Source organism: Aestuariivivens insulae, assembly GCF_022662195.1.
Classification (GTDB): Bacteria; Bacteroidota; Bacteroidia; order Flavobacteriales; family Flavobacteriaceae; genus Aestuariivivens; species Aestuariivivens insulae.
In genome coordinates this window covers 1-54,785 of sequence record NZ_JAKMCS010000021.1, presented here as the reverse complement: position 1 = coordinate 54,785, position 54,785 = coordinate 1, and the positions used below count along the sequence as shown (strand labels likewise).

General features: G+C 37.6%; 44 protein-coding genes. 29 read left to right on the top strand and 15 right to left on the bottom strand.

What is annotated here, in order from left to right:
- Positions 1-454: 454 nt before the first annotated feature.
- The 3 genes from MR062_RS16850 to MR062_RS16840 form a co-directional block, all read right to left on the bottom strand.
- Entirely contained in the window at positions 455-1,807 is a 1,353-nt protein-coding gene (locus MR062_RS16850; RefSeq protein ID WP_242206440.1) for an FAD-binding oxidoreductase, read from the bottom strand.
- Positions 1,808-1,833: 26 nt separating this feature from the next.
- On the bottom strand, positions 1,834-2,337 hold the full coding sequence (locus MR062_RS16845; RefSeq protein ID WP_242206437.1) for a YybH family protein: 504 nt from the start codon (positions 2,335-2,337) through the stop codon (positions 1,834-1,836).
- Between the two features lie 108 nt (positions 2,338-2,445).
- On the bottom strand, positions 2,446-3,321 hold the full coding sequence (locus MR062_RS16840) for a helix-turn-helix domain-containing protein (protein ID WP_242206435.1): 876 nt from the start codon (positions 3,319-3,321) through the stop codon (positions 2,446-2,448).
- A 558-nt stretch (positions 3,322-3,879) separates the two neighbouring features.
- Between MR062_RS16840 and MR062_RS16835 the strand changes: the two genes are divergently transcribed.
- Both MR062_RS16835 and MR062_RS16830 read left to right on the top strand, forming a co-directional pair.
- Positions 3,880-4,155, top strand: coding sequence for an Arm DNA-binding domain-containing protein (locus MR062_RS16835; protein ID WP_242206434.1), 276 nt, complete (start codon positions 3,880-3,882; stop codon positions 4,153-4,155).
- A 785-nt stretch (positions 4,156-4,940) separates the two neighbouring features.
- Complete coding sequence (locus MR062_RS16830) at positions 4,941-7,118, top strand: TonB-dependent receptor (protein WP_242206432.1); 2,178 nt, start codon at positions 4,941-4,943, stop codon at positions 7,116-7,118.
- A gap of 439 nt (positions 7,119-7,557) precedes the next feature.
- Here MR062_RS16830 and MR062_RS16825 read toward each other — a convergent pair whose 3' ends face one another.
- Entirely contained in the window at positions 7,558-8,448 is an 891-nt protein-coding gene (locus MR062_RS16825) for an AraC family transcriptional regulator (RefSeq protein ID WP_242206429.1), read from the bottom strand.
- 133 nt (positions 8,449-8,581) lie between these two features.
- On the opposite strand from MR062_RS16825, the gene MR062_RS16820 reads away from it, so the two are divergent.
- The 16 genes from MR062_RS16820 (at position 8,582) to MR062_RS16745 (ending at position 31,479) form a co-directional block, all read left to right on the top strand.
- Positions 8,582-9,283: an RraA family protein gene (locus MR062_RS16820; RefSeq protein ID WP_242206427.1), complete on the top strand. Its 702-nt coding sequence runs from the start codon at positions 8,582-8,584 to the stop codon at positions 9,281-9,283.
- Between the two features lie 26 nt (positions 9,284-9,309).
- Positions 9,310-10,098 carry an SDR family NAD(P)-dependent oxidoreductase gene (locus MR062_RS16815; protein WP_242206425.1) on the top strand — a complete coding sequence of 263 codons (789 nt, stop codon included), beginning with the start codon at positions 9,310-9,312 and terminating at the stop codon, positions 10,096-10,098.
- A 5-nt stretch (positions 10,099-10,103) separates the two neighbouring features.
- Positions 10,104-11,237, top strand: a complete 1,134-nt coding sequence (locus MR062_RS16810) for a mandelate racemase/muconate lactonizing enzyme family protein (RefSeq protein ID WP_242206423.1) — start codon at positions 10,104-10,106, stop codon at positions 11,235-11,237.
- Positions 11,234-12,109, top strand: a complete 876-nt coding sequence (locus tag MR062_RS16805; RefSeq protein WP_242206420.1) for a RidA family protein — start codon at positions 11,234-11,236, stop codon at positions 12,107-12,109. The genes MR062_RS16810 and MR062_RS16805 overlap by 4 nt, the downstream gene beginning before the upstream one ends.
- 14 nt (positions 12,110-12,123) lie before the next feature.
- On the top strand, positions 12,124-12,885 hold the full coding sequence (locus MR062_RS16800; RefSeq protein WP_242206418.1) for a creatininase family protein: 762 nt from the start codon (positions 12,124-12,126) through the stop codon (positions 12,883-12,885).
- 69 nt (positions 12,886-12,954) lie between these two features.
- Positions 12,955-14,286, top strand: coding sequence for a sugar porter family MFS transporter (locus MR062_RS16795; RefSeq protein ID WP_242206416.1), 1,332 nt, complete (start codon positions 12,955-12,957; stop codon positions 14,284-14,286).
- Positions 14,287-14,645: 359 nt separating this feature from the next.
- Positions 14,646-16,412, top strand: a complete 1,767-nt coding sequence (locus MR062_RS16790) for a class I mannose-6-phosphate isomerase (protein ID WP_242206414.1) — start codon at positions 14,646-14,648, stop codon at positions 16,410-16,412.
- Positions 16,413-16,430: 18 nt separating this feature from the next.
- Positions 16,431-19,652: a GH92 family glycosyl hydrolase gene (locus MR062_RS16785; RefSeq protein ID WP_242206412.1), complete on the top strand. Its 3,222-nt coding sequence runs from the start codon at positions 16,431-16,433 to the stop codon at positions 19,650-19,652.
- Positions 19,653-19,738: 86 nt separating this feature from the next.
- On the top strand, positions 19,739-20,791 hold the full coding sequence (locus tag MR062_RS16780; protein WP_242206409.1) for an alkaline phosphatase family protein: 1,053 nt from the start codon (positions 19,739-19,741) through the stop codon (positions 20,789-20,791).
- Between the two features lie 125 nt (positions 20,792-20,916).
- The gene (locus MR062_RS16775; protein WP_242206407.1) at positions 20,917-23,337 is read left to right on the top strand and encodes a GH92 family glycosyl hydrolase; all 2,421 of its coding nucleotides are present in this window, start codon (positions 20,917-20,919) and stop codon (positions 23,335-23,337) included.
- Between the two features lie 76 nt (positions 23,338-23,413).
- Positions 23,414-24,700, top strand: a complete 1,287-nt coding sequence (locus MR062_RS16770) for a glucosidase family protein (RefSeq protein WP_242206406.1) — start codon at positions 23,414-23,416, stop codon at positions 24,698-24,700.
- 57 nt (positions 24,701-24,757) lie between these two features.
- A complete protein-coding gene (locus MR062_RS16765) occupies positions 24,758-25,495 on the top strand; it encodes a GntR family transcriptional regulator (protein ID WP_242206404.1) in 738 nt (245 codons plus the stop codon).
- A gap of 92 nt (positions 25,496-25,587) precedes the next feature.
- On the top strand, positions 25,588-26,514 hold the full coding sequence (locus MR062_RS16760; protein WP_242206402.1) for an ROK family protein: 927 nt from the start codon (positions 25,588-25,590) through the stop codon (positions 26,512-26,514).
- Positions 26,515-26,598: 84 nt separating this feature from the next.
- Positions 26,599-27,960, top strand: a complete 1,362-nt coding sequence (locus MR062_RS16755) for a sugar porter family MFS transporter (protein WP_242206400.1) — start codon at positions 26,599-26,601, stop codon at positions 27,958-27,960.
- Positions 27,961-28,177: 217 nt separating this feature from the next.
- Complete coding sequence (locus tag MR062_RS16750; RefSeq protein ID WP_242206398.1) at positions 28,178-30,958, top strand: GH92 family glycosyl hydrolase; 2,781 nt, start codon at positions 28,178-28,180, stop codon at positions 30,956-30,958.
- Positions 30,959-31,242: 284 nt separating this feature from the next.
- A complete protein-coding gene (locus MR062_RS16745) occupies positions 31,243-31,479 on the top strand; it encodes a glycoside hydrolase domain-containing protein (protein ID WP_242206397.1) in 237 nt (78 codons plus the stop codon).
- Positions 31,480-32,164: 685 nt separating this feature from the next.
- On the opposite strand, the gene MR062_RS16740 is transcribed toward MR062_RS16745, so the two are convergent.
- Genes MR062_RS16740 through MR062_RS16730 form a run of 3 tightly spaced genes read right to left on the bottom strand, consistent with a single transcriptional unit; the run spans position 32,165 to position 34,765 of the window.
- A complete protein-coding gene (locus MR062_RS16740) occupies positions 32,165-33,298 on the bottom strand; it encodes a glycoside hydrolase family 18 protein (protein WP_242206395.1) in 1,134 nt (377 codons plus the stop codon).
- A 7-nt stretch (positions 33,299-33,305) separates the two neighbouring features.
- Complete coding sequence (locus MR062_RS16735) at positions 33,306-33,674, bottom strand: TfoX/Sxy family protein (RefSeq protein ID WP_242206393.1); 369 nt, start codon at positions 33,672-33,674, stop codon at positions 33,306-33,308.
- Between the two features lie 2 nt (positions 33,675-33,676).
- Positions 33,677-34,765 carry a heparan-alpha-glucosaminide N-acetyltransferase domain-containing protein gene (locus tag MR062_RS16730; RefSeq protein ID WP_242206391.1) on the bottom strand — a complete coding sequence of 363 codons (1,089 nt, stop codon included), beginning with the start codon at positions 34,763-34,765 and terminating at the stop codon, positions 33,677-33,679.
- A 135-nt stretch (positions 34,766-34,900) separates the two neighbouring features.
- On the opposite strand from MR062_RS16730, the gene MR062_RS16725 reads away from it, so the two are divergent.
- From MR062_RS16725 to MR062_RS16715, 3 genes are read left to right on the top strand one after another with little or no spacing between them, the layout of a single operon-like run.
- Positions 34,901-36,259 (top strand): alanine/glycine:cation symporter family protein, encoded by a 1,359-nt coding sequence (locus MR062_RS16725; protein ID WP_242206389.1) that lies wholly within the window; start codon positions 34,901-34,903, stop codon positions 36,257-36,259.
- Positions 36,260-36,316: 57 nt separating this feature from the next.
- Positions 36,317-36,571, top strand: a complete 255-nt coding sequence (locus MR062_RS16720) for a DUF4212 domain-containing protein (RefSeq protein ID WP_242206386.1) — start codon at positions 36,317-36,319, stop codon at positions 36,569-36,571.
- Between the two features lie 19 nt (positions 36,572-36,590).
- Positions 36,591-38,291: a sodium:solute symporter family protein gene (locus MR062_RS16715; RefSeq protein WP_242206446.1), complete on the top strand. Its 1,701-nt coding sequence runs from the start codon at positions 36,591-36,593 to the stop codon at positions 38,289-38,291.
- A 79-nt stretch (positions 38,292-38,370) separates the two neighbouring features.
- Here MR062_RS16715 and MR062_RS16710 read toward each other — a convergent pair whose 3' ends face one another.
- The 3 genes from MR062_RS16710 to MR062_RS16700 form a co-directional block, all read right to left on the bottom strand.
- Positions 38,371-38,961, bottom strand: coding sequence for an outer membrane beta-barrel protein (locus MR062_RS16710; RefSeq protein ID WP_242206385.1), 591 nt, complete (start codon positions 38,959-38,961; stop codon positions 38,371-38,373).
- A gap of 100 nt (positions 38,962-39,061) precedes the next feature.
- Positions 39,062-40,027 (bottom strand): transketolase family protein, encoded by a 966-nt coding sequence (locus MR062_RS16705; RefSeq protein WP_242206383.1) that lies wholly within the window; start codon positions 40,025-40,027, stop codon positions 39,062-39,064.
- An 18-nt stretch (positions 40,028-40,045) separates the two neighbouring features.
- Positions 40,046-40,891: a transketolase gene (locus tag MR062_RS16700; RefSeq protein WP_242206381.1), complete on the bottom strand. Its 846-nt coding sequence runs from the start codon at positions 40,889-40,891 to the stop codon at positions 40,046-40,048.
- Positions 40,892-41,050: 159 nt separating this feature from the next.
- Between MR062_RS16700 and tgt the strand changes: the two genes are divergently transcribed.
- The 6 genes from tgt (at position 41,051) to MR062_RS16670 (ending at position 48,254) form a co-directional block, all read left to right on the top strand.
- Positions 41,051-42,181 carry a tRNA guanosine(34) transglycosylase Tgt gene (tgt, locus tag MR062_RS16695; protein ID WP_242206379.1) on the top strand — a complete coding sequence of 377 codons (1,131 nt, stop codon included), beginning with the start codon at positions 41,051-41,053 and terminating at the stop codon, positions 42,179-42,181.
- On the top strand, positions 42,181-43,257 hold the full coding sequence (locus tag MR062_RS16690) for an LptF/LptG family permease (protein WP_317235867.1): 1,077 nt from the start codon (positions 42,181-42,183) through the stop codon (positions 43,255-43,257). The genes tgt and MR062_RS16690 overlap by 1 nt, the downstream gene beginning before the upstream one ends.
- On the top strand, positions 43,244-44,140 hold the full coding sequence (locus tag MR062_RS16685) for a DMT family transporter (RefSeq protein ID WP_242206377.1): 897 nt from the start codon (positions 43,244-43,246) through the stop codon (positions 44,138-44,140). Before MR062_RS16690 ends, MR062_RS16685 begins: the two co-directional genes overlap by 14 nt.
- Positions 44,141-44,198: 58 nt before the next feature.
- Positions 44,199-45,152 (top strand): acetyl-CoA carboxylase carboxyltransferase subunit alpha, encoded by a 954-nt coding sequence (locus MR062_RS16680; RefSeq protein ID WP_242206375.1) that lies wholly within the window; start codon positions 44,199-44,201, stop codon positions 45,150-45,152.
- A gap of 167 nt (positions 45,153-45,319) precedes the next feature.
- The gene (gene dnaB / locus MR062_RS16675) at positions 45,320-46,861 is read left to right on the top strand and encodes a replicative DNA helicase (protein ID WP_242206373.1); all 1,542 of its coding nucleotides are present in this window, start codon (positions 45,320-45,322) and stop codon (positions 46,859-46,861) included.
- Between the two features lie 208 nt (positions 46,862-47,069).
- Positions 47,070-48,254: an asparagine synthetase B gene (locus tag MR062_RS16670; protein WP_242206443.1), complete on the top strand. Its 1,185-nt coding sequence runs from the start codon at positions 47,070-47,072 to the stop codon at positions 48,252-48,254.
- Between the two features lie 223 nt (positions 48,255-48,477).
- Here MR062_RS16670 and MR062_RS16665 read toward each other — a convergent pair whose 3' ends face one another.
- Complete coding sequence (locus MR062_RS16665) at positions 48,478-48,918, bottom strand: hypothetical protein (protein WP_242206371.1); 441 nt, start codon at positions 48,916-48,918, stop codon at positions 48,478-48,480.
- Positions 48,919-49,208: 290 nt separating this feature from the next.
- Here MR062_RS16665 and MR062_RS16660 point away from each other — a divergent pair, with 290 nt between their 5' ends.
- Together MR062_RS16660 and MR062_RS16655 are read left to right on the top strand one after the other, a co-directional pair.
- Positions 49,209-50,756, top strand: a complete 1,548-nt coding sequence (locus MR062_RS16660; RefSeq protein WP_242206369.1) for a sulfatase family protein — start codon at positions 49,209-49,211, stop codon at positions 50,754-50,756.
- Positions 50,757-50,761: 5 nt separating this feature from the next.
- Positions 50,762-51,184: a secondary thiamine-phosphate synthase enzyme YjbQ gene (locus tag MR062_RS16655; protein ID WP_242206367.1), complete on the top strand. Its 423-nt coding sequence runs from the start codon at positions 50,762-50,764 to the stop codon at positions 51,182-51,184.
- Between the two features lie 88 nt (positions 51,185-51,272).
- Here the strand turns inward: MR062_RS16655 and rplT are convergent, their stop codons facing one another.
- From rplT to thrS, 4 genes are all read right to left on the bottom strand, one after another.
- Entirely contained in the window at positions 51,273-51,617 is a 345-nt protein-coding gene (gene rplT / locus MR062_RS16650; RefSeq protein ID WP_242206365.1) for a 50S ribosomal protein L20, read from the bottom strand.
- Positions 51,618-51,718: 101 nt separating this feature from the next.
- Complete coding sequence (rpmI, locus tag MR062_RS16645; protein WP_242206362.1) at positions 51,719-51,916, bottom strand: 50S ribosomal protein L35; 198 nt, start codon at positions 51,914-51,916, stop codon at positions 51,719-51,721.
- Positions 51,917-52,005: 89 nt separating this feature from the next.
- Positions 52,006-52,551: a translation initiation factor IF-3 gene (gene infC, locus MR062_RS16640; protein WP_317235868.1), complete on the bottom strand. Its 546-nt coding sequence runs from the start codon at positions 52,549-52,551 to the stop codon at positions 52,006-52,008.
- A gap of 31 nt (positions 52,552-52,582) precedes the next feature.
- Complete coding sequence (gene thrS / locus MR062_RS16635) at positions 52,583-54,517, bottom strand: threonine--tRNA ligase (RefSeq protein WP_242206358.1); 1,935 nt, start codon at positions 54,515-54,517, stop codon at positions 52,583-52,585.
- Between the last annotated feature and the right edge of the window lie 268 nt (positions 54,518-54,785).

Here is a 54,785-nt window from a genome sequence, read left to right as displayed (position 1 = left end):
AATAATAAAAGAAGGCATTCCTTTTTAGGAAATAAAACTATAAGAGAATTTGAATTAGATATGTATAACCAGAAACAGGCAGCTTAGTCATTCAACTTAAAGTCCATTTTTTTGTTGCAAGTCCAAAATGAATAAAATAGTGTAAACATTACAATTAGGTCAATGATTTCTATCTTCAATTTCAAAATTTGACGCAAAAAAATGCCTGTTTATAAGGGATTCCAGAGGTTTTGCGTCAAATTTTAATTATTCAATTTACCACGTTTTTCAAACACCCCATAAATAAAGGCTTTGCGGAACAAACGAAACGGAGCGTTGCGCCAGCACGCTACCCTCTTGCTTATCCCCCTTAGTTTTGTTAACGTGCATTATATAGAGTTTTCCTGTTAAATAATTTATGATAAATAAAAGAACTAGCCTTACCTCACTTATTTAATGTTAGCTTAATAGTTGTTTAAGAGGGTTTAATGTTCTGGTTTATGTGGAAGAAATTGGTTGGGTCGTATTTGGTTTTAATTTCTACCAATCGTTTATAATTTTCTTTATAAGATGCTTTGATTCTCTCTTGTCCTTCATTCATCATAAAGTTAACATAGCCTCCACCCATAGCATGAGGAGCTAATGCATCAAAATAATCTTTACACCATTCGGTTACTTCATCTGCTTTTGCCGGATCTGGATCTACTCCTACAATTACCTGTGACCAACGAGCATCTCTATTTGCCCATGCGGTTTCATTATTCCCTACCTCATGACAAGCACCATCAACAGGATAAAGGTGTGTGGTAGAGTGCATAGTTGGTATTTTTGATCCGTGCTCTATATTAATTTTAATGGATTCTGGAGTTAATTCCTTTATATAATGCGCGCGCCAATACCATTGCATTCCCTTTGGGTATAATGCATCAAACATACTGTTTAATGCTGGCATTGGTATTTCGCCTACAAAATCTAAAATAGGGGGACCAAAAGCCCTAACGGGTTTAAATACTTCTTCTGCTTTTTCAATAGGTCCGGTATAATTCCAAACAACACCACACACGTTTTTATTCCATAAATGTTCAGGAAAGGGTTCTGCAGGAGGCACTATTAAAAATGCAAAAAAACCATACAAATTGTTGGAAGCATTTTTGGTATGCGTATCCCAAAACTTTATAGCTTCTTCAGCTTGTTCCATTGGCCAAAACATTGGGCCTGCATATACATTCTTTATTTCAATTAAATTAAATTTAAATGATGTTACTACTCCAAAATTGCCGCCTCCACCTCGTAAGGCCCAAAATAAATCTGAGTACGAATCTTTTTTAGCGATTACCACTTCTCCTGTAGCCAAAACAACTTCACATTCTAATAAATTATCTATTGTCAACCCGCCTTTTCTACTTAAATAACCTAAACCTCCACCAAGTGTAATACCTCCTATACCTGTTGTGCCAATAATGCCACTGGGTAATGCCAAACCATACTCGTGTGTAGCAGCATCTACATCGCCAAGTGTATTGCCCGATTCTATAATAGCAGTTTTTGCTTGTGCTTCTATCTTTATAGCCTTCATTTCAGAAAGATCTATTACAAGTCCTTCTTCAACTAATGCTAATCCTGCTCCATTGTGCCCACCACTGCGAATGGAGACTTCTATATTATTTTCCCTCGCATAATTTACTGCATTAACTACATCCTCAGTCTTTCTACACTTTACTATAAGCGCGGGCTTTTTATCGATCATAGCATTGTAAATAGATCTTTCATTATCATAACTCGAATCTTTAGGAGTGATAACTTTTCCTGTTAAATTTTGGTTATTCATAATTAGAGTTTTATTTGGTGGTGATATTATCCTTTTAATTGAAGAGGTGAATGGTGTTCATGAACAATTTTCCATTCTCCTTTTTCATTTTTAACAAACAACAATGTTATCTGGTCATTTACAACAACTTGATTATCACCAAACTTTAAGTGAAAATCCGAATGAAAAGTCACGTTTGCTACATTACCATAATATACAGCTATTTTTAAATCATTAGCATCAAGTTTTATAACTTCCGTAACGCTACCAAATACATTACGTTCATGTACTTCATTTTCTTTACTGCCTACTCGCGATTCACCCATTTTAAACTCGGTAAACTTTGGACCATAGGCATGAAAGGCTATTAATTTATCAATTTCACCTTCTTTAACACTTTCCAATATGGCATCCATAGTTCCCTTAACTTCTTTCTGGGCCTTAGGATATTTAATATCAACTGCATTTTCTGTTTGTGCCGTTAAAATTTGAGCGCTCATGAACAATAGCATGACAAGCAATCCGATTTTGTGTGTACTAAAATTTTTCATCTGTTTCTATGTTTTTGTTAGTATTAAATGTAGTCGAAAAGACTACATTGCTAAACTAACAAAGCTTTAAAGCACCTTCTGTTCTTAAAAGTCCAGAATGTTTACTTTTTAGCTCATACCATCTCTATAAGCCGACGGAGATATTTTATATTGTTTTTGAAAAATCCTACTAAAGTGAGAAGCATTATTAAAACCAGAATCAAAAGCAATGGATTGAATAGATTGCTTTGTGGTTTCTAAGTATATTTTTGCACGTTCTAATCTTTTTGAAGTTAACCACTTTCCTGGACTGATGCTATAATGCATTTTAAAATCTCTTTTAAATGCCGATAAACTTCTATTTGCTATTTGGGCAAATTCATTTAGTTTTAGGTTAAACATATAATTAGACTCCATAACTTCCCAAATAGGTGTTTTATAGCCTTCGGAAATGGCATTTACATAGGCCAAAATATGTTTGTTATCTGGATGGACAAAGATGTTATACAACAATTCCTTAAACTTCATTTCTATAATATCATCAGGATATTTCTTTTCATCATCAAAATAAGGCAACATACCAAAATAGCAACTCCTTATACGTTCATTAAGATGAATACGCAATAACATCTCGTCTGAATTTTTCGGTAAGTTACTTAAATCAAGATGAGGCCGAAATTCATCTAAAACACTTTTAAAATAATCATCCTTTATAAAAAAGACCAATACTTTCCATCCGGCAGGGTCATCACTCCATTCTTGATGGTAGGCTATACGCTTGGTCATGAAAGAGGTGTCTTTTGTTAAAGCCCAAGATTGATCTCCTCTATGAAAAGTGCGCTTACCATCAATTGAGAATAACAATTGATTATGTACACCATATAATTGCACTACTTTTTCAAGCTGTGGGCAGTTATAAAATACAAAAAGCTGATTATTTACGACAAAATGACGAAATATGTTCTGATCTGATTGAAAGACGTTATATAAATTAAAAGCTGCCATTATAGAATCAAATGATTACTAGACCTTAAATCTAAAGGTAAGATTTTTTATAATAATCCAAAAATTAAGGTGTCCGATTTTTAGAGAGTATACAGGTCTCCTTTAATAATCAAAATATAGGAAACTATAATGATAATCTAACTCTTACAAGTTTTTATTAGATGTAATTAATTTATTTTATACATTTATAGTGCTAAAGACAAGCAAATTTTGTTTTTACCAGTTCTTTTATAAAAAAGTGTACAATTAGGTGAACAACCAAAATGATACTTACGCAATTATCAGTGATAATAATAGATAGCAGACTATTAATTTAGTTCTGTCATCCCGACGAACCTAAAAAAAGGTAAAACTAAAACACTGTTAATTGTATGATTATCAGTGTTTTTTGTTTTTAAGCATTTTATTTGATACCAAATAAAAGCATTTAAAATCAGTAAAAAAGTGAACAAATCGTTGAACACTTTTTCAATTGAATTTTCATAACTTTAGAGGACTATTTAGAAGCGATTTGACTTTTGTCTTTACAACACATTTGTTTAATTAAAGACATTTAAAATGCAGACAAACAGTACCTTTTCCGTTCTTTTCTTTACAAGGAAGCCTAGAGGAAAATCAAAAAATCATTCAGTATATGCCCGCGTAACTATAAACGGGAAATGCTCAGAAATCAGTTTAAAACGATCCGTTTCGTTGAACAATTGGGACTCACATAAAGGTCGGGCTCTTGGTAATAACGAAAAAGCAAGGGTTTTAAATTTGTATTTAGACCGGGTTTACAACAAATTTTTAGACTGCCATAAGCAGTTAATTGAAGAAGGTATTTCGTTATAGGGTGTACTTATGTTAAATTCGTTCATTTTTGATGAGAGTAATTATTACAAGTGTTGTTTCTACAAGGGTAAATATGATTAAAAATTACCTTCGTTTGGCAAAAAGATGTAAAATTTACTCAAGTCAACTTCAATCGAGAAACCTGAACTTAAGTCTCCTTCATCCGAATTCCTTTATTGCATTTAGTTTCACTTCTTGCTGGGCCTTGAAGGGGAAATGAACAAGTTGGTAATATGGATGTCTAGATCAAGGGTTTGTTCAGACTTTTGACCAGGGTCACTAGCAAATGACCTGTGATTGTACAGTAGCTCATTGTACAAACGCTAGTGTTCATTACCTGTTCCTCTTGGCAGAATCTGCCTCAGATTTTTTATCTTTGGGCAATGAAAGTTTTTACGGTGATCTTAACCATACTCATAATGTTCCTGTCATCATACCCGTGTTGCCAGGAGATAGATTCCTGTTCCGGGATATCGGCTATCGTGGAACACTGTGGCGATGATGGTCCACAAGAAGTTCCCCATCGTAAGGATGCGCCCTGTTCACCTTTCTATACCTGTGGCAGATGCCATGGGTTTATATTTGCCTATGGGACTTTGGACTTCGTTTCTCTAGAACTTGAGCAGGAGATGCTCCATATTCCCTATATTGAACTTCTCCCTAAGGAAGTTTATTTCCATACCTTGAAACCTCCACGCGCCATTGAAGTATAGTCCGTTAAAATTCAAATTGTTCTTCACCAAATTCCTTTTGGTCAGAACCCAAAATATTTCAAAAATCAGAAAATGAAATTACAATTGTTTTTGATACTGTCCTTATTTGGGATGGTATCCGTTCTTGCACAGAACACCCTTGACCTAGTAGTCAAGGACTCCCATAGTGGTGAGCCCCTCATCGGGGTCACTGCGGTATTGGTATCACTTGACAAAGGTGCCATATCCAATGAACAAGGAAAGATACACATAGAGGATATCCCACACGGAACATTCCTACTTCGGTTAAGCTATATTGGTTATGCCACAGTTGAAGAAAGCCTTACCTTTCCTTTGGATGAAACAGCTCAAGGACAGACCTTTTCATTGATACCCGAGAACGAGGAGTTGGAAGAGGTTACCTTGGTTTCCACGAGGAGTAGCCGCACCATTGAGGACATCCCTACCCGTGTCGAGGTCATCGCAGGGGAGGAACTCTCCGAAAAAGGAAATATGAAACCTGGTGATATCCGAATGTTACTCAACGAAAGTACAGGTATCCGTACCCAGCAGACTTCGGCCACCAGCTACAATTCAAGCATACGCATCCAAGGACTGGACGGAAAGTATACACAGCTTTTGCGGGATGGATTTCCTTTGTATTCTGGATTTGCTAGTGGACTCAGTCTTATGCAGATTGCTCCCTTGGATTTAAAGCAGGTGGAGGTTATTAAAGGTTCCAGTTCTACCCTGTACGGAGGTGGTGCCATAGCTGGATTGGTTAACCTTATTTCCAAGACTCCGGGAGACGAGCCTGAGCTCAGTTTTATGGCTAACGGTACATCCGCCCTTAGTCTGGACCTCAGTGGCTTCTATTCACAAAAGTTCAACAAGGTGGGGACCACCGTATTCGTCTCCTATAATCTGGGGACGCCCTACGACCCTGCGGATATCGGATTTACAGCTATTCCAGATTTCGACCGCTTTACCTTGAATCCAAAACTTTATTGGTACCTAAACGAGAAGACCGAACTGCTGTTGGGCATCAATGCTATTTGGGAAGATCGTCTTGGAGGGAATATGGACTATATAAAGGGTAAATCTGTGGCCAATCCCTATTTTGAATTCAATGAAACGGAGCGGGTCTCCACCCAATTTGGTTTTAAACATGCCTTTAATGACCGAAATCGAATAGAGGTCAAGAATAGTTTCAGTTTTTACGACCGTATCATCCAGGTACCGGATTTCACCTTTTCGGGATACCAACGTTCTTCCTTCAGTGAACTGAACTTTTCCACAAGCTCGGAAGACGAGTTGGAATGGGTATATGGAGTCAACCTATGGACGGAGTATTTCAATGATACCCGTGAGGGCCAGAACGAAGCTCTGGATCAATCCTATCAAATTTTTGGTTTGTTTGCCCAAAATGTTTGGCCCATTAAAGAAACCCTTTCACTGGAGGCTGGGCTTCGGGTCGACTTCCATTCTGAATATAAAGCCATGGTTCTACCTCGAATGTCGGTTCTCTACGAACCCAATAGAGCATTGACCTTCCGATTGGGGGGCGGCATGGGATACAAGACCCCCACTGTGTTCACAGAGGATGCGGAACGGGTGCAGTTCAGGAACGTGCTGCCTATCGACACAGATGTGGCTGATTTGGAGCGCTCTCTTGGTGGGAATTTTGATATTAATTATAAGTGGGTTCCATTGTCGGAAATGACAATGTCTATCAATACACTCTTGTTCTATACCAAAATTGATGACCCTATGACGCTAGTGCCAAACGGTAATGGAGCCTATGAATTCCAACAATATGGAGGATATGTGGACACTCGTGGCGCAGAGGTGAACCTCAAGGTCAAATATAGGGATTTCAAATTGTTCACAGGATATACCCATGCCAATGTAAAGCAACATGAAAACGGGACGGTTTCGGATTTTCCGTTGGTGGCCCAACACCGATTGAACAATGTACTTATGTACGAAAAAGAAGAGAACATTTGGGTGGGGCTTGAGGCCTATTATTACAGTCCGCAACAATTGGGCGACGGTGAAACGGGCCAATCCTATTGGATTGTGGGACTAATGAGCGAAAAGAAACTTGGAGAAAAATTTTCGGTCTTTCTGAACTTTGAGAACTTTTTGGATACCCGCCAGACCCGATTTGGTACTATTTATACAGGGAACATCGGAAATCCCCAGTTTCTGGACATCTATGCCCCAGTCGATGGGTTTGTGATCAATGGAGGTTTTAAGTTAAGTTTATGAGTTTATAATCCTGCCTACATATCGGGTGTCCCAATTTTATAAATTATTGAAATGCCAAGGACATTTGTCCCTGGCATTTTTTGTAGCGGTCATTATGGTTTCATTCTGAGCAAAAAGGGCATCCCTGAAAAGACCTGTCATCCCGATGAAAATGAATATAAATATAAATAAAAACTAAAACCTAGTAAATCATATAATTTACAAGGTTTTATGGTTTTAGACTAACATAAGAATTGAGTTCATATAGTTTAATTCGGTTCACAGTTGCAAAACATAAAAAGAGTGAATCGAATAGCTGATTAAGAAATTGTAATTGAAATAGTTGGTTTGGATTTCGTCAAAATGAATGTTTAACTAAAAGACGATAACTATGCAGGTACTAACCACCTTTACCCTATCATTTTAGGACACCCTTCCCATTATCTTATCTTTAGATAAGTTATGATTTAAGACCGTTTCCGTTCGAAAGTAAATAAGAGGAGGGGGATTCGCCTGTGTAACGCTTAAAAACAGTTGCAAAGTAGGAAGACGAACTAAACGCCAAATTATAGGCCACATCCTGTATGCTATTCGTTTTGATGCGCAATTGCTCCTTGGATTTTTCAATTTTTTGCCTCAAAATATAATCAGAAGGAGAGTATCCCATTTCCTTTTTAAACTTGTACTTAAAATGCGATAGTGACAAGTTGCACAACTGGGCTAAATGCTCTAAGGGAAATGATTCATTAAGGTTGTTTTTAATAAAAATACAAATATCAGCTATTTCCTTACTTATAATTTGATTGGAATGTTTATTCCCAAATTCCAGGACGTTTAATAAGAAGTGCAGTAATAGATTGGTAATTTTAATTTTGTCCAATCCGCTTATAGGATACTTGCAAATTCGGTATATGGCATTAAGGTCATGCTTTAGCCTATCAGAGCCTTTAAATTTTCTGTTCGATTTTAGGCTCATGAAACTCTCCATTAATAATTTGGTATCTTTTCTTGTTAAATTTAAAAGACGTCTATTTTTATCGGGTACTTCCATGATAAACCAGAATAAACGTCCGCGTTCTTCAGGAAAACTTTTGGTGCCATGTTCCTCACCAGGGAATGTCAATAAAAGATCGCCTCCATTAATCCTGTAATCCTCTCCCTGAATGTGGTAATACTGAGAGCCCTTTTCAAGAAAACATATTTCTATCATATTCTCGTGGACATGCATGTCCAGGCTTTTGTTCATTTGCCTGTAGTTGTAAGATCCCAAAACCTTTACGAATTCAAACCCTAAAGCTTCTAAATCAATTATTTGGCGGTCTTCTGTAGACACTTTATCCAGTTTCTGCATCTTTGAAATAGTATTATCGTACTAAAATTAATAATATTTTTTAAACTTTTAGTTTCCTTTGGACAATTAAGAATTTAAGACAATAGGGTGGGTCAACAATAAAGACTACCAAATTCTAAAAGATAATATAATTATGGACACAAGGATAACATGGAGAAACGACCAAGAACTTTTCAAAATAGCTAAAGAAGAACTGTTCGTTGCTTTAGTGGGCGATGTATTGGATAAACTGGGGTACTTGCATCAATTTCTATCACCAAACATAAAACCTCTAAGAAAAGATATGGTTACCATAGGAAGAGCTATGCCCGTATTGGAGGCCGATACTTTTGAAGAATCTCCACAACAAACAAATAATCCACTAATGAAGAAGCCTTTTGGGATTATGTTTGAAGCATTGGACAGTTTACAAGAGCATGAAGTTTATATATGCTCGGGAGCATCGCCCAGATATGCTTTATGGGGAGGATTAATGAGTACGAGAGCTTTAAAATTAAAAGCAGCAGGAGCTGTAGTTGATGGGTATTCAAGAGATACCAATGAGATAGAAAAACTAAATTTTCCAACATTTTCATTGGGAACTTATGCCCAGGACCAAGGCCCAAGAGGAAAAGTCATTGACTATAGGGTGCCTATTGAATTTAACGGCGTTCGTATAAACCCAGGAGATATTGTTTATGGCGATAGGGATGGTGTGCTAATCGTCCCTCAAGAAATAGAAAAAGAAGCATTTACTGGAGCAATTGAAAAAGCGAGAGGAGAAAAACTGGTACAAAAAGCTTTGGAAGAAGGCATGAGTACTGTAGATGCCTTTCAAAAGTTCGGAATCATGTAATTATTTAATAATGAATCTATCCAATAATGAATCTATCCAATAAAAATATTTTAGTTACCGGAGCTGCAGGCTTTGGAGTTGGTAATGGAGTAGCCGTTGCGTTATCAAAGATGGGAGCTCGGGTTATTGTAAATGCCCGAGATTTAGAGCAAGCCCAAGAAGCAGCTAATAAACTACCTAATGCCATTGCAATAGCGGCCGATATAACTAATGAAACCCAAGTGGATGCCATGTTTGCAACCTTGGCAAAACAAGTAGGCGTCATACATGGTTTAGTCAATAATGCCGGTATAGGACTAAGTAAAGAAGCCCATGAGGTAACCAATGAAGAGTTTGATAATCTATACAATATAGATGTAAGGGCTGTATGGAAACTGTCGAAATTATTTGCTAATCAGCTTATAGAAAGCAATTCAGAAGGCAGTATAATTAATATTTCTTCAGTACACACTTCGGCAACCATTTCTAAGTATGCCGTTTATGCCAGTGCTAAAAGAGCGGTGGAAGGGTTAACCATGGGCATGGCAGTAGAATTGGGAAAACACAATATTAGGGTAAATGCTGTCGCTCCCGGTTATGTACATGCAGAACAGAATTTAAAGTTGATTAAAACCTTTGCCGATGATCCTGAACTTTGGGTGGAGCATCACACTAAAGACTATCAAAGTTTACCATTTGAAATACAAGCCGAAGATTGTGGCAATGTGGTTGGCTTTTTAGTTTCAGAATTTAGCAGGGCCGTTACCGGTCAGGTGATTTATGTAGATAATGGAACGACCTCTATGCTGTACAACAATTCATTTATAGAAAAATAGCACGTATGATAATTAGTAGGATTACTTGTTTTGAAGTTATAGTTCCAGCACACCCAGGAGCTATTGAAAGTAAAGGTATCAATAAAGGGTTGCATAAATTGCCCTTGGGAGCTAAAGCAGGCTGGAGTGTACAATTTGATGAAGTCCCCAAACTAATAGTACAATTAGAATTGAAAAACGGTATCATAGGATGGGGTGAACTGTACAGAAGCCATAATTGGGCTACAGTAGATGCTATAGGGGCACTATTGGTGGGTCAAGACATTGAAAAACTAACATTGCAAAAATTACCTTTTGCGTTTTCTAGGGAATATGATGGTTTCGAGTGTGCCATTTGGGACGCTTATGCAAAATTAAAAGGTGTACGGGTAGTAGATTTATTGGGAGGTGCTTTAAAGAACAAGGTAAACGTAGGGGCCTGGTCCAGTCATCGTAGTCAAGAGGATATTGCAGATTTAGCTTTAAAGTTTCAGAACATGGGATATACCTGTATGAAGTTTAAAAGCGATTTAGAGGACGATGTTATTGGATGGTGCAGAACAATTGCTGAAACAGCGCCAGAAATGCAGGTTATTTTAGACCCTAACGAACGTTGGTTGCATGCTTTTGAAGTTAAGAAACGCATTGATGGCTTACAGGAAATAGGAAATGTGTTATGTCTCGAAGATCCACTTCCTCGTTGGCAATTAAACGAGTATCACCAATTGAGGAACTACGCATCGATTCCCATAGTGCTTCATGTGTCGTTGCCCTATATCATTCACGGACAAAGAATAAAAGATAGCATTCAAGCGATTCAATTACAGGCCGTAGATGGGTTTAATTTTAATTGTGGATTGGCAGACTTTCAGAGATTGGATCATATAGCATCTGCAGCAGAATTAAACTGTTGGCACGGTTCCGAAATAGACCTCGGTATTTTAGAGGCCATGTACATACACGCTGCGGCAGCGGCGGCATCTTGCAATTGGCCAAGCGATATTTTTGGGCGCTTAATCCGTGAGCATGACCTATTGAAATCACCTTTAAAAATTGAGGCGCCCTATGCTTATTTACCAGAAGGATTGGGCTTAGGTATTGAAGTAGATATGGACGCCGTTAAACATTACCAAACAAAACAAAAAACGTATAAGTTATGATTAACCCTTTTATAGGTATAGATAAGAATAAAGAAGACATTTGGGACATGGTGGTCAAAAGGGATATCGATGCATTTGTAAACCAAGATTGGCAAATGGTAGAAAATGATTTTCATGAAGAAGGTTTTATGGGGATCGATGGAGGAAAACTTCAAAACATTGACCAATGGAAATTAAGCTTTCCAAATTTAGAAAGCTATAAAACTTCATGGCTTCAACAGGCCAAAGAGTTTCATGAAACCGAATGGGGAGAAGATGTAACCGAAGCATTGCACAGGGTAACCATATTGCAAGACATAGAAATTATAGGTGGCGCAGCATTACTGCACAAAAAGTTTGTGGGGGATATAAAGAAAGCAGACGGGAGTTATGTAGAAACCAATTGGCAAACATTATATAGATGTAGAAAAATAAACGGGCAATGGAAAATGGTTGGATTTACAGGCTATTTACCATTTTTTAGTGTCCACTCCAACCCTAATTTACAAGCAATAAAGCAGATGCCGGCAAACGCGAGCCAGCATGTTACTGCAGGACCTTATTCCCCTGTTTTAGAAGTTAACCCAGCTAAACTGGTTGTTATTTCTGGTCAAGCAGCTATAGATAAACAAGGAAACGTTATTGGAGATACCATAGAAGAACAAACAATCTATATGATGGATAATTGCAGTATGCAATTAGCGTCTGCAGGATGTACTCTTAACGATGTATTTAAAGTAAACGTATTCATTAAAGATTTAACCGATTGGCCAAGATTCAATGCGGTTTATAAAAATTACTTTAAAGACCCCAAACCCGTTCGTACGGCGGTACAAACAGGATTGTTAATGAATCTGGTTGTTGAAATTGAAATGTGGGCCGCTAAAAAATAACAAAGAATGGAATTATGATTTGGGATCAATTAACAACATTAGAATTAAGTAAGGTAGCTAGAAACATACCGGTTATACTTACTATGGCCGCTACGGAACAACACGGAAAGCATTTACCACTGGCAACAGACAGATTGATTGGAGAACATTTTGCTAATGAGTTACACAAAGTTATCCCAAGTAAAGTGCTAGTGCTGCCTTCCATTAGTATTGGGTGCTCTTCACACCATATGGATTTTTCAGGAACACTTACCATTAGTCACGACACATTTATAAGACAGGTTGAAGACATTGTAAGATCGGTAATGCAACATGGATTTAAAAATATCATTCTTTTAAACAGTCATGGTGGAAACCAAGCTGTTGGTCAAGTATTGGTAGAAAAGTTAGGTTACGAAAACCCTACAACAAATATCATTATGGTTAACTGGTGGAAATTGGCATCAAATGCCTTATTTGCTTTAAATGAAAGTGGTAAAGGAGGCGTAGGACATGCCGGTGAATTTGAAACGTCATTAATGCTATTGATTGCACCCCACTTGGTACATGCAGATAACATAGAAAAAGGAAAACATACCGATACATTTTCCTGGAGCGAAGGGGATATGCTGCGAGGAGCTAAGGTATCCTATTATAGATCAACAAAGGAGATGACCACCAATGGTGTTTTTGGGAGTCCAGAATATGGATCTATAGAAAAAGGGAAGCATATTTCGAAATGGGTTGTTGATGATTTAAAAAAAATCATTGATGATATTTTGGTTATGGAAGCGTAGTTAGTTCCTGGCCAGATGAAGTTTCGTAAGAGGGAGTGATAATAATGAATCAATTTTAAAAAAACACAAATGAAAGGAAAACTAATACTGTATACCTTAGTAGCTGCCATAGGTGGGCTACTATATGGCTTCGACACGGCGGTAATAAATGGCGCATTGCCCTTTTTTAAATCCTATTTCCAGTTGAATGATGTCATGACCGGTTGGGCCGTAAGTTCTGCGTTATTGGGATGTATAATAGGTGCCATTTCAATTGGTAAGCCTGGTGATAAATATGGACGACGGGAAATGCTCAAGTTTTCTGCCGTGCTATTTTTGATGTCTGCTGTTGGTACGGGGCTTGCGCCAGAGATTAACAGTTTTATTTTATTTAGGTTCATAGGCGGTTTGGCAGTTGGGGCAGCCTCTGTGCTGTCGCCTATTTATATTTCAGAAATAGCCCCTGCAGCCCATAGGGGAAGGTTAATTATTACGTTTCAATTGGCTTTGGTCGTTGGAATTTTGGTAGCCTTTTTTGTAGATTATATTTTAATCGATACAGGGAAAAACAATTGGCGCTATATGTTTATTTCCGAGGCCATACCGGCATTGGCCTTTCTGCTGCTACTTCTAAAAGTTCGTAAGAGCCCCAGATGGTTAATGCAAACAGGAGATCAGGAAGCAGCTAAGAAAGCCATAATAGATGTAAATCCCAATGCAGATATACAAGGGATTATAAACGACATTGTAACCTCCATAACCTTGGAGCGTGAAGGAAAACAAGAACATTTGTTTAAGAAGCCCAACTTAAAGTTTACCTTGATAGGGATCTGCATTGGATTGTTCAGTCAGTTCACAGGGGTAGCCATCGTTTTTTATTATGCAACAGACATTTTTAGGGCGGCTGGTTTTTCAACCGATTCTGCTATAGGCCAAACGGTTATTCTGGGAGCCACGAATTTAATATTTACCCTATTGGCCATGAGCTTGATTGATAAAGTAGGAAGAAAAAAGTTGTTATACGTAGGAACCATTGGAATGACTATAACACTTGGTTTTTTTTCATGGGCTTTCTACACGGGTAATACAGAGGGCTGGTTGTTGTTGGGCATCCTTATATGCTATGTCGCATGTTTTGCATCGTCCATGGGAGCTGTGGTTTTTGTATTGTTGGCAGAGATATTCCCAAACAATATTCGGTCACGGGGTGTGGCCATAGGCTCTTTTTCGAATTGGATTGTGAACGGATCGATTACCTTTCTGTTTCCCATAGTTGTTGGAGCGTTTAGCGAAGGGAAAGGTATTGGATACAGTTTTGCCTTCTTTGCATTGATGACACTGTTGGGGTTCTTTTTCTTTAAAAGATTTTTGTTCGAGACAACTAATAAAACCCTGGAAGAAATTGAGTTGGAAAATAAATAACTTAACTTATTTTAAAATTTAAAGAGTTCACGAGGTTTATAGTTTACAGATTCATAAAAAAAGTTGATCCAAAACGGGTTAAACCCAACCTATGCCATAAAATTGAAATGATCAAATAATGTTATTATTTGATAAAATTATCCAAGTGCGTTATTTTTAAAGACAATAGCTTTGTTAAGCTTAATTTTTATAGGGCAATTACCCAACATATCTTTAATAAAAAGAAATTATAGATACAAGTAAATAAAGGTGTAATCAGCTTTTTAGAAGGTATAGGGTATTTATTATACAAAAATAAATAGTTTGTATGTTCATACATATGCACATAATTTGTATATTTGCGTAATCTTAATTAAAAAATGGAAAGAAAAACAAGTCAGTATTTAATGCCAGTCAAAAAAGAAAAACCAGGTAATGGTGGATACGATATAAATCCTGTACATCAATTAATAGACGGTCGCGTGGCCATTGGTTATGAGGCTTTGGCGGATAGGTTGAAACATGAGCAAGTAATTATTTTAGACGGTTATGTTGGAGTAGATTGGGAAGAGGTAATAAGGGCGTTAGAAGTTATTTTTGAGAAGAAAGATCTTTTGGTTCGTCTTTATAATGTGAAGGACTGTTTTAAGGGTGAAGATGAAATTAATAAGATGGTTACGCCTTATTTAGGAGGAGATGATCCGGTTTTTGGGAGAAAAACAAATCTAAGGTTGAGTGATTATTTTGATGAAAAAAAGATATCAGAGATCGGTTTAGATAAAAGTAAGGACATTAATATTATCTACGGTACAGGATCAAGTTTGATTAACGTAGAGGGCTGTTTGGTGTATTTCGATTTGCCTAAAAACGAATTACAGTTTAGAATGCGTGCCGATGCTATCACCAATTTGGGGTTATCTTCAACAAAAGACCCTAAACAAATGTACAAACATTTTTATTTTGTGGATTGGGTGGTGTTAAATGAAGAAAAGAAAAGATTGTTGCCTCTAATCGATATCGTTGTAGATCAGCAGCGCCCTGGAGAGCCTACATGGACCGAAGGGGAGGCGCTAAGGGCTAGTTTGTCCAAACTGTCTAAAGGCTACTTTAGGGTAAGGCCTTGGTTTGAACCGGGCATATGGGGAGGACAATGGATGAAGGATCGTATAGAAGGTTTAAATAAAGAGGTGCCTAATTATGCGTGGTCCTTTGAAATGATCGTACCAGAAAACGGATTGGTTTTTGGTGATGAATATGGTATGTTGGAAGTGTCCTTTGATATGTTAATGTTTCAGGAACAAGAGAATGTACTGGGCAAAGCAGCTAAGCGATTTCAAGATGAGTTTCCTATTCGTTTTGATTTTCTGGATACCTTCGATGGCGGAAATCTATCGGTACAGTGCCATCCCAAACCGGATTATATTAAAAAGGAATTCGGAGAAAATTTCACCCAAGATGAAACCTATTACATTCTGGATGCTAAGGAAGGTGCCGATGTGTATTTAGGATTTCAGGAAGATATCGATCCCCAAACCTTTAAAGAGGCATTAGAACACAGTTACGAAACAAAAGAAGTGCTGGATGTAGAGCAATACGTGCAAAAGTTACCCGCAAAAAAACATGATTTATTCTTAATTCCACATGGCACAGTGCATTGCTCGGGGGTAGATAATATGGTTTTGGAAATTAGTGCAACCCCTTATATTTTCACCTTTAAAATGTACGATTGGCAACGGATGGACATGGATGGAAATCCGAGACCTTTAAATATTGACCGTGCTTTCGATAACTTAAACTTTAGCAGAAAAGGACAAGTTGTACAGGATACCTTGGTTTCTAAACCATATGTGGAAGCGTCTGGTGATCATTGGAAGAAAATACATTTACCAACACATCCCGATCATTTCTACGACATATATAGATATGAATTCGATGATGAAGTTATTATAGAAACTTTAAATCAGTGTCATGTGTTAATGCTTGTGGAAGGTACTGCGGTAGCATTGGATTTATTAAACGAATCCCAAACCTTTCATTATGCAGAAACCTTTGCCGTGTCGGCGGCAGCCAATAGCTATCGCCTGATAAATAAGGGCAAAGAAACAGCAAAAGTAATCGTCTCGTTTGTTAAGGATGAGGCCTGTTAAAAAATAAAACTAGAGGATATGAAATTTAAACTTCTGATTGCAGTCGCAATGTCTTTTACAGTTGGCTATGCCCAGAATACAACGGTATGGCAAATAGGAAAATCTGATAATAGTAGTGCAGAGTTTGCCTTGGCAAATTCGGAGTACAGCAAATTTTTGGAAAAAGACTTTGGATGGGAAGATCGGTTTTATGTTGTTGGGTATTCCAATACAGCAAAAGATTTTCCATTTGTATTGCCAGGAGCGATGGATTATTGGGGGGGGACCTCTGGATTGGCAGGGATCCGTCCGCACGAAATCAATATTTTGTTTGGCTTAAGTGAAAAACCTAAGCAGGGCCCTTGGAAGTTAATAGTTGATGTTTTGGATTGTAATCCGGAAACGCCACCCTATTTTAAGGTAACAGTCAATGGTAAATCATGGAAGTTTAGATTAGATAAAGGGCAAAATGCTGAAGCTTTAAAAGGAGTAAATTCAGATACCAAAGAACAAAAAATAAGTGTTACAATTCCTGAAGACCTGATAACCTATGGCGGGAATAGCATTCAGTTAACAACTTTGGAAGGCAGTTGGTTGGTATTCGATCAGGTACGTTTGGAAGGACCAGAGCACGTACAACTATTGAAACCGGAAACGGCATTTTTAAGAAGCGTCACCCCAGCAGAATATGAGTTAAAGGTTGATAGGAACCAGGTGCAGCCTCTGTTAGTGGATGTTCAGCATCTTCAAGGCAGTCCGAAGCTTCAAGTGCAACTGGATGGTAAGGTTATTTTTGAAGAGGCAGTAGAGCATGGTCGAATTATTTATGAAGCCCCTATGCCAGCCGTTAGGAAGTCAAAAGTGAGTCAATATGCTGTTTTTTTGGATGGTAAGCCAATTGAAAAAGGCATTGTAAAAAGAGTTCCAAAGAAGACCAACAGATTGGTGGATTATGTGGACACCAAAATAGGAACGGGACATTCTAGATGGATGATCGCGCCAGGGCCTTGGATGCCTTTTGGAATGGTTAAAATAAGCCCCGATAATCAAAATGAAGGCTGGCAGGCAGGATATCAGCCCACCTTCGAAAGTGTGGGTACATTTAGTCATATTCATGAATGGACCATGGCAGGTTTGGGAACCTTTCCCACCAATGGGCCTTTGGTTACCGAAGTTGGTAATCAGGGAGAGCCCGATTCTGGATACCGTTCGCGAGTAGATAAAACCACTGAAGAAGCACCTTTGGGATATTATTCGGTGTTTTTAAGCGATTACAAAATCAAGGCTGAATTGACGGCCACAACCCGTGCCAGTTTCCAACGTTATACCTATCCGAAGGATGTTCCAAACTCCAGAATATTGGTCGATCTTCAAATCCCTTCAGAATATAACTACGCCATTAAAGAAGCACATTTCAAAAAGATAGACGACCATAAGATTGTGGGGTACAGTAAACAGGTTTCACCGTCTGTTTGGGGAGAACAATATTACCGAAGCAAAATGGTTGAAGGCGGTGATAAAACAAGGGAATGGGACATTATAGCACAAGAGTATACGGTGCATTTTGTGATGGAATTTGACCAACCCATTAAAGCCTTTGGCACTTGGGTAAATGGTAGTAAAGCTGGGAAAGGGGATGCTGTTATTATGAATGATACCGAACTAACCGTTGCCGACCCAGAAGATATTGTGGCCTTTATTGAGTTCGATACATCTAAGCATCAGGTGGTGCAAACAAGAACTGGAATATCATACGTAAGTATAGAGAATGCAGCATTGAATCTTGAAGAAGAAATAACAAAACCTTTTGATTGGAACTTTGAACAGGTTCGTAAAAATCAGGAAAACACCTGGAACAATTTATTTCAAAGGGTACAGGTGACTTCAAACAACAGGTTGGAAAAAACCAGGTTCTATTCCAATATGTACCGTGCTTTGGTAAGTAGAAATATATTTAGCGATGTAGATGGTAGCTGGATGGATGCCGAAGAAAAACTTCAAAAATTTAGTAATCCTAATGATGTTGCTTTAGGTTGTGATGCCTTTTGGAATACCTTTTGGAACTTGAACCAGTTTTGGAATCTGGTAACTCCAGAATGGTCATCCAAATGGGTGAAATCGCAATTGGCCATGTACGATGCCAATGGTTGGTTGGCTAAAGGGCCTGCAGGTATGGAATATATTCCGGTAATGGTGGCCGAGCATGAAATTCCGCTTATTGTGGGCGCTTATCAAATGGGCATTCGGGATTACGATGCCGAAAAGGCCTTTAATGCTGTTTATAAAATGCAAACCACCAAAGGTGAACAGGTTGGTGGCGGCTATGCTGGAAACAGGGATTTGGAAACCTATTTAAAACACAAGTATGTGCCTTATAACAGGGGACGTTTTTCAAATACTTTAGAGTACTCCTTTGATGATTTTACCGTATCACAGTTTGCAAAATCTTTAGGGAAAACCAAAGCCTATAATGAATTTATAGATAGGGCCTATTGGTGGAAAAATGCCATAGATCCAGAGATTGGATTTGCCAGGTTGAGACATTCAGACGGCACCTGGTTTAAAGATTTTGATCCTATTGAAACAGGAGGAAACCATCAGTATGCCGAAGGAAATGCATGGCAGCTTACCTTTTTCGTACCACAGGATATTCCGGCATTGGCTGAAATAATAGGCGAGGATGAATTTGTAAAGCGTTTGGATGGCGGCTTTAGCGTTAGCAGTAATTGGAGATACAATGCACCAAATGAAAAATACTGGGATTTCCCTGTAATTCAAGGGAACCAGCAATCCATGCACTTTTCGTTTTTGTTCAATTGGGTGAAACGGCCATGGTTAACCCAAAAATGGAATAGGGACATTTTATCCCGTTTTTATGGTTATGGTATTTCTAATGCCTATTTGGGAGATGAAGACCAAGGGCAAATGAGTGCTTGGTACATGATGTCGTCTATAGGTTTGTTCCAAATAGATGGAGGAACGAGGTCGGAACCCATCTATGAAATTGGAAGTCCGTTATTTGAAAAAATAGAGATCGATTTGGGCAACCAATACAATAGAGGGAAAAGTTTTGTTATTGAGGCTAAAAATAATTCCTTCAATAATAAATATGTACAAAGTGCAAAGTTAAATGGTAAGGTATTGAAGAATTTCTGGTTCCCGGCCAGTGAATTGTTAAAAGGCGGAAAACTGGAACTGGAAATGGGACCTGAACCCAATAAGGATTGGGGAGTCAACGACATGCCACGGGGAATCAATTAGAAGTGAGGATTAAAAAATAAAATTTTGATAATAAAATTTTCAATGTAATTTCGAGCGAAATGTTTTAAAATTAAAAATGTAAAATTATGAAAATTAGGTTGTTAGTTTTTTTATTGCTCCTTTCTTTAGGTGGTTTTGCCCAACAGCAAGATAAAGTTGAAAATATTATTTTAATCTCGATAGATGGATTGCGATGGCAGGAAGTTTTTAAGGGAGCAGACTCACTTTTAATAGAGAACAAGAAATTTTGGGTAGACACCGAGGCTGAAAGAAGAGAAAAGTTGATGCCGTTTTTTTGGAATACGATAGCATCAAAAGGACAGCTTTATGGCAATAGAGCTCTTGGCAACAAGGTCGATGTAAAGAATGAATATTGGTTTTCCTATCCTGGTAGAAGTGAAACACTATGTGGCTATTACGACCCCAAAGTCAATTCGAACGAGTATCCAAATAATCCTAACGAAAACGTTTTGGAGTTTTTTAATAAGCATCAAGATTATCATGGGAAAGTGGTCACTTTTGCGTCATGGGATGCGCTTGGAAGAATATTGAATCGCGACCGTAATGGTATGTTAGTGAATTTACCAGGTGAAGATGTATTGGATAAAAACAACTCTGAAGCACAACACCTTATCAATGAACTGCAACATTTAATTCCTGATCATTTTCATGAATGTAGACCAGATGAGTTAACTTTTATGATGACCAAGGCGTACATACAAAATCATCATCCCAAAGTGGTTCATATCGATTTTGGTGATACCGATAACTATGGACACAGTGGCGAGTATGCTAAATATTTAAGTGCAGCCAATCGTATAGATAAGATGATATCTAATTTATGGAACACACTTCAAAACGATCCTTTTTATAAGGACAAAACGGCAATTTTGGTATATCCAGACCATGGTAGGGGTACAGGAGACAAATGGACAGATCACGGTACAGGAGCCCCACATAGCAATGAAACCTGGTTGGTTGCCCTAGGACCTGGAATACCAACGTTGGGAGAGGTAGCTGTTGAAGGACAAATTTATCAAGACCAAATAGCACAAACCGCAGCTCATCTTTTGGGCATGACCTTTAAGGCCAATCACCCTGTAGGGGCCAGTATTGAAAGTGTATATGTTGCTAAATAAGAAGTAGAGGTTTGTAAAACGATGTTCGTTTGTTTTCGAACTTGTTTATAGGTTGCCAGTCTGGAATATAATAGAGGTTAAGCATGGTTGTGCTATTGAATGAAGCTAATATTTAATACTATATAATGAGATTCAGAATAAATACACATAAATGGTCAGCATCAGTAATTGTTTTGATATTAATTACATTACTAGCTATTGGTTGTAGTAAAGCTGAAAAAATAGAAAAACCATTAGTAGATCTAACGCAATATGTCGATCCACAAATAGGATCTGTACATGGACGTTGGTTTTTTTACACACCAGCAGCACGCCCTTTTGGCATGGCCAAATTAGCACCACATACTAACGCATATAATAGTGCCGGAGGTTGGGAACCTAGAGGCTATGACGATAGACATACCTCTATTGAAGGCTTTGGTCATTTTCATGAATTTCAAATTGGAGGCTTGGTATTCATGCCAACCGTTGGGGATTTAAAAACAGTTCCCGGAACTTTAGAAAATCCAGATGCGGGATACCGATCTAGGTTTGATAAAGCCTCAGAATATTCAGAAACAGGGTATTATAGTGTTTTTCTAAAAGATTATAATGTGAAAGCAGAAATTACTTCTACAGAAAGAGTAGGATTTCATCGTTATACTTTTCCGAAGACAGACAAGGCCCATTTAATTGTGGATATAGGCCATAGACAGGGAGAAAGCAGCACCGTTACAAACACCAGTGTTCAAATTGTTAATGAAACTGAAATGGAAGGATATATAGAGACCTATCCTCAATATTTAACGTTTTGTGACCCTGGGAAAAGAGTGAAAATGTATTTTGTTGCGAGGTTCAATAAAAAACCAACTTCAACAGGAAGTTTTATAGATTCCATTCAAAAGCAAGGCACCCTTAAAACGGAAGGAATAAATAATGGCTTATATCTAACTTTTGATATGGCCCAAGAGGATATACTGGAAGTCCAAACAGGATTAAGTTATACCTCAGTGGATAATGCACGATTGAATTTAAATACAGAAGCAAAAGATCAAACTTTTGATAGTGTTAGGAAACAGTCTAATTCAATTTGGAATACAGAGCTTAACCGAATAGTAGTTGAAGGCGGCAGTGAAAGTAATAGGATAAAATTTTATACAGGGTTGTACCATGCCCTATTAGGTAGAGGCATATCTAACGATGTTAATGGGGATTATCCCTTGGTAGATGGTAAAATAGGACGAACCGTTTTAGATGCTGAAGGCAACATTAAATACAACCATTATAATACCGATGGTATGTGGGGCGCCTTTTGGAATTTAAGCCAGTTATGGTCTTTGGCCTATCCAAGAACATTTAGCAATTATTTACAATCCAATATCGATTTTTATAAAGACAGAGGCTGGTTGCATGATGGAGCAGCAGCAGGAAACTACACTAATGGTGTTCAAACCAATTTTCAAGGCTTGCTTTTGGCGTCTGCATATAATGTAGGCATACGTGACTTAGATGTAAAGACAGGCTATGAAGCTGCTTTAAAAAATGAAATGGTTTATGAAGGGCGGAATTCAGGAAATGGTAAGTACGATATGGAATTTTTTATAAAAAATAAATACGTGCCCTATAAAGAGTTTGAATTATCCAATGGATGGCGAATGAATTTTGGAGCTTCCCATACGTTGGAGTATAGCTTTAGTTCGTATGCCGTGGCACAAATGGCCAAGGGACTAAAAGATACTGTAAATTATAAAATCCTTATGGAGCAAGCAGGTTACTATAATAATTTGTTTGATCCTGCTACTAAGTATATTCGCCCTAAAAATGAAGATGGTTCATTTATTGAAGATTTTGACCCCATTCGTCCTTGGGACGGATTTCAGGAAGGTAATGCCTATCAATATACCTGGTATGTACCACATGACCCAGTGGGATTGATTGGTTTAATTGGTAAGGACCTGTTTAACCAACGATTGGAAACCATGTTTACCGATGCTCAAAAAACAATGTTTGGTGGAGATTCAGAAAATATACATAGTTTTTCAGGGCTTGAAAAATTATACAATCATGGGAATCAACCCTGTTTGCATGATGCCTGGTTATTTAATTATTCAGGGAAGCCCTGGTTAACCCAAAAATGGGTGCGTACCATCTGTAACGAGTTTTATGGCACAGAACCTTTAAGAGGCTATGGCGTGGGACAGGATGAAGATCAAGGGCAGTTAGGGGCCTGGTATGTTATGGCGTCTATGGGATTGTTTGATGTGCAGGGACATAGTGCCGCCAATCCAACGTTTCAGTTTGGCAGTCCGTTGTTTGATAAAATAACGATCAAATTAGATGAGGCCTATTATCCCGGAAATGAACTGGTTATTGAAACGATCAATCAGTCACCAGAAAATCATTATATCCAAGAGGCATCCTGGAATGGAAAACCCATAACTAACCATTGGATGTTGCATAAGGAGCTTATGAAAGGAGGAACCTTAAAATTTAATTTAGGTAAAGCACCAAATACAAATTGGGGCGTGGAAACAATGCCCCCATCGATGTCTAATTCAATAGAATAACTGTCATTCAGAGCTGTCAGACTGAGCGTAGTCGAAGTCAAGGCGAAGAATCTTTTTAATAATAAAAAATTAACAAATGAAACAATTATTGCTTACGGGAATAGCATGTGTTCTAATAGCATGTTCAGGGAACAGAGCTAATAAGGAATTAGCCCAAAAAATATTAGCCGATCAGGATTTTAAGGAAGTTAAAGAAAGAGCCCTTAAGGTTGTTAAAACAGGCTTTAATGCTGGCGATGGCTACGGCGAAGTTTGGATAAGGGATTATAATACCTTTATTGAATTGTCGGCCGAAGTGTTTGACAAGGAAGCCCTTAAAGAAAATTTGCTGGTCTTTTTTCGGTTGCAAGGAGACGATGGCAATATTATAGATGGGTTTATTCCGAAGGAAAAAGCCGTACAGACCGAAGGCGGGTATCAATATATTTATACCGATTTAGAGCCTAATTATTGCGGACATAAAAACACGGTAGAAACCGATCATGAAACGTCCTTGGTACAGGCCGTGTACAAGTATATTAAGAAAACGGGAGATACCGGGTTTTTAAATGTTCAAGTGGGCCATGCTACGGTAGCCGAACGTATGGAACAGTCCATGGCGTTTTTAATGAATCACCGTTGGTCTGAAAAATATGGGTTGATCTATGGAGCGACTACGGCTGATTGGGGCGATGTGCAACATACCCACCCTTGGGGTGTTTATATAACCGATGATACGGTGTATTGTGTAGATATTTATGATAATGCCATGCTATTGATTGCTTTGGATAATATGATGGAGCTCATTCCCGAGACCAAAGGAAAATGGCAAGCAATTCGCAATGACATTGCCAAAAATACCATGAAGGTACTTTGGGATGAAGCGAATCAAAAGTTTATTCCCCATGTGTATTTAGAAAAGTCACCTTATCCAGAGGATTTTAATGAAAATGAGATCTATTATCATGGAGGAACAGCGGTAGCTATAGAAGCCGGCTTGTTAAATAAGAAGCAGATTAAAACAGCTTTAGATAAAATGGTGGCCAATGTAAAAGCTTCCGGAGCCGGTTCGATAGGACTTACCATGTATCCGCCATACCCAGAATGGGCTTTCGAGAATAAAGGGATGTATCCTTATGGGTACCAAAATGGAGGCGATTGGACCTGGTTTGGAGGACGTATGATTCAGCAATTGATAAAATATGGCTTTATTCAGGAAGCCTACGAACACATGAAACCTATGACGGATCGCGTGATTAAAAATGATGGTTTTTTTGAATGGTATACTGTGGATAACAAACCCGAAGGTTCTGGGACTTTTAGAGGTTCGGCAGGGGTGTTATATACGGCTATAGAACTGTTCTATGACTGGGCTAACAAATAAATTAAAATGTCATATATTTAGCCTTCAATAAAATGTGAAAAATCTAAGGTTTCGATAATGAATTTTAAGTTAGATCAAAACAGTCCCGTACCGCTCCATGCCCAAATAGAAATTTATCTAAGGGAGTTAATAAAAAGGGAAGATTATATTAAAGGAGACAAGCTTTTACCTAAAGAGGTCGCTTTGTCTAAAAAGCTTGGGGTATCTAGAAATACCATAAGACAAGCCATTAATAAATTGGTACACGAAGGACTAATTGAACGTAAAAAAGGTATTGGAACCAAGGTTATTGCCAAAAAAATATCAACACGTCTAGATAACTGGATAAGCTTTACCAAAGAAATGCGCAATCAGGGTATCGAAGTGGTTAATTACTTAGTGAATGTTGCTTTGGTACAGGCAGAGAAGGAAGTCTACGAAGCTTTAGGTGTCCCAGAAACCAAAAAGGTTTGGAAGCTGGAGAAAATAAGAGGGTCTAAGGAAGCCAAATACTTATATTCTGTTTCTTATTTCCACCCGCGGATTGGAATTACAGGTGATGAAAATTTCATGGTTCCTTTATATGAATTATTAGAAAGGGAGCACGATATTATTGTGTCTACCTCCAAAGAAAAATTAAAAGCGGTCTCGGCCGATGCTAAGATAGCAGAGATGTTAGATGTAAAAAAAGAGATGGCTATTTTAAAGAGAGAACGCTTGGTCTTGGATGTTGGCGACAGACCAGTGGAATATAATACGGTATATTATCATACCGATTATTTTACTTACGATATAGATATTAAAAGAGAACTTTAAGCATTAAAGGCAACCAAAATGCTTAAAAGTTGTTTTTAGTTAAATTGTATATACATTCGAACATTATTTATACATGATAAATTTATAATTAGATGAGCAAAAACATAGCCATTGGTGTTGATATAGGTGGAAGCCATATCACAAGTGCAGCAGTAGATATTAATACCCTTGAAATCATTTCGGGAACAACACATTCTGTAAAAGTCAATAATAAAGCCGCAAAGGAAGACATTCTTGAGAACTGGAGCCAGGCCATTAATAAAACCATAGCCGATGTTTCCAAGACAACAGATATTAATATTGGATTTGCTATGCCAGGCCCATTTCATTATAAAACTGGACTGGCCATGTTTGAAGGTAATGACAAATATGAAAACCTCTATAATGTATCCATCCCCGATGAATTGGCAAAATATATTAACGCCGGTTCGGTAAATATGCGGTTTATTAATGATGCTACAGCCTTTGGGGTAGGGGTCTCTGCTATGGGTAAAGCTAAAAACTATAGTAAGACCATTGCTGTTACTTTGGGTACTGGATTTGGTTCTGCCTTTATAAAAGATGGCGTGCCTCAGGTTAATGCTGATGATGTGCCCGAGGGAGGTTGTTTATGGGATAAACCCTATAAGGATGGAATAGGAGATGATTATTTTTCAACACGTTGGTGTATCAAACGCTATTATGAGATAGCTTCAAAGCAAGTCCATGGCGTGAAAGAAATTGCTGAAGCTAATGATGCCGATTCAAAGCAGGTTTTTACAGGATTCGGTTCTAACATGGCAGAGTTTATGATTCCTTTTCTTCAAAAATTCAAACCAGAGCTTATCATATTAGGGGGGAATGTATCTTTGGCCTACGAATTCTTTCTGCCAGTTTTAAAACAAAAGATCAAAGAGGCTGGGTTGCTTGTCGATTATGAAATTTCTAAGCTCATGGAAGATGCTGCCATAATAGGTAGTGCTAAACTATTTGATCCCCACTTTTGGGGGCATGTGAAAAATGATCTACCTAACCTTTAAGCTATATATCAAATGAAATCGTTTTTCCTTTACCCTTTAATAAAATATAAAACATTGATAATCATTAATTAACATTGTTGTGCTATGAACAAATCCATTCAAAAAACCAATATGTCTTATGTGTATTTAGTTACCATTACTGCCTCATTGGGAGGCTTATTGTTTGGTTACGATACAGCCGTTATTGCAGGGGCCATAGGCTTTTTGCAAACTAAGTTTGAACTCTCTGCGGCCATGACGGGGTGGGCAGCATCAAGTGCTATTTGGGGTTGTGTGTTTGGAGCTATGTTAGCTGGTTATTTTAGCGATAAGTACGGACGAAGAAAAGTACTTTTTATGACAGCCGTTCTTTTTTCAATTTCTGCAATAGGGTCTGCAGTTCCTAATACACTTTCACAGTTTGTTATGGCCAGGTTTATTGGCGGAGTAGGTGTAGGAGCGGCTTCTATGCTTTCACCTTTATATATCTCTGAAATAGCCCCGGCTAATAAGAGGGGCATGTTAGTTACCCTCTACCAATTGGCTATTGTATTGGGGATTAACATTGTATATTTTATTAATTTAAAAATAGCAAATTATGGAACTGAAACTTGGAATATTGAAAAAGGATGGCGTTATATGTTAGGTTCAGAAATTATACCGGCAGCATTATTCTTTGTTATGTTGTTAATTGTTCCAGAAAGCCCACGTTGGTTGGCCTCAAAAAATAAAACAGATGAAGCCTCCAAAATACTTAACAGAGTAAATGGCAGTAGCCAAGGAGGTAAAGTTTTAAATGAGATTAAAGAGGCGCTTAAAGAAGAAAAAGGCACATTAAAAGAGCTATTTTCTAAAAACCTTAGACCAGCATTGATTGTGGGTATGGTACTGGCGCTTTTTTCACAAATTACAGGGATTAATGCCATTATTTATTATGCTCCCGAAATTTTTAAAAACATGGGATTCAGTACTGATTCCGCCTTATTTCAAACGGTTATTATAGGAGCCATAAATACCATTTTTACTTTTGTGGCAATTGGTTTCATAGACCGGGCAGGGAGAAAGACCTTATTGCTTTGGGGTTTATCTGGAATGGTTGTGTGCTTGTTTGGCGTTGGGATTATCTTCTACACGGGGCAAACGTCAAGTATATGGACCTTAATTTTTATTTTAGGTTTTGTGGCCAGTTTTTCATCATCGCTGGGGCCTATTCCTTGGGTCATTATTTCAGAAATTTTTCCCACCAAGACAAGAGGTTTGGCAATGTCTTTCGCTACGCTTGTGCTTTGGCTGGGAGTTGTGGCCATAACACAGTTTACACCCATAATGTTAAAAGACCTAGGAGGAGCATTTACGTTTTGGGTGTTTATGGTGAACACTTTAATTTTATTGATTTTTACCTTTAAAATGATTCCAGAAACAAAGGGAAGAACATTGGAAGAGATTGAAAAAAGTTGGAGAAAGTGAGTTCATCAATTTATAAGGTAGTAATAGATAAGATAGTAAGAAGTACAAGATATTAACTTTGAAAAACGAGAATTTGGTCTTGATTTTATGTTAAACTTAAAACTTCTATATGTTAATTTATCATTGATTGAAAATAGTTGGTTAAAATGAAGTGGTAGTCATCTGTTTACTGGATGTTATTGTTTAATAATAATTAAAAAATATTGAGAATAATTAGATGAGAACAAAGTACTTAAAAAAAGAGGGTAAATATTTTATAAACCAATTTAAATTGGTGTTAACTATAATAGCAACAATAACTTTTATTAATCTGTTACATGCAGGTCCAGGAAATATTGCCAATAAGGCAAAAGCCACTGCAAGTGCCAGTTTAAATTCAGGACTTGATATTAGCCAGGTAAATGATGGTGTGGTACGTTATGCTATTTTGGGTGAATGGGCCTCGGACAGCAAAATGAATTTCTGGGGAGGAGTAAACTATCCATGGATGCAACTCGACTGGGATAGCCCGCAAACCATCAATAAAGTTGTGTTTTACGATCGAACTACTTTACATTCGCACACGGCCGGAGGGACATTATATTTTAGTGATGGCACCCAAATAAGCGTTACGGCCATTCCTAATGATGGAAGTCCGAAAACAGTTGTTTTTCCTGATAAGAAAGTAGAATGGATTAAGTTTCAGGTAACCGATGGCAATGGTGATTATTTGGGATTGTCGGAAATTGAAGTATTTCCTGCACCAGCCGATTATGAAGATTACGTATCATGGGTAGACCCCTATATCGAAACCACAAGGGGACGCTATTTTTATTTTGTTACGGGCAGCCGTCCGTTCGGGATGATAAGTGCTGCACCAATGACCAGAAATAAAAACCAAATGGGGGGTGGCTATAACTATAATACAACTGAAATTTTAGGGTTCCCTCAAGTACATGGTTGGATGTTATCGGGGTTAGATCTTATGCCTACCACGGGTGAAGTTGATCCGTCATTGGGAGAACAAAACTGGAAATCGCGCTTTTCACATGACGATGAAATTGTTCAGCCCGGATACCATAAAGTCTTCTTGGAAGATTATAATATATGGGTAGAGCAAACCACGACCGATCGTGTAAGTTTGTACCGTTTCAAGTATGCTAAAGATGCAGTATCGAACATCTTGATAAATCTTGGTGGGTATATTGGTACCAGTACGATGACTGATGCTAAAGTAACGAAGATTAGTGACACCGAAATACATGGTTCTGTAAACACCATGGGCAGGTTATGGGGAGGCCCCGATAATGTTACCTTGTTTTTTGTGATTCAGTTTGATAAACCTTTCGAAAAAATGAACGGTTGGGCGGATACAGAAAAATATGAAAATATAGAACATGTTGTTGGAAGTTCCAAAAGAATACCGAGAAGACCAAAAGGGTGGACCTATTACGATGCACCAACCTCTGGAGTAAGTGCGGTTTACAATGTTAAGGAAGGAAGCGAACTCAAGGTGAAGATGGCCGTCTCATATACCTCAATCGAAAATGCCAGGAACAATTTAGAACAGGAATGTAACTATTGGGATTTTGATCAGGTAAGAAAAGAAGCCAAAGAGGAATGGAACGATTGGTTGGGTAAAATTGATGTGAAAGGAGGCTCCAATGCTCAAAAAATTAAATTTTATACCGATTTGTGGCACGTGCTTTTAGGACGGCATAAAATTGATGATTATAGTGGGGATTATCCAGATTATACCGAAGGACACAGGAAAGGATCACATACCCTTGATGCCAAACTAAAAGTAAGAACCTTACCTAAAAAAAGCGACGGAAACCCCAAGTTTCATATGTACAATTCGGATGCCTTTTGGTTAACCCAATGGAACTTAAATATTTTATGGGGATTAGCATGGCCTGAGGTACTGGACGATTTCTCTGCCTCCTTGGTTCAATACGCCGATAATGGCAAACTTTTGCCAAGAGGACCTAATGTAGGAGGCTATTCCTATATTATGACAGGTTGTCCCGCTACGCCTTTAATTGTGTCTGCTTATACCAGAGGTTTGCTAACCAAGGTAGACCATAAACACGCCTTTAAAGTCATGAAGCAAAACCATATACCGGAAGGGATGTTAGGGGCAGATAACGATTATATTGAAAAAGGCTATTTTGTTAATAATGCAGGTAGGACTTTGGAAGCAGCCTTTCAGGATTGGTCACTGGCACAAATGGCTTTAGGATTAAAAAAGCAGAAAGATGCCGCCTATTTTCTAAAACGATCAGAGGGGTGGAAGACATTATTTAATAAACAACATCAACTGATTTTCCCAAAAGACAAAAAAGGAGAATGGTTACATACCAATCCGTTAAGCGGGCAGGGTTGGGTTGAAGCCAATGCCTGGCAGGCGACTTGGTCGGTGTCCCATGACATTTCAGGGTTAGCAAAGCTTATGGGAGGTAACGAAACACTTTGTAATAAGTTAAATTATGCATTTGAACAAGCGGCTCCCACCGATTTTGTTTTTGCCTATAGTAATGGTTATGTTAGTTATGCTAACCAACCGGGGTGTAGCAATGCTCATGTGTTTAATCATGCCGGAAAGCCATGGTTAACACAATATTGGGTGCGTAAAGTTAATGAGCAGGCCTACGGGGCCATAACGCCAGATAAAGGCTATGGGGGACATGATGAAGATCAAGGACAAATGGGAGGCGTAAGTGCTTTAATGTCTTTAGGGCTCTTTAGTTTGAAGGGGAACACAGCATTACAACCCGTATATGAAATAACAAGTCCGGTTTTTGATGAGATAACAATTAAATTAAATCCCGATTATTACCAAGGGAACCGGTTTGTAATTAAAGCGTATAATAATTCCAAGGAAAATATGTATATCCAAAAAGCCCAGTTAAACGGAAAGGCGTTAAACCAGTATTGGTTTGAACATACCGAATTTTCAAAAGGAGGACAGTTGGAATTATGGATGGATGCCAACCCGAATAAAAATTGGAGCAAATAATAGCATTCATCCAAAATGTATGTTTTGTGTTTAATACAAATTTTAGATTAATTTTTTACTAGAATGATATGCAAACTTTTTTATTTAAACTTACTTTCCTTATATTTTATATTAGATGTATATATACATATGAACATTAAAAAATAATATTCTACATACGATCAAATTTTGTTGTATTGTACATTTTTGTAATACTTATACATTCTAACAAATGTTTAATTAACTTTAAATTATATGATAAAATAATTACTAAAAAAAACAGTATTACGGTTCTACACCATATCATGGTTGGGAAAGGCGATGAAGACGAAGGCCAAATGGGAGCCTGGTTTATAATGAGTTCGATGGGGCTTTTTGAAATGAATGGCGGTGGTGAGGCCGAACCTTTAGTGGATATCAGTAGCCCTTTATTCGAAAAAATAACAATTCATCTGGATAATGATTTTTATGAAGGAAAGATTTTTGTCATTGAGGCTAAAAATAATTCTAATGAAAATATTTATATCAATCGGCAAAACTAAACGGAAAGGAACTAAACGGCTTTCAGATTAAATTTAAAGATATTGTAAACGGTGGTAAATTGGAGTTACGTGAGGGCAACACCAAATAAGGAATGTGGACGCTAAAAATAATAATACTGTAATTAATAAAACATAAATAATGTTTAAGAGTAAGTTTGTAGCTTCGAGTAAAATTATGCAAGAATTTTGTATCGAGAAGCATGTCACTTTAAGTGGTACCGACGTTAACTGTCGGTATGTATCGCGAAGTACTTTTAGTGTGCCTGCCGGTCGACAGATAGGTTTTTAATACATTAAACCACAGTTTTTGGTATGCTTACTGAGGAGAGTATTTTATCCAATATTCACGTTAATGGAGACCTTTTAAGAGAGATTTTTTTTCCTGTAAGCATTAGACGTAACTTTCATTAGTTTTTTAAACTGGAGATTAAACTGAGGTGTGTTCTGGTAACTAACCGGATAAAAATGATATTTCAGAAATATCCATGTCAGAATCGATTAATAGTTTACAAGCATGCCCTATTCTGACTTCAGCTAAGAAGTCAGAATTTTTTTTGTTCATCGACTTTTAAAGTGCCTGCCAAATTTGGATGGAGAGACTACGTGCACTTAAAAATTAGGTTTCGACTGCACTCGACCTGTCATTGAGATCGTTTTTATGACGGATTACGGATATTCAGAAATGTTACAAGCTATTGATCACTTCACCATAAATAGCATCCAAGAGTCCATCTTTTTTATCGTCTGAAGTCAATTGCCAAAACATGATGCCACCTAGTTGTTTCTCTTTAGCATATTTTGTCTTTAAACGCACAGAGGTGGCATCATCATATGAAATAAAAATGCTGTCTTTGGCATTATATAGGTAAGGTGCTTGCGCGGTTGAGTCCCAGTATTTAACGAAGCCATTCATGTTTTCTTGGTTAGCTTTAATGCCCCTGTAATTGGCCCAGCCTTCCCAAACGCCAGTGTTGGATTGAAACAATCCGTTGTTCTCAGGTGGTACTCCTTTCCATCCGCGACCGTAAAAAGCGGCTCCTATAATCAGTTGTTCTGGTTTGACACCAAGGGATTCGCAATAGTCCACAATAGCTTTGGCAGAGCGGTTATTAACTTTTGGGTTATTGGTTTGGTAAGGACTTAAATTGGTATGGTGGTTCGTAATGGGCGAACCTCCTGTGGCATAATCGTAAGTCATGAGGTTCATGTAGTTGGCATATTTCATAACTTCAAGGGTTTCAATATGCTCAAAATACCTATTCCAAGCTGCAGCCGCAAAGGTTAGGGACATATGGGTGTTGGTCTTGTCCAAAGCCTCACGGAGTTCTTTCATTAAAGCGGTGAAGTTTTCTTTATCTGTTGGCCTATGTGTATTACCAGCCCCTTCCATTCCTGGATATTCCCAATCTATATCTATACCATCTAAATTATATGTAGTAATGAATTCAATAGCACTTTTCACAAACCCTTGTCTTAAAGCGGGGTCGTTGGCCATATCCGAAAAACCACCACTACCGCCCCAACCACCACAGGCAATCATAACTTTTAAATGAGGATGTTGTTTTTTATAGGCTACAAGTTTTTTCAGATCTTCAGAATAGCGTTCATTTTTAAACTGCATTTTATGGTCTATAACCTGTGTAAATGAAAAAATAATATAGGTTAATTTTTCAAAAGGAATAGCTTCAGGGGGATAATCGTTGGAAGGGACATAATAGGCCATAACCGCAAAGGAAGGTTCTTGAGGGGGGGGGGTACAAGCAAAAAATGAGATTATGGTAACGCACAGTAATAAAAATTTTATTCTTGAATATGCCATGGTGTTTTTATTTTTGATTTTTTGGTTTACTGGCTTTGGCCAATGGGTTAAATGTAATGCATAGGTCTAACCAATAACTTAAATCATTATCGGTATCAAAACCTTCGGGTGTTACAAAAATATACCCGCGCATGGGACGACCGGTAAAGTCCATGGGGAGACATTCAGGCTTGTTCAATTCGTCTTCATAAACGGTATTTCCTATACGTGCCATCAGTAGGCTGTCGCCATATGTTTTATCAATATGAATACCACATAACATTTTATCATCCACTTTAAAACATAGGCCGCCCATCATTTTTAATTCAGTAAAAACAATATGCTTGTCATTTAATTGTTGTCTAATACGGTCTGCTAAAAATTCATCGTAAGCCATAGTTAATGTTTTATCTTGTCTATAACCCTTCTAAAGACACCATATATGAAGGCGTTGGTTTTAGCATAGTGAAATGCAATGCAACATACTATTGCCATAAAAACAATCGCCCCAATTAGAGCTTCGCCAGGAGTTAACGATTTATAAAAATAACGTTTTAAACCATAACCTGTATAGCTGCCATAAAGTATAATGAAATGAATAACATAGATGGACAATGTTTTTTGTCCAATTTTGGTAATCAATGACTGTTTTAAAAAACGCTCAAAAGTGTAGAATAGTGCAAAGATCACCAAAACATTACCAAAACGGGTAAACAAATAATTGTAGTTGGCCGAAGCATTTAATAATTCGAAATCGGTAATGTGGTATAACTTGATTAAAAACCATGAAGAATAATTTATAAGGAGTAAACCAATACCCAAAAAAGAGATAATGGTAATGAGCTTAAATTTAGGTTTGTTCACATGCCTAAAAAATATCGTGGCCAGCCAAGCGCCATAGGCAGTATAGCCAAACCAGGGTAATATGGTAAACACAGAACCGTTGTGCTTGCTAATATAGTTTTCTAAAAAAAGAGGAAGAGTGGGTAATGATAATTCCCTGTAAAGCGGTTCGGTTAGAAAACAGGCCGTACCTGTTATGGCTAAAACAGTTGATAAGACATAAGTGTTTTTTTTTAACAAAATATGCAATCCCACTAATAGAATTAGTGATAAGCCAATGCATTGCAAAACATCTACAGCTAAAAAGTGATAGTTAAAATGGCCAGAAAACCAACCTATAATATTGATACGAAGACTGTAACCAATACCAATTAACAACAGCCCCCTTAATACCCCTTTTTTAATTCTTGGTTTGTCATCCCCTTTATCGTAAGCCCTAAGTAATAGGTACATAAAGACCAACCCCGAAATGGTAAAAAAAGTGGGGGCGGTAATGCCCCGAAAATATACCCAAATAGAATAAATGGTATTGGAGGGGTCTCTGTAAATAGGGTCGATTAGAGTATCTATAAAATGCCCTTGCAGCATCATTAAAATGGCAAATGCCCTAACGGCATCAATAAAGTACAGCCTAATGGTTTGCAAAATAATTGGTTTGGGTAGGGTAAATATACTCAGCTAAAATGATATATTAATAAAATATTTTCATCTGTTAATATTTATTTGTTCTTTTATGGTCAGATGCAATTGGCATGGCTTATTTCAGATCAATACAATTTTATGGAGCAATTCCTAAGTGATTTTTCATCATTTGTGTGGGGCTTACCTTTGCTGGTACTTTTAATAGGCGGGGGGCTTTACTTATTAATTCTATCAAAATTTTTACCCTTTAGATATTTGGGTCATGCCATTCAGGTAGTACGTGGGAAATATGATAATCCTAACGATTCTGGGCAAATAAGTCATTTCCAGGCTTTAACAACTGCGTTATCCGCTACGGTGGGTATGGGTAATATTGCTGGAGTTGCAGTAGCCATTTCAATTGGAGGGCCGGGAGCCATATTTTGGATGTGGGTAAGTGCCATTATTGGGATGTCCACCAAATTTTTTACTTCGGCACTGGCTATCATGTATCGAGGTAAGGACAGTGCTGGAGATTTACAGGGCGGCCCCATGTATTTTATAGTTGAAGGCTTGGGAAAGGTTTGGAAACCATTAGCCGTAATGTTCAGTATTTGTGGTATGGTAGGGGCGTTGCCTGTATTTAATGTGAATCAATTAACACAGGCTATTAACGATATTTTATTAAAGCCTAATGGTGTTGAGGTAGGACTGTTCTCTAATTTCGTGGTTGGATTGGTTTTGGTCGCTATCACATCGGTGGTTATTCTAGGTGGATTAAAGCGGATAAGTAAAACGGCTTCGCGGTTGGTGCCGGCTATGGTACTGTTGTATTTTGTTTCGGTACTAATTATTTTGATGATCAATTTTGAAGCGGTTCCCAAATATATCCTTATGATATTTACCGATGCCTTTTCAGCAAGGCATTTTACTGGTGATACCTTTTTAGGAGGTATGTTAGGTGGGTTGATTCTATTGGGCATCCGTCGTGGCGCATTTTCCAACGAAGCAGGAATAGGAACAGCACCTATGGCACACGGCGCTGCAAAAACCAACGAGCCCATTCGTGAAGGCTTGGTGGCCATGTTGGGACCGGCAATAGATACCTTAGTAGTTTGTACACTAACGGCGCTGGCTATTTTAGTAACAGGAGTTTGGCAAACTACCGATGCCAATGGAGTGAGTTTAACCGCTTCGGCCTTTGCTAATGCCATGCCTACTTTTGGGAATTATATACTATTGTTATGTATCGCGGTCTTTAGTATTTCATCCTTATTTTCCTATTCGTATTACGGTACCAAATGTATGAGTTTCCTTTTTGGAAGCCATAAAAGCCACTATTACAATTATGTTTATATTGTAAGCATTATTTTGGGTGCTACAACAACATTAAGTATGATGATAAACTTAATAGACGGAGTTTTTGCCCTTATGGCCATACCAACCATGACGGCAACATTAATCATGGCGCCACGAGTAGTGAAAGAAATTAAAGTCTATTTTCAAAACCTTAAGTAAGGATTTAAAATGTAAAGAGATATAACACTAAACCAGAATAAACCAAACCTTAATTATATGACAAAAAGTAATGCACAAGCCTATTGGAAAGAAAACATCAGGTATGTTTTAATTCTTTTGGCGATATGGTTCCTGGTATCCTATGGCGCGGGAATCCTATTTAAAGATGAACTCAATCAAATAAAAATTGCAGGCTTTAAGTTAGGCTTCTGGTTTGCCCAACAAGGTTCGATGTATGTGTTTGTTATACTCATATTTATATATGTTCGCTTAATGAATAAACTCGATAAAAAATATGGATATGATGAGTAGCATGATCGTATTGGAAGGCATAGGGGTTCAAAAGTGGACCTATATTATGGTAGGGTTAACCTTTGCGATATACATCGGAATTGCTATTTGGTCCAGAGCCAGTTCAACTAAGGATTTTTATGTCGCTGGAGGCGGTGTTTCTCCTTTGGCCAATGGCATGGCAACAGCGGCCGATTGGATGAGTGCCGCTTCATTTATTTCCATGGCTGGGATTATCTCGTTTGCCGGTTACGATGGTGCCGTTTACCTTATGGGGTGGACCGGTGGCTACGTGTTGCTGGCATTACTGTTGGCGCCTTACTTGAGAAAGTTTGGTAAGTTTACCGTACCCGATTTTATAGGGGACCGTTATTATTCTAAAACGGCACGGTTAGTCGCTGTGTTTTGTGCACTATTGGTGTCGTTTACTTATGTGGCGGGACAAATGCGGGGTGTAGGTATTGTATTTTCAAGGTTTCTTGAAGTCGATATCAATACAGGAGTTATTATAGGGATGATTATTGTGTTGTTTTATGCGGTTTTAGGAGGTATGAAAGGCATTACTTATACACAGGTTGCCCAATATTGTGTGCTCATTTTTGCCTTTATGGTACCTGCTATCTTTATTTCCATACAAATGACGGGAAATCCAATTCCCCAATTAGGCTTTGGTAGTCAATTGGCGGATGGCTCTGGAACCTATCTTTTGGATAAACTGGACGGGTTGAGTACGCAGTTAGGTTTTGCCGAATATACCGAAGGCTCCAAATCCATGATAGATGTTTTTGCCATAACCTTGGCACTAATGGTCGGTACCGCAGGATTACCCCATGTTATTGTCCGGTTTTTTACTGTGAAACGGGTCCGGGATGCCCGGAAGTCGGCAGGAATAGCATTGTTGCTCATTGCAATATTATATACTACAGCACCTGCAGTAGCTGTATTTGCAAGAACCAATTTGATTGAAACCGTATCTGATAAGCCTTACGCTAATGTTCCAGATTGGTTTACAAAGTGGGAAACTACAGGCTTAATAACGTTTACCGATAAGAACAATGATGGAAATATCCAGTATTTGGCCGATAATAATAAAAATGAATTGGTAGTAGATAGAGATATTATGGTACTGGCCAATCCTGAAATTGCTAGACTGCCCAATTGGGTTATTGCTTTAGTGGCTGCAGGAGGCTTGGCAGCGGCATTATCAACAGCAGCCGGTTTGTTATTGGTGATATCGGCATCGGTATCTCATGATTTAATTAAAAAAATTATTAATCCTAAAATTTCTGATAAAGGTGAATTAGTAGCAGCCAGGTTATCGGCTGTTGGTGCAGTTTGTGTAGCTGGCTATTTTGGAATCAATCCACCAGGATTTGTAGCAGCGGTGGTAGCCTTGGCTTTTGGTTTGGCGGCGGCATCGTTCTTTCCAGCTATTATCCTTGGGATTTTTTATAAACGTATGAATAAAGAAGGTGCTATTGCTGGTATGGTAGTAGGTATTGTGTCCATGCTGTTGTATATGATAAAGTACAAGTTAGGGTGGTTTGATGAGACCCTACCAGATAAGAGCGAATGGTGGTTTGGTATATCGCCAGAAGGCTTTGGTACAGTAGCCATGCTACTTAACTTTGTAGTGTCTATTACCATAATGAAGTTTACTTCACCTCCTCCCGAGGAAGTACAGGATATTGTTGAAAAGATTAGGATTCCAAGTGGGGCTGGAGAAGCTACAGGTCATTAGGATTTAAGACAATAAAAAAGACCTGACGGATTTTCGGTATCTGTCAGGTCTTTAAAAATTGTTTTTATTTTTTGTTTGTTTATAGAATAAACGAGAAACTTAAAATAAGTTGGTCTGGTCGCGTATCTAACCTGCTTGGTGTAATGCCGCCTTGGGTTTCAATAAAAGTCGCTTCATTTTTACTAAAACCTCTTTCGTAACGTAGGTCTATACCCAATCGTTTTATGTTAAGCCCAATACCAAAATTCAATCCAATAGTGAAATCGTTTTCTATGTCATTAATTGAAATGCCATCGTATTCGGTATCCAAAATATACTGAAATGCAGGGCCTCCAAAAACACTAAGTGGCCCCAAAACTTTAACGCCCACTAATAATGGTGCATCGAGCTTTTCCATTTTAAAGGAGTCGTTATCATAATCACTTTTAGTACTGGTATAGACAAGTTCTGGCTTAAAGTAAATCTGATTTCCAATTTTTCCAAAAATACCTAAGTGGTAGCCAACATTTCTGTCCGGGTTTTTAGCATTCTCCTTTATGGATTCGAAATACTTTTTGCCGTTGGCATTGTAGTTTAAACCGCCTTTAAAACCAAAGCCAGTAGACGATTGGGCATTAATGGTTGTTGTAAGTAGTATGGCTAGTAACGGTAATAAAAATAATTTTTTCATAATGAATAAGTATTTTAGATTTAGGGTTGTGTATAATCAAAAACGCTGCCAAAGCTATTTTATTTTCCTTGGCAGCGTTTTTTTGGTCGTATAATAATGTTTATACATTAATGCTTTTTCTTTGTAGCACAGCTTCCGCTTTTGCTACAATGGCATTGCTATCCAGTCCGTATTTTTTCATAAGTTGGGCTGGTGTTCCCGATTCACCAAAGGTATCATTGGTAGCTACAAACTCTTGGGGTGTTGGGTTGTTTAACGCAAGCGTTCTAGAGACGCTTTCACCTAATCCACCTAAGTAGTTATGTTCTTCACAAGTAACAATACAACCTGTTTTAGATACCGATTTAAGAATAGCTTCTTCGTCTAAAGGTTTAATGGTGTGAATATTGATAACTTCGGCAGAGATGCCTTTTTCAAATAATACTTTTGAAGCTTCTAAGGCTTCCCATACCAAGTGACCTGTAGCTACAATAGTAACGTCGTTACCTTCGGTTAATTGAATGGCCTTTCCAATTTCAAATTTCTGGTCTGCAGGAGTAAAAATAGGCACAGATGGTCTACCAAAACGTAAATAAACAGGGCCTTGGTAATCTGCAATAGCTATAGTAGCTGCTTTAGTTTGGTTGTAATCGCATGGGTTGATAACCACCATACCAGGTAGCATTTTCATAAGGCCTATGTCTTCAAGAATTTGATGGGTAGCCCCATCTTCACCAAGTGTTACGCCAGCATGGGATGCACATATTTTTACATTCTTTCCAGAATAGGCAATAGATTGACGAATTTGATCGTAAACACGCCCTGTAGAAAAGTTAGCAAAGGTTCCAGTAAACGGAATTTTACCACCAATGGTTAAACCGGCTGCGATCCCCATCATATTGGCTTCGGCAATACCTATTTGGAAAAAACGCTCAGGATTTTCTTTAATGAATTCGTCCATTTTTAATGAGCCAACTAAATCGGCACATAATGCTACAACATTAGGATTGGTTCTTCCCAATTCAGCTAAACCAGCACCAAATCCACTTCTTGTATCTTTCTTTTCTGTATATGTATAAGTTTTCATGTCTTTTGTTTTGATGGTTTAGTAATCGCCTAATGTTTCTGGGTTTTGTTCCAAAGCTACCGCGAGCTGTTCATCATTAGGAGCTTTCCCGTGCCAAGCATGGGTATGCATCATAAAGTCTACGCCGTTACCCATTTCGGTATGTAATAGTACACATACAGGTTTTCCTTTTCCAGTTTCTGCTTTAGCTTCTGCCATAACTTTTAAGATGGCTTTAATATCATTACCTGCTTCAATTTCTAAAACAGTCCAACCAAAAGCTTCAAATTTACTTTTAATATTACCCATAGGTAATACATCATCAGTAGCCCCATCAATTTGCTTTCCGTTTAAATCTACGGTAGCAATAAGGTTGTCTACTTTTTTGGCCGAAGCATACATGATGGCTTCCCAGTTCTGCCCTTCTTGTAATTCACCATCACCGTGTAAGGAGTACACCAAATGGTCGTCGTTGTTTAACTTTTTAGCTTGTGCAGCTCCAATGGCAACACTCATGCCTTGACCTAAAGATCCAGATGCTATACGAACACCAGGTAAGCCTTCATGAGTGGTTGGGTGACCTTGTAAGCGGGAATCGATTAATCTAAAGGTGTTTAGTTCTTCAACAGGAAAATATCCCGCTCTTGCCAGAACACTATAATAAACAGGTGAAATATGTCCGTTGGACAAAAAGAAAAGGTCTTCACCAATACCGTCCATATCGAAATCAGGTTTTCTATCCATGATTTCATTATAAAGACAAATAAAAAATTCGGTACAACCCAATGAGCCCCCAGGGTGGCCAGAATTTACCTTGTGAACCATGCGTAGAATGTCTCTACGAACTTGAGAGGTTAAATCATTTAAATACTGCGTGTTTGGCATGATATTATTCTTAAATTTTTCAAGCCACAAAAATAGATTATTATGAGTGTTTTACAAAGCAATAATGCGGTATTTTACGTAAAGGTTTAAGTAGTGCGAATATGTTTGTTTTTTTTGGGATAAAATATGTACGTTTGCTTCCTCGGGAGAATCAAGTGTATGAAATTCGAATTAAACAAAACAGATCTAGAAAGTAAGGCAAGAGCAGGGACAATTACTACAGACCATGGTGTTATTGAAACACCAATTTTTATGCCTGTGGGTACGGTGGCTTCGGTAAAAGGAGTGCACCAACGTGAACTTAAAAATGATATCAATCCAGATATTATTTTAGGAAACACCTATCATTTGTACCTAAAGCCTCAAACCGATATTTTAGAAAAAGCTGGTGGCCTGCACAAGTTTATGAACTGGGATAGGAATATTTTAACCGATTCTGGAGGCTATCAAGTTTATTCTTTATCTGCCAACAGAAAAATAAAAGAAGAAGGGGTTAAGTTTAAATCGCATATCGATGGAAGCTACCATGTTTTCACACCCGAAAACGTTATGGAAATTCAAAGGAGTATAGGCGCCGATATTATTATGGCATTCGATGAATGTACGCCTTATCCTTGTGACTATCATTATGCCAAACGTTCCATGCACATGACGCATCGTTGGTTGGATAGGTGTATAGCCCACTTGGAGAAAACGCCTTTAAAATACGATTACGACCAAGCCTTTTTTCCGATAGTACAAGGAAGTACCTATAAAGACTTAAGAGAACAATCGGCCGAATATATAGCCAACGCAGGAGCTGTAGGAAATGCCATAGGAGGCTTGTCGGTTGGTGAGCCTGCCGAAGAGATGTATGCCATGACCGATGTAGTCTGCAACATCTTGCCAGAAGATAAACCGCGTTACTTAATGGGAGTGGGAACGCCAATCAATATTTTAGAGAATATTGCGTTAGGTATTGATATGTTCGATTGCGTGATGCCCACCCGAAATGCAAGAAACGGGATGCTGTTTACGGCTCATGGTACCATTAACATCAAGAACAAAAAATGGGAAACCGATTTTTCACCTATAGACGATATGGGCATAACTTTTGTTGATACCGAATACAGTAAGGCCTATTTAAAGCATTTATTTTCGGTTAATGAATTGTTAGGCAAACAAATAGCGACCATACACAATTTAGGGTTTTATTTATGGTTGGTTCGAGAAGCCAGAAAACATATATTAGCAGGAGATTTTAGAACTTGGAAAGATAAGATGGTAAAACAAATGGATAAAAGATTGTAGTGAAAATACTGGATTGGTACATATTAAAGCGCTATCTGTTTACGTTTTTTATGATGTTGTTGCTGTTTATTCCTATTGGAATAACAGTTCACCTTGCCGAAAAAATTGGTAAAATTTTAGAAAATGAAGTGCCTTTTGGTGAGGTAATGCTATACTTTTTAGATTTTACCATTTATTTTGCCCATTTATTATTTCCACTTTTTTTGTTTTTATCGGTTATATGGTTTACATCTAAACTGGCCAATAATACCGAAGTAATTGCATTTTTAAGTTCTGGTGTTTCATTTACTAGGTTTTTAAGGCCTTATTTAATGGGGGCTTTTGTGGTTGCAATACTGTCTATTATTTTGGGGTTATATCTTGCCCCTAGCGCCAGTCAAGGGTTTAACGATTTTAGTTATAAGTATTTAAGAAAGGGGAGGAAGGCTGTTGAAAACACCAACGTATACAGGCAAATTAATGATAACGATATTATTTATGTAAGCCGTTTTGATGTTAAAAATAAAACAGGAAGTAATTTTGTTTTTGAGCATTTCGAGGATAATAAACTGGTTTATAAAATAGACGCGAGTAGTATTAAGTATATAGAAGAAGATTCTATTTATAGGCTTACAAATTACGTTAAGCGCAAGGTTGGTGAAGTAGATGATATCCTTGAAGAGCAAAGGCGTAAAGATACTGTCTTTTCGTTTGAGGTTGATGATCTTATACCGGTTATTTATGCGGCAGAGACTAAAGGTTATTCAGATTTAAGAGAATTTATAGCAAAAGAAGAAGCTAGGGGATCATCCAATATAGGACGTTATAAATTAGTGCTTTACAGAAAATGGAGTTTGCCTGTTTCTGTATTCATTTTAACCATTATAGCTGTGGCAGTATCCTCCATTAAAAGACGAGGCGGTATGGGGGTTAACTTGGCGGTAGGTATATGTATTGCTATGGTGTTTGTGTTCTTCGATAAAATATTTGGGGTAATGGCAGAACAATCGGACTTTCCTCCAATTATTGCAGTATGGTTTCCTAATTTTATTTTTGGTATTTTAGCTATATACCTACTAAAGAATGCCAAACGCTAGATTAAAAAACTATCTGCACCTTCACATTTTAGTATTCATCGCTGGCTTTACTGCCATTTTAGGTGAGTTAATTTCCATTAAGGCCATTCCATTGGTATGGTTTAGAATGGTTATGGCATCCATATTAGTGTTTGCTTATATAAAAGTAACCAAAGTAAAATTGAGTGTCTCACCAAAGGCTATTTTGCGATTTTCGATTGCAGGGGTTATCATAGCCTTGCATTGGATTACGTTTTTTGGTTCCATAGATGTAGCCAATGTATCGATTGCATTGGCCATGTTTTCTACAGGGGCTTTTTTCGCTTCATTTATAGAGCCTATAGTTTATAAAAGACGAATTATATGGTACGAAATACTCTTTGGAATATTTGTAGCTATAGGTGTTTATATTATCACACAAAGTGAGATAAAGTATTTATATGGTATAATACTTGGAATAGCATCGGCATTTTTATCAGCTTTGTTTGCGGTGTTAAATGGAGCGTTTTTAAAGCAACATACCGCTACCGTTATTTCGTTTTATGAGTTTATAAGTGGTGTGTTGTTCGTTTCGATTTTTATCATGCTTTTTGGTGATGGGTTTTCAACAGAGTTTTTTTTGTTGAGCAGTTCAGACTTTTGGTATCTTTTTATTTTGGCATCTATTTGTACAGCATATGCCTTTATAGCTGCCGTATATGTTATGAAATTAATAAGCCCTTTTACAGTGGTTTTAACCTATAACTTAGAACCTGTTTATGGCATTATATTAGCGGTGATTTTATTTCCAGAGAAAGAAGAAATGAGCGATTCATTTTATTATGGGGCTGCTATAATAATAAGTACGGTGCTTCTAAACGGTATAATTAAAAATGCAAAAACTTTAAAAAGAAAACGGACTTGACGATTTAAGACGATTAAAGTTTTTATATTTGTAGGCTAACAAAAACTAGGAATTTTTTATGGAATATTTAGAATTCGAACTTCCAATAAAAGAGCTTGAAGACCAATTGCAAAAGTGTAAGGTGATAGGGGAAGAAAGTGATGTAGACGTGACCGAAACCTGCAAGCAAATAGAAAAGAAATTAAAAGAAACCAGAAAAGATATATACAAAAACCTAACCGCTTGGCAACGTGTCCAGTTGTCCCGACACCCCGATAGACCTTATACTTTAGATTATATTAGGGCCATTTGCGGAAATTCGTTTTTAGAGTTACATGGCGATAGAAGTTTTAAGGACGATAAGGCCATGATTGGCGGATTGGGTAAAATAGGTGAACAGAGTTTTATGTTCATTGGTCAACAAAAAGGTTACAATACCAAAACACGACAGTATAGAAACTTTGGTATGGCCAATCCCGAGGGATATCGCAAAGCTTTAAGGCTGATGAAATCTGCTGAAAAATTTGGCATTCCTGTAGTAACCATTTTAGATACCCCAGGTGCCTACCCAGGATTGGAAGCCGAAGAGCGAGGACAAGGCGAAGCTATAGCACGTAATATTTTGGAAATGACACGACTTAAAGTACCAATTATAACAGTTATTATTGGTGAAGGAGCCTCTGGTGGAGCTTTAGGTATAGGAGTGGGCGATAAGGTGTTAATGTTAGAAAATACTTGGTATTCTGTAATCTCTCCAGAATCGTGTTCGTCTATTTTATGGCGCAGTTGGGAGTATAAAGAACAAGCAGCCGAATCGTTAAAGTTAACGGCGGCCGATATGAAGAAGCTAAAGTTGGTGGATGATATTATAAAAGAACCATTAGGAGGAGCACATAGAAATAGAGAAAAAACATTTGCATTGGTGAGTAATGCCATAGCGAAGTCTTTCGAGGAATTTAAAAACTTATCACCAAAAGAATTGGTCGACCAACGTATGGAAAAATATTCCAACATGGGGGTCTTCAAAGGGTAAGCCTTTTAAAATCATACTATAATCAAAATCTGAAGTACTAGCTTCAGATTTTTTTATGGTTATCGACAATATTTTTTAGTTGTTAACAGTTCAATTGTTAACTACCGGTGGACAACAGAAAATCGCATTAAGTAAAACAAACATTCTTTTTAGTTACTTTCGTAGTTATGAAACAACCCAACCAAATACAAGGTTATAAAGTAGATAAAAGTACACTTATAAATCTGGAAAAGGGAAAATTGCCTCCGCAAGCAATTGATTTAGAGGAAGTTGTGTTAGGAGCAATGATGATTGATAAAAAAGGGGTTGATGAAGTTATCGATATTCTTAGTTCAGACGCTTTCTATAAGGAAGCACACCAACATATTTTTGAGGCCATTTTCCAATTGTTCGAAAATAGCGAGCCTATAGACTTATTAACCGTTTCTAGCCAATTAAAGAAAAATGCAAAGCTGGAATTGTGTGGTGGAGATTTTTACCTCATTTCCTTAACTCAAAAAGTGTCATCTTCTGCACATATTGAGTTTCATGCCCGTATCATTCTGCAAAAATTTATCCAACGTAGTTTGATTAAGATTTCAAACGAAATTATAGAGGATTCTTACGATGAAACCAAGGACGTTTTTGATTTATTGGATAAAGCCGAGGCCAAATTATATGAGGTTACCCAAGGCAATATCAAAAAATCCAGTGAAACGGCACAAGATTTAGTAATTCAGGCAAAAAAGAAAATCGAAGAGATTTCTAATAAAGAAGGTTTAAGTGGCATTCCTACAGGGTTTACAAAACTTGATAAATTAACTTCGGGTTGGCAACCTTCCGATTTAATTATTGTGGCAGCACGACCTGGTATGGGTAAAACGGCATTAACCTTGTCTATGGCAAGAAATATAGCGGTCGATCAAAATATACCAGTGGCATTCTTCTCTTTAGAGATGGCATCTGTACAGCTGATAACCCGTCTAATTTCAAGTGAAACAGGCTTGTCTTCAGAGAAATTAAGAACAGGGAAACTGGAAAAACACGAATGGGAACAACTTAATGTAAAAGTAAAGGGGCTGGAAAAGGCGCCACTTTTTATTGATGATACACCCTCACTTTCCATTTTCGATTTACGCGCCAAAGCCAGACGTTTATCATCACAACACGGTATAAAATTGATTATGATTGACTACCTGCAGCTTATGACTGCCGGAGGTAGCAACTCAGGAAACAGGGAGCAGGAAATCTCTATGATTTCGCGTAACTTAAAAGCCTTGGCAAAAGAATTGAATGTGCCCGTAATAGCATTATCGCAGTTGTCGCGTGCAGTAGAAACCCGTGGTGGAAGTAAGCGTCCGTTATTGTCCGATTTACGTGAATCTGGTGCTATCGAACAGGATGCCGATATTGTAAGTTTTATTTACCGACCAGAATATTATAAGATTGACGAATGGGACGACGAAGAACGTTCTCCAACCGAAGGGCAAGCCGAGTTTATTGTCGCCAAACACCGTAATGGTGGACTGGAAAATATTCGATTGAAGTTCCTTGGACACCTTGGTAAATTTGATAATCTGGATGATTTCGATTCGCCTTTTGAGTTCCATAGTAAGATGAATGCCGCTGCAAATGATGACACATTTAAGTCAGATGATTTTAAAGCCAGTCCAGATCAAGCCTTCGGGAGCTCGTTTAACAATGGCGATGATGATGAGGTGCCATTCTAAATGTGTAAGGTTTTAATATTTTCTTAAATAGTTTATCCTAGCATAGATTTTAAGTATATTTCGGTGTAATAATAGATTTTTGTCATTTCGAAGGAGAAACGACTTGGAAATCTCATAAAGTTAGGTCGCTATTTTGAAAAAGGTATTTTCAGTTATATTAATTCTATTCATTTCCATAAAAGCGTTCGCTTCCTATATCCTTATTCCAATGGATGCCGAAGGTCAAAAAAATCATTTAAAAGCTTATGGTATTACCTATTGGACCTTAAGTAAGCAACAAAAAGTAAAATGGTTGCTAAATTACAGGGGCGGATCGTTTTTGTTACCAGATACCGAGGCAATTCAAAAGGAATGTCAAATTAGAGGCGTCTCTTTCGAAGTCATTTCTAATGCTAAAGCAGAAAGTATACTGGAGGATATTAGCAGCCCGAGTCAAAATATGGAAGCGGTGGTTTTAGAAAAAGCTCCTAAGATAGCAGTATATACACCTTATGGAAATCAACCTTGGGACGATGCCGTTACCATGGTACTTACTTATGCCGAAATTCCCTATAAAACAATTTATGATGAGGAGGTACTAAGCGATGGCTTGTTATTGTTCGATTGGTTGCACTTACATCACGAAGATTTTACGGGCCAGTATGGCAAGTTTTATGGCGCCTACCGTGCACAATCGTGGTATATAGAAGACAAAAAGGCTGCAGAAGCCTTGGCTGAAAAATTGGGATACGCTAAAGTATCTTTAGAAAAATTGGATGTAGCTAAAAAAATTCGCGATTATGTAATAGGCGGAGGGTTTATGTTTGCCATGTGTAGTGCTACAGATAGTTTTGATATTGCATTGGCCGCAGAGGGAGTAGATATTTGTGAGCCTATGTTTGATGGTGATGGTAGCGACCCCGCCTATCAGAATAAAATAGACTACAGTAAAGCATTTGCTTTTACAAACTTTATATTGGAACAAAACCCACTTACTTACGAGTTTTCATCTATCGATATGACCCGTAAGCGTAGAGTACCCAAAACAACCGATTATTTTTCCTTAATGGATTTTTCGGCAAAATGGGATCCCATACCTACCATGTTGTGCCAGAACCATACCGCTTTGATAAAGGGATTTATGGGGCAAACGACATCCTTTACCCGGGACGAAATAAAACCTAATGTCTTGGTAATGGGAGAAAATAAAGCTAATGGAGAAGCCAAATATATCCACGGTATTAGGGGGAAAGGTTTTTTTACATTTTATGGAGGCCACGATCCAGAAGACTACCAACATAGAGTAGGCGATTCTAAAACCGAATTGGATTTACACCCTACTTCACCAGGGTACCGCTTAATTTTAAATAATGTGCTATTTCCAGCAGCACGAAAGAAAAAGCAAAAGACTTAAAGCCTGTTTAAGAATTTTGTGATTTGGGAATTATTATAAATTCTTTTAAAGCTATTCTACCCAGAATTTTTAAGTACAGCTGGCTACGGTTCAAAATCATGACAAAGAAAAGACTTCACAGGTTTTTACTTCGACTCAGCTCAGTTCAGTTCAAGTAAAATCTGTGAAGTCTACAATATTAAACAGTGTTTTAAATAGATGATCGGTTTAGTTATACACGTTACTATTCGGCAACAAGTGTGCGTTGGAAGGTATATTTAAACCCATCTGAAGCAGAACCTGTTGAGAGTTCGTTTTCGTCAATAACCATGGTGTTTTGGGATGAAAATGTTAATTCCCCAACTTCAGTACCATCAATGCTTAAATAATTTCGGGAAGCTACCTGTGCAAGCGAATAACTGTAAGTGCCAGAATCAAGAGCATCTTCTTTGGTATCGTCGGTATTGTTATTTTCAACGGTTAATGTTGCAGTCGTTTCATCAAAAGACCAAACAATAGTTTCCAGTTCAAAATCATCATTAACACCAGAGACGCCACCCGAAACATTTCTTAAATGCCAAAGGCTTTTATAGTTTTGTAGGTCTTGGTTGTCATCTGAGTTTACCGAACAGCTTGTAGTAATACCTAGAATAATGGCCAATAAATAAATGATGCTTTTTTTCATGTTTTTTTAATGTTTTTGGTGAGTTTGAAGTAATCTAAAAGATACTTATAGTTATCAATTTGAATTTAATATAGAGTCTTATTCAATAGATAATAGATTATCTATATTTTTAAGCGTTGTAAACGAGTTCAGATTGACCAAAATTTCACTTTTAGAAAGCCCCAATTAATTATTTCTATTTCATTTTATTTACTTAATAGATGCAGAATTGTAGGATGGTTGCGTCCCGTTTAAATATAATTCCATAAACAGGATGAAAATTGTATTTTTAGCTGATAAATATATCTATTATGAAAAACTCCTGGACAAGATTAATTTGTATACTATCTGTCATTTTATTTTTTAATTGCAAAAGTGAAAACAAAGAAGAAGCAACAAAAGAGCAACCAAATATTCTATTCATTCTTTCAGACGACCATACTTCCCAAGCATGGGGTATTTACGGCGGCTTGCTGAAAGATTATGTTAAAAATGATAATATTAAGCGCTTAGCGGATGAAGGCATAGTGCTAAACAATGCATTTTGTACTAATTCTATATGCTCACCAAGTCGTGCTAGTATTTTAACAGGGCAATACAGTCATGTTAATCAAGTGTATACATTACGCGAGTCATTGCCTAATGGGCATCCTAATATAGCCAAGACCTTGGGGGCTCATGGGTATCAAACGGCATTAATTGGCAAATGGCATTTGGTAGAGCAACCAGAGGGATTTCAGTATTTTAATGTGCTTCCAGGTCAAGGAAGGTATTGGGATCCTATCCTAAAGAACAAGGACAATTGGAAAGACGGACATGATGGCTCTGGAGGAAAAATATATAAAGGCTTTTCTACCGATGTGATAACAGGTTTGGCCATAGAACATCTAAAACAACGTGATGCTTCTAGACCATTTTTTATGATGTGTAATTTTAAAGCAACCCATGAACCATTCGAATATCCAGATCGATTTAAAGACTTGTATAGCGATGTCGATATTCCAGAGCCAGAGTCGTTATTGGATTTTGGAAAGGGTACTGGAGGAAGAACTTTTGTTGGCCAAAAATTGGAAAACCTGGAAGCAAGATGGCAAGAAGCTTACAAGCACCCTGATAAATTTTGGACCAGTTATCCTGGGTTACCGTTTGAAAGAGAAGGTTTGGATAGCATAGGGCTAAGACAAAAAATATATCAAAAATTTGTAAAAGACTTTATGCGTTGTGGTGCTGCCGTAGATGATAACATAGGGAAGCTTTTGGATTATTTAGACGAAGCAGGTATTGCAGATAACACGATAGTGATTTATACTGCAGACCAAGGTTACTTTTTAGGGGAACATGGTTTTTTTGACAAACGCTTAATTTATGAAGAATCGCTAAGAATGCCTTTTGTTATACGCTATCCTAAGGAGTTAAAAGGCGGGCAACGCATTGACGATATTATTTTAAATATAGATTTTGCAGCCCTTTTAGCAGACTATGCTGGTGTTGAAAAACCCAACTATATCCAAGGAGAGAGCTTTAGGGAAAACTTAATGGGAAATAAGCCTGATACCTGGAGGCAAAATATGTATTACCAATACTGGTTGCACGAGACTAAAAGGCCGGCGCATTATGGTATACGAAATAATAGATACAAATTGGCCTATTTTTATGGAAAGGGCTTGGGTAAATATGGTTCGTCTAACCAAGAGACAACACCAACATGGGAGTTTTATGATTTGCAAAGAGACCCTAAAGAGCTTAAGAATGTAATCAACGATACGGAATACCAACCTATAATAAATACAATGAAAGTGGAGCTAAAACAATTGCAAACACAGTATAATTTACCAAATGATGTACCAGATATAGAATAAGTAGGATGCAAATTTTTCAAAAGGAAATACAATTAAAGCCTTATCCAAGAGGATTCCATTTAATTACAGAAACAGTATTACAAGCTATTCCAGAAATTAAACAAATTGATGTTGGGCAATTGCAAGTGTTTATAAAGCACACGTCGGCCAGTTTAACCATTAATGAAAATGCAGATGCTACGGTTAGGGCAGATTTTGAAAGTCATTTTAATGTGATGGTACCGGAAAATGCACATTATTATAAGCATACTTACGAAGGGGCAGACGATATGCCGGCTCACATTAAATCGTCTATATTAGGAGCCTCTGTACAAATTCCAATTACAAAAGGAAAGCTTAATTTAGGTATTTGGCAAGGGATATATTTATGTGAACACAGAAATTATGGTGGAGCCAGACATTTGGTCATAACTGTGTTTGGCGTTTAATGTCATTCAAAAAAAAATCCGATCGCGCCAAAGGCAGATCGGATTTTTACATTAAGCGAATAATATGTTTTACAATAGGCGATACGCCTTATTTTACTTTATCTACAACTGCTTTAAAAGCTTCTGGGTTGTTCATCGCTAAATCGGCTAAAACCTTACGGTTTAATTCGATATTGTTAGCTTTTAATTTACCCATGAATTGAGAATAAGATAATCCATGTTCTCTGGCACCAGCATTAATACGTTGGATCCATAGTGCACGGAATGTTCTCTTTTTGTTTCTGCGGTCTCTGTACGAATATTGCATCGCTTTGTCAACCGCATTTTTAGCTACTGTCCAAACGTTTTTACGTCTTCCAAAGTAACCTTTTGCTTGTTTAAGAACCTTTTTTCTTCTGGCTCTCTTTGCTACAGAATTTACTGATCTTGGCATATTGTTTAATTTTTTTTGTAGTAGGCGGTCTATTTAAAGACACTTTGTATTGCTTTGCCTAACTCCAGGGTTTATAAATAATTTAACCGGTTAAAATAATGTTACTTTAAACGCAACATTAATTTAACATTGTTCTCGTCGGCCTCATGTACCGTAGTAGTATGAGTTAACGCTAGCTTACGCTTTTTAGACTTCTTTGTTAAGATGTGACTTTTAAAAGCGTGCTTTCTTTTAATCTTACCAGTACCAGTTAACTTAAAACGTTTTTTGGCACTAGATTTTGTTTTCATTTTAGGCATTGTTTTCTCCTAGTTTTTAATTATTTCGCTTAATTGCTTTTGTGCCGAATTTATTTCAGCATCATACTTTATATACTATATAATACGCTTTACTTTTTAGGAGCAATAAACATGGTCATTCGTTTACCCTCAAGTTTTGGCATTTGCTCTACTTTTCCAAATTCCTCTAAATCTTGGGCCAAGCGTAACAACAATATTTGTCCTTGCTCTTTAAATACAATAGAACGTCCTTTAAAAAATACAAAGGCTTTTAATTTGGCACCTTCTTTTAAGAACTTCTCTGCATGTTTCTTTTTAAATTCGTAATCGTGGTCATCGGTTTGGGGTCCAAAACGAATTTCTTTGATTACAACCTTACTGGTTTTCGCTTTTAAGGCTTTATCACGTTTCTTTTGTTCATAAAGAAACTTTTTATAGTCCATAACTTTACATACAGGAGGATCTGCATTTGGTGAAATCTCAACAAGGTCTAAACCTTGATCATCGGCAATGCTTAGAGCCTCTCTAATGCTGTATATACCTACTTCAACATTCTCGCCAACCACTCTTACTTTTGGCGATGTAATTTTAGAGTTAATTCTGTGCTTATCCTCTTGTTTAACCCTTTGGGGTTGTCTTCTTCTTCTAATTGCTATGGCTTATAATTTTAAATTAAACTTATTTTTCTTAAAACGTTTTTAACGTTTTATCAATATCTACTTTTATTATTTTGGCAAAGTCTTCAATAGAAATCATTCCTAAGTCTTCACCACCATGCTTACGCACAGTTACTTTGTTTTCATTTTCCTCTTGTTCCCCAATAATGAGCATGTAAGGGTGTTTTTCCATTTCGGCTTCCCGAATTTTCTTCCCAATAGTCTCATTTCTATGGTCTACAAGGGCGCGAATTTCGTGATTTTCTAGCAAATTTAAAACTTTTTCAGAGTATTTTTCATATTTCTCGCTAAGTGACAATATTTTAACCTGAATAGGCATAAGCCAAATCGGGAAATTACCACCAGTATGTTCTAATAGTAATGCAACAAAGCGCTCCATACTTCCAAAAGGAGCTCGGTGAATCATAACAGGTCTGTGTAGTTCATTGTCACTGCCCTTATAGCTTAGGTCGAAGCGTTCTGGTAAGTTGTAATCTACTTGAATAGTACCCAGTTGCCAACGTCTTCCCAAAGCATCTTTAACCATAAAGTCTAATTTAGGACCATAGAAGGCAGCTTCACCAGTTTCTATAACATAATCGAGACCCTTATCTTTAGCGGCATTAATAATGGCCTGCTCTGCTTTTTCCCAATTGGAAACATCACCTATATATTTATCGGGGTCTTTCGGATCCCTTATTGAAACCTGGGCAGTAAAGTTCTCGAAACCTAAAGAACCAAATACATAAAGCACTAAATCTATAACATTTTTAAACTCTTTATCCAATTGTTCAGGTGTACAGAATAAGTGAGCATCGTCTTGAGTAAACCCTCTTACACGGGTCAATCCGTGTAATTCACCACTTTGTTCATATCTGTAAACCGTTCCAAATTCAGCAAAGCGCTTAGGTAAATCTTTGTAGCTCCATTGTGAGCTTTTGTAGATTTCACAATGGTGCGGACAGTTCATGGGCTTTAATAAAAACTCTTCATCCTCTTTAGGCGTATGGATAGGTTGGAAACTATCTTCCCCATATTTAGCATAATGGCCAGAGGTAACATAAAGCTCCTTTTGGCCAATGTGAGGAGTAACTACCATTTCATAACCCGCTTTTTTCTGGGCAGCTTTTAAGAAGTTTTCCAGGCGCTCACGTAAAGCGGCACCTTTGGGCAACCATAAAGGTAGACCTTGACCCACTTTTTGTGAAAAGGTAAACAGTTCCAATTCTTTACCTAATTTTCTGTGATCCCGTTTTTTAGCCTCCTCTAAAAGCTGTAAATATTCGGTAAGCTCTTTTTGTTTAGGGAATGAGATACCATATACTCGGGTCAATTGCGGTTTGTTTTCATCACCTCTCCAATAAGCACCAGCAACACTCAATACCTTAACAGCTTTTATAATGCTGGTATTAGGAATGTGGCCACCACGGCATAGATCGGTAAATGTAGAATGGTCACAAAATGTTATAGTGCCATCCTCGAGGTTTTCTATAAGTTCAGTTTTAAATTCATTGTCCTTATATAAAGCCAAAGCTTCAGCTTTACTTACCGAGCGCATTTTAAAATCATGCTTACCTCTGGCAATCTCCAGCATTTTGTTTTCAATGGCTTTAAAATCCTTTTCAGATATCGTATGCTCACCAAAATCAACATCATAATAAAACCCATTATCAATAGCAGGGCCAATGGTTAGTTTTACCCCAGGGTATAACTCTTCGATGGCTTGAGCTAAAACATGCGCCGATGAGTGCCAAAATGCAGTCTTACCTTCGTCGTCACGCCAAGTATAAAGAACTAAAGCTCCGTCGGTAGTCAAAGGAGTAACAGTTTCTACTTTTATATCATTAAAACTTGCAGAGATTACATTTCTGGCAAGCCCTTCACTAATGCTTTTAGCAACGTCCATTGGTGTAACGCCTTTGTCAAACGATTTTACACTGCCATCGGGTAATGTTATATGTATCATTAATATAAATTAAAATTCGGCTGCAAAGATAAGAGTATAACTAAACACTTACAATATATATGTATGTATAATTTCTTTTTATAAGATTAAGTTGGCGTGCCCTAATAGGGCCGGGCTTTCACTACTCGCTGCCAAGTGTCCTGGCGAGCTCAGGCATGCCGTTCAATCCCTCACGCGGGGTCAGCGCCGGGGTGGGGGCGCAGTAACGGATTGGTTTTGCGTTCCAAGGGACATTATATATATAGTACAGGGAAGGGCGGCAGGGCCA

What these genes read in the sequence shown, in the direction of transcription:
- MR062_RS16850 (WP_242206440.1), bottom strand. Translation starts at nt 1,807, where the DNA reads ATGAATAACCAAAATTTAACAGGAAAAGTTATCACTCCTAAAGATTCG.
- MR062_RS16845 (WP_242206437.1), bottom strand. Translation starts at nt 2,337, where the DNA reads ATGAAAAATTTTAGTACACACAAAATCGGATTGCTTGTCATGCTATTG.
- MR062_RS16840 (WP_242206435.1), bottom strand. Translation starts at nt 3,321, where the DNA reads ATGGCAGCTTTTAATTTATATAACGTCTTTCAATCAGATCAGAACATA.
- MR062_RS16835 (WP_242206434.1), top strand. Translation starts at nt 3,880, where the DNA reads ATGCAGACAAACAGTACCTTTTCCGTTCTTTTCTTTACAAGGAAGCCT.
- MR062_RS16830 (WP_242206432.1), top strand. Translation starts at nt 4,941, where the DNA reads ATGAAATTACAATTGTTTTTGATACTGTCCTTATTTGGGATGGTATCC.
- MR062_RS16825 (WP_242206429.1), bottom strand. Translation starts at nt 8,448, where the DNA reads ATGCAGAAACTGGATAAAGTGTCTACAGAAGACCGCCAAATAATTGAT.
- MR062_RS16820 (WP_242206427.1), top strand. Translation starts at nt 8,582, where the DNA reads ATGGACACAAGGATAACATGGAGAAACGACCAAGAACTTTTCAAAATA.
- MR062_RS16815 (WP_242206425.1), top strand. Translation starts at nt 9,310, where the DNA reads ATGAATCTATCCAATAAAAATATTTTAGTTACCGGAGCTGCAGGCTTT.
- MR062_RS16810 (WP_242206423.1), top strand. Translation starts at nt 10,104, where the DNA reads ATGATAATTAGTAGGATTACTTGTTTTGAAGTTATAGTTCCAGCACAC.
- MR062_RS16805 (WP_242206420.1), top strand. Translation starts at nt 11,234, where the DNA reads ATGATTAACCCTTTTATAGGTATAGATAAGAATAAAGAAGACATTTGG.
- MR062_RS16800 (WP_242206418.1), top strand. Translation starts at nt 12,124, where the DNA reads ATGATTTGGGATCAATTAACAACATTAGAATTAAGTAAGGTAGCTAGA.
- MR062_RS16795 (WP_242206416.1), top strand. Translation starts at nt 12,955, where the DNA reads ATGAAAGGAAAACTAATACTGTATACCTTAGTAGCTGCCATAGGTGGG.
- MR062_RS16790 (WP_242206414.1), top strand. Translation starts at nt 14,646, where the DNA reads ATGGAAAGAAAAACAAGTCAGTATTTAATGCCAGTCAAAAAAGAAAAA.
- MR062_RS16785 (WP_242206412.1), top strand. Translation starts at nt 16,431, where the DNA reads ATGAAATTTAAACTTCTGATTGCAGTCGCAATGTCTTTTACAGTTGGC.
- MR062_RS16780 (WP_242206409.1), top strand. Translation starts at nt 19,739, where the DNA reads ATGAAAATTAGGTTGTTAGTTTTTTTATTGCTCCTTTCTTTAGGTGGT.
- MR062_RS16775 (WP_242206407.1), top strand. Translation starts at nt 20,917, where the DNA reads ATGAGATTCAGAATAAATACACATAAATGGTCAGCATCAGTAATTGTT.
- MR062_RS16770 (WP_242206406.1), top strand. Translation starts at nt 23,414, where the DNA reads ATGAAACAATTATTGCTTACGGGAATAGCATGTGTTCTAATAGCATGT.
- MR062_RS16765 (WP_242206404.1), top strand. Translation starts at nt 24,758, where the DNA reads ATGAATTTTAAGTTAGATCAAAACAGTCCCGTACCGCTCCATGCCCAA.
- MR062_RS16760 (WP_242206402.1), top strand. Translation starts at nt 25,588, where the DNA reads ATGAGCAAAAACATAGCCATTGGTGTTGATATAGGTGGAAGCCATATC.
- MR062_RS16755 (WP_242206400.1), top strand. Translation starts at nt 26,599, where the DNA reads ATGAACAAATCCATTCAAAAAACCAATATGTCTTATGTGTATTTAGTT.
- MR062_RS16750 (WP_242206398.1), top strand. Translation starts at nt 28,178, where the DNA reads ATGAGAACAAAGTACTTAAAAAAAGAGGGTAAATATTTTATAAACCAA.
- MR062_RS16745 (WP_242206397.1), top strand. Translation starts at nt 31,243, where the DNA reads ATGGTTGGGAAAGGCGATGAAGACGAAGGCCAAATGGGAGCCTGGTTT.
- MR062_RS16740 (WP_242206395.1), bottom strand. Translation starts at nt 33,298, where the DNA reads ATGGCATATTCAAGAATAAAATTTTTATTACTGTGCGTTACCATAATC.
- MR062_RS16735 (WP_242206393.1), bottom strand. Translation starts at nt 33,674, where the DNA reads ATGGCTTACGATGAATTTTTAGCAGACCGTATTAGACAACAATTAAAT.
- MR062_RS16725 (WP_242206389.1), top strand. Translation starts at nt 34,901, where the DNA reads ATGGAGCAATTCCTAAGTGATTTTTCATCATTTGTGTGGGGCTTACCT.
- MR062_RS16720 (WP_242206386.1), top strand. Translation starts at nt 36,317, where the DNA reads ATGACAAAAAGTAATGCACAAGCCTATTGGAAAGAAAACATCAGGTAT.
- MR062_RS16710 (WP_242206385.1), bottom strand. Translation starts at nt 38,961, where the DNA reads ATGAAAAAATTATTTTTATTACCGTTACTAGCCATACTACTTACAACA.
- MR062_RS16705 (WP_242206383.1), bottom strand. Translation starts at nt 40,027, where the DNA reads ATGAAAACTTATACATATACAGAAAAGAAAGATACAAGAAGTGGATTT.
- MR062_RS16700 (WP_242206381.1), bottom strand. Translation starts at nt 40,891, where the DNA reads ATGCCAAACACGCAGTATTTAAATGATTTAACCTCTCAAGTTCGTAGA.
- tgt (WP_242206379.1), top strand. Translation starts at nt 41,051, where the DNA reads ATGAAATTCGAATTAAACAAAACAGATCTAGAAAGTAAGGCAAGAGCA.
- MR062_RS16685 (WP_242206377.1), top strand. Translation starts at nt 43,244, where the DNA reads ATGCCAAACGCTAGATTAAAAAACTATCTGCACCTTCACATTTTAGTA.
- MR062_RS16680 (WP_242206375.1), top strand. Translation starts at nt 44,199, where the DNA reads ATGGAATATTTAGAATTCGAACTTCCAATAAAAGAGCTTGAAGACCAA.
- dnaB (WP_242206373.1), top strand. Translation starts at nt 45,320, where the DNA reads ATGAAACAACCCAACCAAATACAAGGTTATAAAGTAGATAAAAGTACA.
- MR062_RS16670 (WP_242206443.1), top strand. Translation starts at nt 47,070, where the DNA reads ATGGATGCCGAAGGTCAAAAAAATCATTTAAAAGCTTATGGTATTACC.
- MR062_RS16665 (WP_242206371.1), bottom strand. Translation starts at nt 48,918, where the DNA reads ATGAAAAAAAGCATCATTTATTTATTGGCCATTATTCTAGGTATTACT.
- MR062_RS16660 (WP_242206369.1), top strand. Translation starts at nt 49,209, where the DNA reads ATGAAAAACTCCTGGACAAGATTAATTTGTATACTATCTGTCATTTTA.
- MR062_RS16655 (WP_242206367.1), top strand. Translation starts at nt 50,762, where the DNA reads ATGCAAATTTTTCAAAAGGAAATACAATTAAAGCCTTATCCAAGAGGA.
- rplT (WP_242206365.1), bottom strand. Translation starts at nt 51,617, where the DNA reads ATGCCAAGATCAGTAAATTCTGTAGCAAAGAGAGCCAGAAGAAAAAAG.
- rpmI (WP_242206362.1), bottom strand. Translation starts at nt 51,916, where the DNA reads ATGCCTAAAATGAAAACAAAATCTAGTGCCAAAAAACGTTTTAAGTTA.
- thrS (WP_242206358.1), bottom strand. Translation starts at nt 54,517, where the DNA reads ATGATACATATAACATTACCCGATGGCAGTGTAAAATCGTTTGACAAA.